Raw genomic sequence first — 57,671 nt, forward strand, 5'->3', positions numbered from 1 at the left:
GGCACCACGTTGTTGTACAAAGCGTATATCGCCACTACTGGTTGCTAGTTGCTGGGCCATAAGGTGACCGGCGGGGCGTCGCTGCCCTGTCATAATACTTTGGCAAAGAGTCTCAGACAGACCACCTTCAATAATTACCAAGCTGACCGCCACTAAGTGTTGCTGATTAAATGCAGCGTAAAGGCGCAAATCTGGTGCGTCTAATAGCTGGCGTAAGTCGTCGACACTGGTCTGATAATGTGCCAACACCAACAGTGAAAAAACCTGTTGTAACAGGGCTTCATTAGTGGCTAATTGCGCCTGTGACAGAACCTGATAACTGAGGTCACCTTGGCAACACACTGGGGTTGTTTTGCATTCTAAAGCGAACAGCTTGGTGATGTGTTGCTCCAAAGGATCGTTATGGTTATAGCGGATGGGCAGATGCAAATTATATTCTGCAAAATGGGGAAACTGAGCGGCTAAAAACCGTTTAAACCGCAATGTGTAGCCACGGCCGTTGCCCTCGTATCCGATCAGAGTGCTGGCAAAAACACAGCGATGGCCTAACTGGCTAATGGCCATCAATGTTGGTACTGGCAGCGCTGCCGCCTCATCAACCAGTATAATACAGTTAGGGTCAAGGTTATGGTGTTGCTGCAGTAACACATCGGGTGGCATATAACTTAGGTTAGCAAGTTGCTTTTGTTGCACCGCATAGGGAATACCAAGCTCCTGTGCCAGCATGCTAAAGCAGCTTTTGAGGGCGTGAAAGTGACGACTACATAGAATAAATGACTGTTGTGGTAGTTGGGCTGCTAATAGCCCTAATAAGGCACTTTTGCCACGGCCGCGGTCAGCACTTAAGAGGATGGGGGCAGTGTTGGTGCTTAGGCGCTGTTGTATTTCCTTTAGTACTTGCTGCTGTGCGGCGATACCACATTGACTTGGGGGAGCGCTGTAGTGGTTGGGTAAGTGCCAGCCATGTTGCTGGCTTAGCTGCCATGGGGGCTGTTGTTGCCACAAAGTTTGCCAGCGGCGCAAAAAGTGACTCTGTGTCAGCTGTTGCTCAGCCGAACACCAGCGGGTAATGGCCGGGTCGAGCCAGTGGCTTAAGCTTTCGAGTTCGGGCAAGAGTAACACCAGCATACCGCCAGCTTTAACTGTGCCAGAGGCTGCTGCCAGCTTATTTGGGTGAATACCGCTAAAACCATCATAAATGACTAAGCTGAACTCTTGGCCGAGAATTTGGTGAAGATGCTCTGGCCACTGGGCTTGATTAAAAGAGGCGGTGGTGCTGAGGGTTAAAGTGTCAGCAAAGGAGGCAAATAAGTCTGAGCTTTGTTGATAACACCAAGCTTGTTCGCCGCAGATTAGCAACAGTTGCCGATGACGAGCATCGGCAAGTTGCTGCATTAGCTGCTCGAGGTTAGATGGACTGCAATCTGGCATAGGCCGTTACTAGCCACTTAGTGCCGACATCATCAAAGTTAACCTGAATACGCGATTGCGCGCCACTGCCTTCATAGTTAAGCACGGTGCCGGCACCAAACTTGGCATGGAGGACGCGTTGACCCAGGTTAAAACCGCTGTCTTCAAACGCAGCATGACTAATGGATGGGCTGAAGCGGCCATTATTAGCAGGGCGTGAAACTTGCGTTTTGATTCTGATCTCTTCCATGCAGTCTTCAGGAATTTCTCGTAAAAAGCGCGATGGGCTATGGTGCTTTTCTTGGCCATAAAGACGGCGGCTTTCGGCGTGACTGATGTACAGTTTGTCCATGGCGCGCGTCATACCCACGTAGCAAAGTCGGCGCTCTTCTTCTAAGCGACCAGATTCTTCATTACTCTGCTGAGATGGAAACATGCCTTCTTCTACGCCCACCATAAACACTAATGGGAACTCTAATCCTTTGGCCGAGTGCAGGGTCATCATTTGTACCGCATCTTCATGCTCATCAGCTTGACCTTCTCCGGCTTCCAGCGAGGTGTAGGCTAAGAATCCTTGCAGTGGAGAAGTAAAGTCCTCATCGACGGGCAGCTCGTACTGACCACAGGCACTGATCAACTCTTCCAAGTTTTCTACTCTGGCGCGGCCTTTTTCACCCTTTTCCGCTTGATACATCGCCATCAACCCGGACAGCTCAATGGTTTTTTGTGCTTGCTCAGCAAGTTCCAGCTCGGCTATGGTATCGTCTAAGTGTTCAATTAATTCAATAAATTTGCTGACTGCGGTAGCGGCACGACCGGCTAAATGCTTTTGCGCCACCACGGCCTTAGCAGCGTCCCATAAAGGAATGGACTCATTGCGGGCGCAGTCGCGAATATGGCTAAGGGTTTTATCGCCAATGCCACGGGTTGGGGTGTTGATCACTCGCTCAAACGCGGCATCATCATTGCGGTTGCTAACGATACGCAGATAGCTCAGGGCATCTTTTATTTCTTGGCGTTCGAAGAAACGCATGCCGCCATAAATGCGATATTTTAGCCCTTCTTGCAGTAGGGCTTCTTCTAACACCCGAGACTGAGCATTATTGCGGTATAACACTGCGCTATCGCTCAGAGCATTGCCAGCTTGCAGCCATGACTTAATTTTACCCACCACAAACCGCGCTTCATCGAGTTCGTTAAAGGCGGCATAAATCGAGATCGGCTCGCCTTCGGTCCCCTCGGTCCATAAGCTTTTGCCCATGCGTTCCGCGTTGTTTTCTATTAGGGCATTGGAGGCTTTTAGAATGGTGGCGGTGGAGCGGTAATTTTGCTCCAGGCGAATGGTCTCAGCATTAAAGTCATCTAAAAAGCGCTTAATATTTTCGACTTTGGCGCCACGCCAGCCGTAAATACTTTGGTCGTCATCGCCAACGATCATGATGTCGCTGTCCCCTCTGGCGAGTAAGCGCAGCCACAGGTACTGAATGCTGTTGGTGTCTTGGAACTCGTCCACCAACATATGGCGAAAACGCTGCTGATAGTGACGCAACAAAGTGGGCTGTTGTTGCAGTAACTCATAACTGCGCAGAAGGATCTCGGCAAAATCCACTAACCCGGCGCGATCACAGGCGTCTTGATAGGCACTGTATACGCGAAGCATGAGCTGTTCATTGACATCATAGGCGGTGATGTCTTTAGGTCGTAGCCCTTCATCTTTACGGGCGCTGATATACCAGCTCAGTTGCTTCGCAGGCCATTTTTTCTCATCAATGTTCATCGACTTGAGCAAACGTCGGATCATTCGCTGTTGATCGTCGCTATCGAGAATTTGGAACGACTCGGGCAGTTTGGCCTCGCGGTGATGGGCGCGCAACATGCGGTGAGCTAGGCCGTGGAATGTACCAATCCACATACCGCCTACTGGGCCGTTGAGGGTGGCTTCAACGCGAGCGCGCATTTCTTTAGCGGCTTTGTTGGTAAAGGTAACGGCAAAAATGCTAAAGGGTGAAGCGTGCTCGACTTGCATTAGCCATGCAATGCGGTGCACCAATACGCGCGTTTTCCCCGAGCCAGCCCCAGCTAGCACCAGCATATTTTGCAACGGGGCCGCGACGGCATCCCGTTGTTTATCATTAAGGCCGTCGAGTAATTCTGATACGTCCATTGCGTTGCCCATTTGCTCAAATGACAGCAAGTATACCGACTCATGCCGGCAAATCCCAGTCACTGCTAATGAATTTGCCAGAGTGAATTTCTAAGTTGTTGATATTTAAGAATTGGCATACTGGTTTTATATACAGTTTAATTATTTTCTAGCACTGCTTTGAGTCGGCTTTGAATTTCTTTTACCAGCAAGTCAGGCTGAAACTTCGATAAAAAAGCATTACAGCCGACTTTTTCGACCATGGCATTATTAAAGCTGCCACTGAGGGAGGTGTTGAGAATAATATGGAGGTCTTTTAGGCGACTGTCATTGCGTATTTCATAGGTGAGCCGGTAACCATCCATCACCGGCATTTCGGCATCGGTGATCACTGCAAGTAACTCTTTTTGCACATCAATGCCTTCATCGGCCCAGTGTTTCAGCACGTTAAGGGCTTCTTGACCGTCGGTTGCCGGAATGATTTCAATGCCCAGTTGGGCTAGGGTATCTGCGACCTGACGTCGTGCCGTGGGGGAGTCGTCGGCATGGAGCACTTTACGGCCTTGAAATTCATTGATGATCTCTTTATCGAGAATGTCTTGTGGAATTTCGACTTGGTACTCAATAATTTCGGCCAGCACTTTTTCAACATCGATGATTTCGACAATATGCTCGACGTCGTTGCGCTTAATTTTGGTGAGTGCGGTTAAATAGTGATTACGCCCAGCCGTTTTTGGTGTTGGCATAATCTCGGTCCAAGTGGTATTGATAATGTGATCCACTTTGCCGACCAGGAAAGCCTGTACAGAGCGGTTGTACTCGGTAATAACTAAGTTGCTGTCTGGGTCTCGCTCACACGGTGGCATGCAAATAGCGTCGCGCAAATCAATCACTGGCACCGATTCGCCACGGATATTGGTGACACCACACACTTTAGGGTGGGCATTAGGCATTTTATTAAGCTTGGGCAGCTTAACTACCTCTTTAATCTTGAACACATTGAGAGCAAAAAAGTGCCGGCTATGAAGATGAAACAGCAGCAGCTCTAAGCGGTTTTCCCCCACCAGTTGTGTACGTTGATCTACAGAGGCCAATACGCCAGCCATGTGAAACCCTCATTACTTCTATGCTCTATAACTAAGACTATATCAAAGATGTGACTCTGTCGTATTGTTTTTTCCCCAAAATCTACAGTATGGTAAGCCTATCTAATTGCTAGGGAAGTATTATGCCAATTTTCTTAAAGCGTTTAGTGGTAATGGTGCGTGCACACATTGACCAGGCCAGCTGGCAACTGCTACTGACAGCGACACTCGTCCATATGGCAGTAACATGGGGCTTGTTATGGTTGGCGGATGAATCCGCACTGTTACCGCTTAACACCTTTTTCTATTATTACGTGGTCACCACTTCGACGGTGGGCTACGGTGATTTCAGTGCGACAACAGAATGGGGGCGGATGGTTGTAGCCATTGTGCAAATCCCATTTGGATTAGCGTTATTCGGTGTGTTGCTGGGTAAAGCGGGACAATTTGTGACTTTTTGGGTGAGAAGAAGTATGACAGGGGAAAAAGACTTTGCACATTTGCAAAATCATATTGTAATTTTTGGCTGGCATGATGTCAGAACGAAAAAGATGGTCGATTATATTCTCGGAGATGATAAGCGTGAGGATCGAAAAATTGTCTTAGCGGTGACCGATGCCATTGAACATCCGCTACTCAGCTATCCTGAGGTGGCTTTTGCACGCTTAGCCAGCTTCACCGATGACGAACAACTTAGTCGCATTAATATTACTCAGGCAGATAAAATCATTATTGACGGCGATGATGATAATCAAACGTTTACCACGGCATTAAAGCTCAGTAAGGTGGTAAAACCTCAAGCACACATCAGTGCCCACTTTTTAGATGATACCAAAGCCATGCTGCTACGAGAGCATTGCCAAAATGTTGAATGTTCGGCTTCGATGTCAGCAGAAATTTTGGTGCGAGCCATGCAAGACCCAGGCTCCAGCCGCATTCAAGAAGAGTTGCTGTCGACATTGAAAGGCGATACCCAGTTTAGTTTAGTATTACCGGATGACGTCAAGCAGCTGACCTTTGGGGATATTTTCAATTATTTTAAGCAGCACCACAATGCCACTTTGCTGGGGGTAGCGCACGATGTTAATGGCCTAAAAATGGACTTAAACCCACCATTAAATTACCCCATCACAGCGGGAGACGTTGTGCATTATATTGCTCCGCATCGCATTCTAGCTGCTGAAGTGAATTGGACTGAGTTATGTTCACCGAACTCTTCTTGCTGATCTTTTTATTGTGTGCTTATTTACTGCCGGTGGCGTTAATTGCCGGCAGTAAACGCACCCAAGGCCATGAGAAAAACGGTTGGCTAATTGGTACCTTACTGTTTTCCTGGATTGCGCTTATTTTATACTTTAGCATCATCCCGAAAGGGGGCCGAAGCAAGGCTAAGCGCAAAAAGCCTTAATGCTCCGACATGGCGATGATGGTTTGCCACTCAGCAGCGACGATTGGCATCACAGAGAGCCTACCGCCTTTCTTTAAAGCCAGCTCGGTAAGTTCAGGGTTGGCTTTTATGGCTTTTAACGTCACCGGCGTGTTTAAATGCTGGCGATAGCGTAAGGTGACACCGAACCAACGCGGCTGCTCTGGGGTGGCTTTGCCATCGTAATAATCACTGTGCAGATTAAACTGCTCCGGATCAGGACTTGCTCCTTTTACTACCTCAGCGATACCGACTACCGCAGGCACCTTACAGCTAGAGTGATAAATAAACACCAGATCGCCAGGCTGGACGTTATCGCGTAAAAAATTTCTAGCTTGATAATTTCTTACTCCTTCCCAGAAAGTTTGTTGTTGAGGCGCCTGTTGCAGATCATCAATAGAAAAAGCATCCGGTTCGGTTTTAAAAAGCCAATAAGCCATAACAAAAGTCCAATAGTGCGATAGGGTTAGCATAAGTGTATTATACTGATTTGAACAACGTATGCAGCGTGACCTTTAAATCACTGAGCATACCTATGTGGTCACAGCAAAACGGGAGCCAAGAATGAGCCGAATATTGCAGAACCTGTTGGATTTACTCAGCCTTGAGGAAATTGAACAAGGTATATATCGAGGACAAAGTCAAGATTTGGGGTTTCCGCAAGTGTTCGGTGGGCAGGTGATGGGACAAGCGCTTTCTGCCGCAAAATATACGCTACCAGAAGGTCGCTATGTTAACTCGCTGCACTCCTACTTTTTACGTCCAGGTGACGCCACTAAGCCCATTGTCTACGATGTAGAAAACATTCGTGATGGTCGAAGCTTTAGTACTCGCCGCGTCAGTGCCATTCAATATGGTAAACCGATTTTCTATATGACGGCTTCTTTCCAAGGGGATGAGCCTGGGTTGTCGCATCAGTCTCCTATGCCTGAGGTGCCAGAGCCAGAGTCATTAAAATCCTCTTTGCATTTTTATCAAGAGCATGCGGATCTTATTCCAGAAAAACTGCGGGCCAAATTCACCCAAGAAATGCCACTGGACATGCGTCCGGTGAACTTTCAAAACCCATTTAAACCCAATAAGCAAGAGCCAGTTCGTCATGTTTGGTTTAAAGCCAATGGCGATATGCCCAATGATCGCCGCATTCATAATTACCTGTTGGCGTACGCCTCTGACTTTGAGTTTTTGCCCACCGCGCTGCAGCCCCATGGTTTGTCTTTTATGCAGCCAAATATGCAGGTCGCGACCATCGACCATGCAATGTGGTTTCATCGCCCGTTTCGATTGGATGACTGGATCCTTTACAGCGTTGACAGCCCCAGCGCCTCAAATGGCCGCGGCTTAGTACGTGGTCAGTTCTTTAATCGCCAAGGGGAGTTGGTGGCTTCAACTATCCAAGAGGGAGTCATGCGCCAGCGTTAGCATGACCGTATATGAGTGGCTGGTATTGATAAATACGCAAAGGCAGCAACTCGAGAGCCGCAGATAGAGGGGGAGCGTAGTTGAGCTCCTCCTGCTATATTGAAGATAACGTAAGTAAACCATAAACAAGGTGACGGTATGGCGGTAATCACAGAGTCTCGTATAGGTTACTTCTGCTGGGTGGAGCTGTGCTCATCAGATTGGCAAAGTGGTAAAGCGTTTTATCAACAGCTGTTTGACTGGCAGGTGTTAGATCAGCAAATTACCGCTGACAGCTATTATACCATGTTGCAAAAAGGCACGGACGATCTAGCCGCCATGTATCAAATGACTAAAGAGCAGAAAAGCAGCGGGATGCAGAGTCACTGGTTGAGTTATGTTGCAGTAGAGAACACCGATGAAAGTGTACAAAAAGCTCAGCAATTAGGCGCCGACGTGATGATTGAACCTCATGATATTCCCGGCGCTGGCAGAATGGCGATGTTGCAAGAGCCCGGTGGCGCCATTTTTGCGCTATGGCAATCTCTAGGACATATCGGTATCCAAAGAAAGCTTGAAGCCAATACCCCTTATTGGTTTGAGTTGGCCAGTAAAGACAGCGCTAAAAGCCGTCAATTCTATCAGTCGATGTTTGGCTGGGAATGTGAAGTAAAAGCCATGGAAAACATGGACTACACCTTGTTCAAGGTCGATCAGCAAGCAGTAGCTGGCATGTTGGAAATGACCGCCGAGTGGGGGGACGATATACCGCCCCACTGGATGGTGTATTTTGCCGTATTAGACTGTGACAGTACCGCCAACCATGCCGAGAAACTCGGAGGCACCATCTGTGTCCCTCCTACGGATGTGGCTGGGGTTGGGCGCTTTGCCGTACTCACTGACCCACAAGGTGCAGTGTTTTCGGTTATAGAATCGAGCATGGATGAAATCACTCTTTAATCTGTTGCTAAAACAGTTAGGTGTACCTGGCAATCGGCTGAGCGATTGGCGATACCTGCGAAGATAGCTTGAATGGTACCGCTTTTTTTCATGGCTTGAATCGCTTGATTTAATTGCGGTACTAGCTGCTGATGCTGTTGGTGAACATAATGAAAAATGTCGTAGCTATTATGCTGCAAACGCCGCATAAAGAGTTGTTTTAAGCCTGATTGGCAAATGCCACCAAGGGTAAACAAGTCATCGGCCAATAAACTCTGGGTATGGCCTTTTTGCAACGCCTGAAAAGCGGAGATCTCATTAGATACCGGGTGGCAAGTAAAGCCGCGTTGTTGGCAATACTGGCTGACAATCAGGCTGCCACGGATAGTTACTAATTCTTGCTGTGGGGTAAGGTTGCAGTGTTGTTCTTGAATACAAAAAATAGCAATATTGACATTGGCCAGTGGCTCAGACACCTTTATTAGATTTGAGTACTGGGTAACCACATCTTCCACGCGTCCAGCCTCAGCATCGTACACTCCGCTGTTGACATAACTAAGCCCGCGTTGGCTGGGTAAAATAATAATCTGCGGCTGGATGCTTAACGGCGCATAAAGCGCTTGCATGAGCGTGGTAATGCGCTCTTTACCCAGTTGATACGCTACTATTTCACTGACATTGATCTGATAAGCCATCACGGAGCTGGAACAGCACAACAATAATGATATCCAATAGCGCTTCACAGCATACTCCTTTATTCACTTTGTAATTAAGAGTAGCAAAAAAGCGTTATTTTGCTGCGGTTATATCCCGTGATACATATTGTCATTAAACGGGTGACTTGCTATTGCTGTTTTTCGTCCCCATAGCTAAATAATATAACTAATGACGTCACACACTTTGAAGGAGACCCACATGGCACTACATGTATTAGTAACTGGGGCTAATCGCGGAATTGGCTTGGAGTTCTGTAAACAATATAAAGCCTTAGGCTGCAAGGTGACGGCGGTGGTCAGAACGGCCTCAGAGGAGCTCGAGGCGCTGGGTGTTGATATTATTGATGGTATCGATGTGGCTACCGACAATGGCAGCAAAAAGCTAGTGGCTGCGTTAGGCGAGCAAAAGCTAGACCTAGTGATCAATAATGCCGGGGTTTTCCATAATGAAACTCTGGCAGAGATGGATTTTGAAACCATAGCACAACAGTTTGAGGTTAATGCCTTAGGGCCAATTCGTATTACCCATGCGCTATTAAACAACCTCAGTGCTGGCAGTAAAGTCGCCATGATCACCAGTAGAATGGGATCCATTGCGGATAATGGCTCTGGCGGATACATTGGCTATCGGATGTCAAAAGCGGCGTTAAATGCGGCAGGCGTAAGTATGGCGCATGAGTTAAAATCTCAGGATATTGCTGTAGGGTTATTTCACCCAGGCTTTGTGCAAACACAAATGGTAGGCTATGCCGGCGATATCGGTCCCGACGTGGCAGCCGAACGTTTAATCAAACGTATCGAACAGTTGAACCTGGAAAACAGCGGTGGTTTTTGGCACTCCAATGGGGAAACCTTGCCCTGGTAATGCCTTACTAATCTCACAATGAGACGCCGCAGAATCATCTTGATAGTCGTGGCCGCATGGATCAGTCCACCCAAATGGGCGGTGGACTGATATAATCATGCTAAAATAAAGCAAATACTCAAATGGTCACTCGCAATGGAACTACAACAAGATACTCCCCTTAGCCTGCCCCTTTTTCAACTTGACGATAATATCGAAAGTCGTGACATCGATGCCCCAGATGCTGAGGTCGCCGTATTACTGAGCGAAAACTTATTGGCAAATCTATGTCAAAACCCAGAGCAAGAGCAAAGCATCAGCTTGCCCATCGACGACTATGAAATCAGTAATATTGCTAATGAAGTCAGTGAGCTACTCTCTCATGGTCACCAACTGCAATTAATTCTAAATCACGGTCCGGTGCTGAGTGCGGTGTTAAATACCGACAACGGCGCCTTGTTTGTTTCGCCGCCTATGGAAATGATGCCAACCTTTGATCTCGGCTTGGACGACGAGGACGAATAATGGCAAAACGAGTACTGCTACAGGCCATTGCGCTATTGATCCTAAGTGGTTGTGTGGCTTTTGGAGCATCGAAATACGATGAGTTATTTGGCCCTGAACAACCGCAAGCAAGGATGACGCAGTACCATCAAGGTGGCGCGCATTACAGCCAAACCATAAAGCCCATCCTAGAAACGCGTTGCGTGGTTTGTCATGGCTGTTATGACGCGCCTTGTCAGTTAAAGCTTTCTTCCCCCGAGGGGATTGACCGCGGGTTATCTAAGCAGCGAGTTTACGACGGTACACGCTTGTTAGCGCAAACACCAACGCGACTGTTGTTTGATGGCCAAACCACCACCCAATGGCGGCAACGCGACTTTACGCCCGTGTTAAATGAGCGCGAGCAGACGCCATACAACAACTTAGCGGGCAGTGTGCTGTATAACAGCTTGTTATTAAAAATGTCCCACCCATTTCCTCAGGAAGGCATTTTAGGGGATGAATTTGATTTCTCGCTAGACCGCAAACAAACCTGTCCCAGTATGGATGAGTTTAGTGCGTTAGCGAAAAAGCAGCCCCATGCAGGCATGCCTTATGGCTTACCGCCATTGACACAAGATGAATTCAAAGCGTTAGAAGCTTGGCTGCGGAACGGCAGCAAAATGAGCGCGGTAGCCGCACCGACTTATAAGGCATTAGCCGAGGTGGAAAAGTGGGAGCGCTTTTTAAATCAAGCAAGCCCTAAGCACCGATTAGCTGCGCGCTATATCTACGAGCATTGGTATTTAGCCCATATTTACTTCCCTAACACCGCAGAGCCGAGCTTTTTTAAACTGGTTCGCTCCAGTACACCTCCAGGCCAACCTCTGGCATTGATCAGCACGGTGAGGCCGTTTGATGACCCTGAAGTCGAGCGGGTTTATTATCGTTTGATGCCAGTGCAGAGCAGTATTCTATCAAAAACTCATATGCCGTTGGCGCTGGATGATAAAAAGTTAGCACGACTCAATGCCCAGTTTTTTGCTGCGGACTATGAAGTGTCTGAGTTACCCGGCTACAGCCCAGAGCTAGCCGCGAATCCGTTTAAGGTGTTTAAAGCGATCCCGGTGAACTCGCGTTATCAATTTATGCTGGATGAAGCGGAGTTAATTGTAAAAGGCTTTATAAAAGGGCCCGTATGCCGTGGTCAAATTGCCCTAAATGTGATTAATGATCATTTTTGGGTGGCGTTTGTTGACCCGGAAAAAAACAGTAACGAAGCCATCAACCGCTTATTACTAAAACACGATGAAGATTTAGTGTTACCGGCGGCGGAGCAAAGCAATGCTTTACCGCTATCGAGTTGGGCAAAATACGCCAGCAAGCAAAAAGACTACTTACACGCCAAAACCGAGTTAGCGGAACAGATGTTTGCCGATGGTAAACGTTTGAATATGGACTTAATTTGGCGTGGCGATGGCCACAATCAAAATGCCGCCCTGACGATTTTTCGCCATTTTGATAGTGCTTCGGTGGTTAAAGGTTTTATAGGCCAAGCACCAAAAACCATGTGGGTACTCGATTACGCCTTATTTGAGCGGATCCACTACCTACTGGTGGCGGGGTTCGATGTCTATGGCAATATTGGTCATCAGCTGATCACGCGTTTATACATGGACTTCTTGCGCTTAGAAGGAGAGCAAAACTTTTTAAATATGCTGCCGCTGAGTCATCGCCAAGCCATTAAAAGTCACTGGTATCGCAATTCGCATTTAAGTTTAAGCGAGTTTATTAACCGCAAGTCGCTCATTGGCGCGCCGACGGGCATTGAATACCACAGTGATGATCCCAAGCAAGAGCTATATGACAACTTGCATCAAGTATTGGCACCGGTGTTGAACCAAGAGTATGACTTTCGCAGCGTTAAAGGCCCTTTAGCTGAGTTAAATAGCTTACCAACTAAAGCCATTAACTTATTACCACAAGTCTCGTTCATTTTAACGCAGCAGCCCGATGGTGGGCATCAGCCTTATACGCTGTTGCACCATAATGCCCACTACAATATCTCGAGCTTGCTTAATGAAGAAGGCCAGCGCGCATACCAAGAAGACACCGCTTCGCTAGTGCCTGGTTTTATTGGTGACTACCCCGAAGCCATTTGGTACTTATCGAGCCACTCCGACGCACAAGATTTTGTTACGCGGTTAGGGCAAGTGAGAACAGAGTCGGACTATCAAGCGCTAAGAGCAAGCTATGGCATTCGTAGAACTCACCCTGAATTTTGGCGCTATAGCGACCTATTGCACGATATCGCGCAGCAAACCAGAGGGGTTGAATTTGGCTTATTTGACTACAATCGCCTAGAAAATCGCTAAGATGGTGGAGCACCGCGCTCCATCATCTTTTTGGTTGCTATTTACTGGCGGCGACGGCGGCCTTTACCGCGGCGAGCAATACCTGCTCGTCTAGCCGTACCTTGTAATTGGGGTTGGCATATTGAAACTGAATGAGTCCTTGCTGATCGATAACAAATACCGCTGGAACAGGCAGGGCAACTCGACTATTGCCGTCCAAGTCGACAAAATTAACACCGAGTTTATTGCGATACATATCAGCGGTTTTATCCTCTAAAAAGTAAGCCAGTCCCAATGCTTGACTGAGCTCCATTTTATCATCGGAGAGTAACTGATAGTTTGGCGATTCAATGGTGCTTTTCGCTAATACTTCAGGAGCATCAGGCGCCACAGCAACGATTTGTGCACCTAGCTCAACCACCTGAGACTCGATAGTTTGAATGCGAGCCAACTGACGTGAGCAATAGGGGCACCAGCCACCACGATACACCACCAACACCGTCAGCTTTTGTTTATATAGCTCAGCTAAATCCACGCTTTTACCCGCTTTATCTTGTAATGTTAGCTGGGGGGCTTGGAGCCCTGGTAATAGTGGGCGAACTTGTTCAGGCGCTGCGGCGATATTACTGATCTCGGCTGCAGTGACTGAGGTGCTCAGTAATAACATCAGTGATAAAACTAAATGGCGCATAATCTCTCTTTTTATTGCTACAAATGTGGCTTATACAGACCCGAGTACTGACGAAAATCTTTCACTGCGGTATGATAATAGCTGTTATTGATTTCCATATAGAGAGAGCACAATGTCTGCAAACATTACAAAGCTCGTGGTGATGCTAGAGATGCAACATGCCATGAACACTAAGGTCCATGAACAATGGTTCGAGCAAGGGTTCGAATGGTATCGCGCGATTTGGGTGGAATGTGCAGAAATGCTTGACCACTATGGTTGGAAGTGGTGGAAAAAACAAACACCAGACACTGAGCAAGTGATATTAGAGCTGGTGGATATTTTCCACTTTGGCCTATCATTGCGTATTGATGGTGAGACTTCATTTGAGCAACTGGCAACGCAATTAGAAGCTGAACTTGGCGAGCCAAAACTTGGTGCAGACTTTAAAGAAACATTAGAGCTGCTGGCCAGTGCTGCGGTCACTGAGCGCCGTTTTGATGCCCAAGCTTTCGCCGGTTGTATGCAGCAAATTGGCATGAGCATTGACGACTTATATCGTGGTTATGTGGGTAAAAATACCCTTAACTTCTTCCGCCAAGATCATGGCTATAAAGAAGGCAGCTACATTAAAGTGTGGCAGGGCCAAGAAGACAATGAGCACCTGGTTGAGGTAGTAAAAAGCCTAGACACTGAACATCCAGACTTTAAAACTCATGTCTATGATGGCCTCAAAGCACGCTACCCAAGTTAGTCGATAGGGGGCAAAGTGCGGTAGTCAGAAACACTCAGGTAATCACTTATTTGTTTTTCTGGCTGCTGACTATCGGGGTTGGCTACCGCTAGTAGGTGGCCAATGCCAAACTCTTTTGCCGCAGCCAGCACGCTCAGACTGTCGTCGACAAACAAGGTGCGTGACTTATCAAACCCTAAGTCTTTCTCAACCTGCTGCCAAAGCAACTGACTCTCTTTACTCACGCCATACTCATGTGTTGACACCAACTTATCTAAATACTGATCAAACTGAGTCCGTTCTATCTTTAAACTCAAACTATCCGGGTGGGCATTGGTCAATAAAATCAGCTGTTTGCCGCTTTTTCTTAACGCTTGTAAAAAGTCAGGTACATCGTCACGAATGGAGATTAAGTGCTGGATCTCACGCTTTAACTCCATAATGGGTAACTGCAGCTGTTCTTGCCAGTAATCTAAGCAATACCACTGAATTTGCCCCATAACGGCTTCATAGCGGTCTAATATATCAGCGCGAGCGGCTTCTAGGCTCAGTCCTTGGCGTTTGGCATGAGCGCGAGGCACGACTTCGAGAAAAAAGTGATTGTCGAAATGCAAATCGAGTAGGGTGCCGTCCATATCTAGTAGAACGGTGTCGATATTTGACCAATTTAGCATAGGCATTTAACTTCAAAGGCTTTATGATTGTGTTATTGGCCATGATAGCAAATAAAGATTTATGTCACATAAAAAGCATCCTAATCCTCCGGAAATTTTAGCTTGCGATGTCGTTGCTAAAAGTAAGCTCTTCACGGTTGAAGCGCTAACACTCAATTTTTCTAACGGTGCTCAGCGAGAATACGAACGAGTTCGTGGTGGCGGTCGTGGTGCGGTAATGATAGTGCCCATTACCGCCGATAATGAGCTATTATTAGTAAGAGAGTATTGCGCAGGCACGCATAATTACCAGTTGGGCTTTCCTAAGGGACTTATCGATCCAGGAGAAACACCGGTGCAAGCTGGTGATCGTGAGCTCAAAGAAGAAGTGGGCTTTGGTGCTAAAGCGTTCTCTGAGCTTAAAGTGGTGTCGTTGGCGCCCAGTTACTTTAATGCCAAAATGCATATTTTAGTGGCCAGCGAGCTTTACCCAGAACGGTTGGAAGGGGACGAACCAGAACCGTTAGTGGTGGTGAAGTGGCCTTTAGAAAAATTATACGACTTATTGCAGCAAGAGGATTTTACTGAAGCGCGCAGTGTGGCCGCGCTGTTGTTATTAAAAGCGCATTTAAACTTGGAGGCATAAATTGCAGTCATATTTAGAGCCTTGTATTGCACTGGCTAAGCGAGCCGGTGACGCTATTATGTCGATTTACCAAGAAGATGATATCGGCAAGCAGGAGAAATCTGACAATACCCCGGTGACTGCTGCCGATATTGCTTCCAATGAGGTGCTAATGGCCGGGCTTAAAGCCATTGCGCCAGATATTCCGGTGATGTCGGAAGAAACCCCGATCCCCCCGCTGGCAGAGCGCCAACACTGGCAGCGTTATTGGTTATTGGACCCCATGGATGGCACGGGAGAGTTTATTCTAGAAAGTGGTGACTTTGCAGTAAATATTGCCTTAATTGAGAATAACCATCCTGTTTTGGGGGTTATCTATTGGCCTGCGAAACAAACCACCTATTATGCCAGTAAAGGCAGCGGGGCTTATAAGCGCGTGGCTGACAAACCCGAAGAGCAAATCTACGTCTCCCCACCCGATACCTTAACGCTGGCGGTGAGTCGTCGGCAAAAAATCGAAGCCGTAAGCCAATATTTGAATAGCCAGTTTGATACCGTGGCCTTAGGCTCATGCTCACTGAAGGCGTGTATTATTGCCGAAGGTAAGGCTGACTGCTTTTTGCGTGTCGGTCCGACAGGAGAATGGGACACTGGAGCTTCACAAATCATTGTGGAAGAAGCCGGAGGCTGTATTACTGATGCCGAGTTTAACCCGCTCACTTACAACCAACGTGAGACCACAGAAAATCCAGACTTTATTGTGATGGGTCACCCCGATTGGCAGTGGCAAAAATTAATTAGCCCACACCACCGACCACTAGGGTAGGGGCTTTCGGTGTTGATTGGGTTATTTTTACCCAGTTAACACTTTTTAGAGATGAAACCCCTTGCAATAAAATTTTAATCCATTATGATAGCGACCTCTTCGAAGTTAAGGCTTCGCAAGATACATTTCAGGCGCGGGATGGAGCAGAATGATAAATCATTCGTCGGGCTCGCTAAACCTGGAAAGAGCCGAAGGTCGTCGGACACCGACGTGTTAGGTTCACACAAAATATACAGGCGCGGGATGGAGCAGAATGATAAATCATTCGTCGGACTCGCTAAACCTGGAAAGAGCCGAAGGTCGTCGGATACCGACGTGATTGGTTCAACACAAAATATACAGGCGCGGGATGGAGCAGCCTGGTAGCTCGTCGGGCTCATAACCCGAAGGTCGTCGGTTCAAATCCGGCTCCCGCAACCACTTCTTAGTTAAGGTAGAAGTAAATCAAAACTTAGCAAAATATACAGGCGCGGGATGGAGCAGAATGATATCATTCGTCGGACTCGCTAAACCTGGAAAGAGCCGAAGGTCGTCGGATACCGACGTGTTTGGTTCAACAGAAAATATACAGGCGCGGGATGGAGCAGCCTGGTAGCTCGTCGGGCTCATAACCCGAAGGTCGTCGGTTCAAATCCGGCTCCCGCAACCACTTCTTAGTTAAGGTAGAAGTAAAACAAAACTTAGCAAAATATACAGGCGCGGGATAGAGCAGAATGATAAATCATTCGTCGGGCTCGCTAAACCTGGAAAGAGCCGAAGGTCGTCGGACACCGACGTGTTTGGTTCAACACAAAATATACAGGCGCGGGATGGAGCAGAATGATAAATCATTCGTCGGGCTCGCTAAACCTGTAAAGAGCCGAAGGTCGTCGGGCACCGACGTGTTAGGTTCAACACAAAATATACAGGCGCGGGATGGAGCAGCCTGGTAGCTCGTCGGGCTCATAACCCGAAGGTCGTCGGTTCAAATCCGGCTCCCGCAACCACTTTTTATAGAGTGGCTCTCACAACTCCACATTTCTGTATCACTCACACTATTACCCAAATAATTCCGGTTTCAATTACATAACTTTCAAAATAAAACCGTTTACGCAGGCAAGTTTTTAATAGAACGTGTTGCTGGTAATTGCGCCACCTATTCGATGACGCATGGTATTATACCAATTGGTACAATTAGAATTTCTTATACCAATTCGCTTAATTAAGTGGTCTATTTGAGGCAAGAAAATTCTGTCGATAACAAGGCAAAAATTTTGCTATTTAGTTGTTCTAAATAAGAAATTTTTAACGAAGTTAGCGTCGAATTTGCTCCCTCAAATTGAGCAAGTATTAATGCGGATTGGTATTAGCGTACTCTTCTGCTTGTTGCCAAACGCGCAGAGTATTACCACCTAGGATAAGTTTAATATCAGTGTCGCTGTACCCTCTATCTAATAGTCCCTGTACTAGATTTGGGTAGGTAGAAACGTCTTTTAGCCCAATAGGTAGCGAGTCGCCGACACCATCATAGTCTGAACCAATACCAACGTGCTCAATACCAATGAGCTTAACCACGTGATCAATATGGTCGAGCACCTGCTCTAGGGTGGCGTAGGGGAATGGGTTTTTCGCTCTAAATGCTGCTCTAAAGTCGGTTTTAGGCTGGTCTTTTGCGGCTTTTTGCGCCTCATCACGCTTATCATACCAAGCGCCAGCTTTGGCTGTTACAAAGCTCGAGCCAAAGTTGATTTGGATTACGCCACCATTTTTGGCCAGCGCTTTGAGCATGTCGTCGTCCATATTGCGCTCAAACCCAGGAGTGTACTTACGTAATGAAGAGTGTGATGCCACAACCGGTACTTTCGAGATTTCCATCACCTGGTAAAAGGCATCATCAGAGATGTGTGAGACATCGATTAGCATACCGATTTTATTCATCTCGACCACTAACTCTTTACCAAATGGGCTTAGGCCTTTCCATTTACGGCGGATATCATAGGATGAGTCTGAAATATGGTTGCTTTGTGAGTGTGCTAAGGTGATATAACGTACACCACGGTCGTAGAAGTGTTTTAAGTTGGCCATGTCGCCTTCAATAGGGGAGCCGTTTTCCATCCCCATGGCAATAGACATTAAGCCCTTATCAAATTGCTGGTAAATATCATCCGTGTTGTAAGCCATGGCAAACTTATCAGGAGCACGGTAAACCAAAGCTTCCATGCCATCAATCAGCTGGTTGGCTAGTTGATAGCTTTTGCCTTTGCCTTCAAACTCTAGGTTGGCGGGAATATAAATAGACATAAACGGGGCATTGAGGCCACCTTGCACCGCTCTGGGGTAATCGAAGTCGCCACCCTCGGTGGCCTTACTGACGTCATCCCAAGTGTCTTGAATACGGTAGGGGACATCAATATGGGTGTCGATGAGGATGTTGTCTTGAGCAAGTTTTACTGCACGTTCTGAGGCTTTATACTCAGTTGCGTAGGCTGTTGAGACAGCCAGTGCCAAACTGCAAAGCGTAGTGGCGAGCTTCATAAAAATACCTTTCCTTTATAGTTATTGAGCTTTGATTGTAACAAGTCCCGCCAGGTGCACAACTGTTTGCGATTGATGTCGCAACGCTCAATATTGCGAGTATTGCTCCTCGCTTTGCATGGCTTGGAACTGGGCTTTGCTAACAATGTTGACTGACTCGTGCAGCTCAGAAAAAACAATCAGTGCTTCGCCAGATTTTAATTGTGCTTTAACCTCGGCGACTTTTTGTTCGGTACTGACTTCCACATCGCCATAATCGGTGCCTTCACGCAGCACATAATGTTCAATTAGGCTTTCTAAGGTGTCTGCGGCGATTTGCTGGTAAGGAATAATCATACTACTTTGCCTTGCTGTGGAATTGTTGCAAATACTCTGGGATCACTTGCTCTAACCAAAATATGGGTCGTAACGGGTTGTTACCACTAATAAAACCAACGTGACCACCGTGCTTACTCACCGCCAGTGTTACTGGTGAGTTTACCTGCTCCTGTAGGGGAATGGCTTGACGAGATAACATGGGGTCATCTTCGGCATGGATCAACAGGGTAGGGGTGGTAATGTGTTTCAGGTACGGTTGTGCGCTGGCTTGTTGGTAGTAATCTTCTGCGCCATCAAAGCCATGTAGCGGCGCCGTGATTTGGTCATCAAACTGCCATAAATCATTGATCTTAAATAGCGTCTCACGGTTGATATTAATTTGATCTGTGAGCGTGTCTAACTTGCGAGAAAAAGACTTTTTCATCCGATCTAGCAAATACTTTTGATATAGCTTAAAACAGCTTTTGCGGATCACTTGGCAAGAAGAAGACAGATGATAGGGCGCTGATACCACCACCCCAGCAGCAAGACCACTGTGCTGTTGTTTCTCACCCAAATATTTTGCTAACACATTACCACCAAGTGAAAAACCAACGGCATATAAGGTGCGGCCAGCAAAGCGCTGCGTTAAGGTATCAATCACAAATGCTAGATCACTGGTTTCACCGCTGTGGTAGGCACGAGCTTGGCGATTGGGTTCTCTTGAGCAGTTACGAAAATGCATTAATACGGCATCGAACCCGTTTTGTGTTAGCGCCTTTAATAAGCCTTTGGCATAAAAACTGTTAATATTGCCTTCTAAGCCATGCAACACGACCACCAGAGGCGCATTAGGGTTGCCATGTGCTGCCCAAGCTAATTCTAAAAAGTCATTATCGGGCGTTTCGAGTGCCTCAAAAGTCACTTCCACCGATAACCTTGGACGAAAGAAGCGCGGCAAGATGGTTTGTGCATGACGATTACGCATCCACCATGCTGGGGTAAAATCGAATTGTTGCGCGATTGCGGGTTTGATTGCTTGGTTCATATTACCACTTAGTTAAGCCAAAGAGATAAAGTCTACACTTTGCTGCATATTCCAAGCAGTTTAACTTAATATCCCAGCGGAGTTAAGCCAGCAAAATAAAAAGCACCCGACCAGCTGAGCTGATAAGGTGCTTTGTGCGTCGTGCTTAATTCTTAACGTTGGGGAACTGTTATTGAGTTGACGATTAGCTCATCAAACTTAAAAATTCATCTTATTGTTCGTTTGGTACTTCAGCGTCCATTACTTTTTTAACGAAGAAGTAGACGTAGTAGCAGCACAGCAAAATAACGATGCCTAAGATACCAAAAGACAAAAACAACACAGGGTCGGAAAAAAAGTCTCTAAAGAATACGTTCATGGCTGCGTGCCTCCTAACTTGTCGATGACTAAATAGTAGATGAGGTACGCCGTGGCTGACATGATCAAGATCAAGTTTCGCAGTGCAGTTAAGCGTTACTTATGCTGAGGCTTGATCTCGATCAGGTTTTGCCATGACAAACGGCTACAACAGGGCTAGCAGCTGTTGTGTTTGCGTCTCACAGAGGTAGAGATGCAGGTTGCTGGTGCGGTTTTTTTGCGGCATTGACGGCAGTGAGTGCTGCTCCAATACCCTCAATAATAAGTCTTGCTGCCGCTGCTCCAAGGTAAGCTCGGCATTAAGCAGGGCGCTGCGCATGGCGGCGTAGTTATCATAATCTTGGTGGTGTGCCTTAAGCTGTTGGCGGATTGCGCGCTGTGGCCGCAGCACTTGGTTATCAAACGCCTCCGCTGCGTCAGTTAAGCGCTTCACTACTTCTTGGTCTAAGGTGTAGCCAAGGACATCGAGGTAACATAACAGCAAGCAGAGATTGACATTCTTAGCGGCCTTATCTTGCAAGGCCAGTAATGCCTGTTGCATTCCCGGGCGGGCATAACAGTCGCAGGCAAATTGCCAAAAATCGCTGCGACTTAACATATCTCGCCTGTGCTGTCGAAGTGGAGTTGCTTTTCCTCCAGCTCTTCTAGTGCCAGCAACAAGGCCTCTTCCGTATCGTTCAGCGCCGGTGTAACCTCTGCTTGCTGAGCGAGTAGCTGATTAAGCTTGGCCTTATTACCATCGCTGTAGAGACTGTTGTCTGCCAGTGCGAGCTCTATTTCTTGTGCTTGAGCAGTGAGCTTATCTAATTGCTTTTCGAGTTTATCGATGGACTTTTTCAGTGGCTGAACAGCCTTTCTAAACTCAGCTTCAAGGCGCTTTTGCTCTTTGCGGTTAGCGTTCGAATGCTGTTTTTGTTCACCACTGGTGTCAGTTACCTTACTTTGGGCTTTGTTGGCTTCCATTAACCACTGATAGTAGGCCTCCAGGTCATAGCCAAACTGTGACACGGTGCCATTATCAACCAAGTAAAATTCATCCGCGGTATTTTTTAACATGTGACGGTCGTGCGACACCGTCACCATGGCCCCTTCAAAGCCTTGTAATGCCATTACCAGTGCATGACGCATCTCTAAATCGAGGTGGTTGGTTGGCTCATCTAATAGCAGTAGGTTTGGCTTTTGGTACACTAACATGGCTAACACTAAGCGGGCTTTCTCACCACCGGAAAACGGCGCTACGGGCTCGAGCGCCTTGTCGCCATGAAATGCAAAACCGCCAAGAAAATCACGCAGTACTTGCTCTGGCGCTTCAGGGTCAAGACGTTGAATGTGGGTTACGGCGCTGGCATTCAAGTCCAGAGATTCTAATTGATGCTGAGCAAAATAGCCGACGTTGAGTCCTTGATGCTGAAAAACTTCCCCAGCCTGTGGTGTGATGTCACCGGCTAATAATTTTATCAAGGTAGACTTACCGGCACCGTTGCGCCCCAACAAGGCGATGCGACTGCCTGGCACCAAGTTGAGCTTGATATCATGCAGTATAGTGATATCACCGTAGCCGGCTTTGGCATGCTCTAAGGTCATTAAGGGGTTCGGCAAGCTAGTCGGGTTAGCAAATTCAAAGTTGAATGGAGAGTCTGCATGGGCCGGTGCTAACATCTCCATTCTTTCTAGCGCTTTGACTCGGCTTTGTGCTTGTTTGGCTTTGCTGGCTTTGGCTTTAAAACGAGTAATGAACTGCTCAAGGTGGGCAATGGTCTCTCGCTGCTTTTGGTATAAAGCTTGTTGTTGTGCCATGCGTTCAGCTTTTTGCCGCTCAAACTGCGAGTAGTGGCCTTTATAGACATTGATTTGCTGTTGATCAATATGCCAAATTTCTCCTACTACGGCGTCGAGAAACTCTCGGTCGTGGGAGATCAATACCAGTGTGCCTTGAAAGCCGCGTAAAAAGCGTTCCAGCCAATACACCGCATCTAGGTCTAAGTGGTTGGTGGGCTCATCGAGGAGTAGCAAGTCCGCATTGCGGATCAGTGCTTGCGCCAAGTTAAGTCGCATACGCCAACCACCGGAGAATTCGCTGACAGCAAAGTCAATTTGCTCATTACTAAACCCTAAGCCATGGAGTAACTCACCTGCTTTGGCCTCAATACTGTAGCCTTGAATATGCTCAAGCTGTTGGTGGGCATAGGCTTGTTTATCACCATCTTGATCGCGCTCGGCTTGCTGTAACATGGTGCGCAATTGGTAATACTCTGGGTGTCCTTGCAGCACATACTCCAAGGCACTGATATCTAATGCGGGAGTTTCTTGCTTAACCGAGGCAATGGACCAGTCTTTAGGCAGGTTAAACTCTCCGGCATCCAGTTGTAATTCGCCTTTGAGCAGCGCAAACAAAGAAGATTTACCACAGCCATTGGCGCCTACTAACCCTACTTTATGTTGTGGGTAGAGAGTGGCATTGGCTTGTTTAAGTAATGTCTTACTGCCACGTAGCAGCTCGATGTCGGTTAATTGGATCATAATTCTCAAGACCTATGTATTCTGCCGGCATGATAACACGGATCGGATCCGCAACCACAAGCGTATCAAGAGATTTAAAACTAGGGTAAAATAGTACTAATTGTGCGCGATGCCACTTGTTACAGCATAAACTATTGAGGCTGATAAATTGAAAGTTAAAAAACGTTTTATTGCGGGTGCCAGCTGTCCAGAATGTCAAAAGCTGGATGTGATGATGCTCTACAAAGAGAATGAGGTGGAGAAAGTTGAGTGCGTGGAATGTGGCCACGTGATGACCCAGCCTAAAGATGCGGTCCAAGCCTCAACTCGTCAATTCGAGCAAGTGATCGGGGTATTTACCCCAGAGTAGTTCAAGTCAGTCGCACTGCCTCCTACCAATTAGTAGTGAGGCGGCGGTGGCTCTTGATGCTGAGGCATCATGCCGGGATCTTTTCCTTCCTTAATTTTTTCTGCTAATAGCTCAATTTGACGTTGCATTTTTGCCATGCGCTGTTGGTGGGTTTTTAGCTCATCATTAAGCGTTTCAATGGTATCGTCTTGAAAAGCAATTTTTGCTTCTAGTTCGGTGATCCGGTTTTCTAATTCATTCATGGTGTTTCACCTGTTCAAATTTCTCTAATAAGCCGCTAGAGCTTTCTGTTAGTAATGCCTTACCTTGTTGCTGAAAAGCGACATCGAATACCACGGCAGATTTGGGGCGACTGCCTTCTCTGGGTTGTACGCGCCAGGTCTGCAGGCGTTTACCATCTTCAATCCGCCACAAAATTAGTTCGCGGTTCGGAGAGCCGGTGGCAAGCAAAGTGGCGCTGTCATTAAAGCGCACGGCACTGAATATCTTCTGTCTGGCAATATACTGTAATTGCGTCTTTAATTCACCCGTTGTGAGCTGCCAAATACTGGCTTTTTTCATACTGTCTGCGGTAAATGCATAACGGCCCTGATTATCCAGTGCCACTTTGGTCACCCGACTGGGGTGGTTAAAGCGGTGGATCACTTGACCGGTTCTGGTATCCCAAAAGTAGGCACTGTAGTCATTGCCGCCGGTAAGCGCGAAACGGCCATTAGGGGACATCGCAATGGAGTTGATATTTTCTTGGTGTCCGAGGAACTCTATGCGCCTGCCGCTCTCTAAGTCGAGGTGAACGACGACATTGTCGCTGCGCGCGATTAATAAAAATTGGCCCCTGTTGCTAATGGCGACATCTCGAATGGTGGCGGTTTCGATTTCATAGTAACCGAGGTTTTCGCCACTATCGATACTCCAAATAGCGAAGGTGGTATCGGCAGCGGTGACGGCTGTGGAGTTATCATTGGCGATGGCCAGTGAGTGGATCAGCTCGTCTGGCTCTGATGAGTGTCGCCATTGGTATTTTAAGCCGTGCTCTTGATTATCCCAAAGCATGGCCCCATGCTCTATGGATGACACTAAACTGTAGCGGCCATCGGCTGAGAGCGCTGCAGAAAAAGCACCGCGACTGGCGTGCTCAACGGTCAGCGTTGCCTTTGAGGTGTCACTGCCACAGGCTGAAAGTAGCAATACAACAAGTAAGCTGGAAAAGAGTGTTAAAGACCGCGTTGTGCTGGTTTTAATGACCATATAATAGGTATGTTCCTGTTAACTCCAGTGTCGGCCCAAGGTAAACTAAAGACCTTAAAAACAAGATATTATTTTTGATATTAGCGTATTAAAAGCGTAATGTCGTTACGCGATAATAATTAGTCAGCTGCCAATCTTACCTGAGCGCGAATTGCGCCAAGTATATTGGCAATTTAAGTTGAGAATGTTAGTGTGACTAACCCCTTTTCTTATTAATATAAAATTAACAATGACACCGGATATCGGGCATGCGCCAATGAGTGTAATTGCTTTGATAGTAGGGACTGTCGGAGAGTTGAGAATGAAACAGACGATCAAATTGTCACTGGTTGCAGCATCAGTTTTAGCACTAGTAGCATGCAACAAACAAGCAGAAGAACAAAAACCAGCGGAAGTTAAACTGGAAACTGAAGCACAGCAACAAGCGTACGGTATTGGTGCATCAGTAGGTAACTTCCTACAAAAAGATCTGGCTGACAAAAAAGAATTGGGTGTCGAGCTAGATCAAGCGTTATTAATGCGTGGCTTTGAAGACGCACTTGCCGGTGAAGCTAAATTAGATGAAGCAAAAATCCGTGAAGTATTAACAGCACTTGACTCGTCTGTACGTGAAAAGCAAGCAGCGAAAGCCGAAGCTGATGCTAAGAAGCACAAAGCTGAAGGTGAAAAGTACCTAGCTGAAAACGCCAAAAAAGAAGGCGTGACGGTAACGGATTCTGGCTTACAGTATGAAGTCATGACGGAAGGCGATGGTGAAAAGCCAGTCGCTACCGATATGGTAAAAGTACACTACAAAGGCACCTTGCTAGATGGTAGTGAATTTGACAGCTCATACTCGCGCAACGAGCCAGCTTCATTCCGTTTAAACCAAGTTATCCCAGGTTGGACTGAAGGCTTGCAGCTAATGAACGTCGGCTCAAAATACAAATTTACTATTCCTTCAGAGCTGGCATACGGCGAGCGTGACCTTGGTAAGATCCCAGCTAACTCAACGCTAGTATTTGAGGTTGAACTGCTTGAAATCGAAGATGGCGAAGCAGAAAAGCCAGCTGAATAATTGTATTAAGTCTTAATATCGAGTTAGCTTAAGGCAGTAAGCCTAACACTAGCTCGGTTGATATTTGCTTATTTAAAACAACTAAGCAAGATCGTAAAGACGCTAAATACAAAAAAGGTGAGATAGCTATCTCACCTTTTTTTGTGCTTGGTTCCCGCTGATTTGGCTAGTCGTCGCTATGGTTGGCGTAAAGGTTATCGATTAATTCGTCTTCAAGTTCAAAGCGCAACTCCAGTGCTTCACCTAAAGTCGACAAATCGGCATCAAAATCCTCTAGCATTTGGGTATCTTGGCTCACTTCAGCGTATTTATCATTGAAGTCCAGCGCGACGTCCGTGGTTTCGGTAATTCTTGGGTACAGAGATTGTGCCAGCTTGGCACTTTCTGGCCCCTTTTCTTGGCAGGCTTCGACAATGTTGTCATAAATTTCGAAGTGTCCTGCTGACAAGTAGTCCATCAAGATTTGACAAAACGATTGGATATCGACCTGTTCAGGTAGCGCTTTGCCATTTCGAGAAGGTGAGCATCCTGCAACTTTATAATATAAGACCAATAGTTCCTGACGCTCTGCTAACCATGCATCAATTACACTATGGCTGCCTCCCCATTTTTGTTGGGCTTGTTCTAACTGCGAAAGCATAGTGATTCTCCTAAAGCGGGTAACTTATCTCTATGGAAAGGGAAACGGCCGCAAAGGTCAACCTCTTTTTCTCTAAATGTTGAAAAAGATCAACATACTCGTGTTTTATTGAGAGTGTAATATTAGAAAATTCATAGGGATATAAAATAAAAACCACCAAGAGGTAACCTCAAGGTGGTTCAAGATAGCAGTTTAGCTTGTTGCGTATTTGTTGTGTTTTTTGTTATTGAAGGTGTTTTTTATTGTTATTTTTATAACGCGACAATTTTATACCAACCTTTTAATCGTGTTGCAAACAGTTTAATTACGGGTTTCTAGTTTTTTGTAATCAAATTTGGTGTAAACCGCGTATCAAGCTGAATTTAATCTAGATCACATTGGACGATTTCCGTGCTTAGTTTAGATAGTGCCACTGTCTAGTTAGTGATACAATTTGGTCAATTAAATTAGTATTGGAACTGAGACGCTATGAGCGAATTAAAGAACGATCGTTATTTACGAGCGCTACTAAAGCAACCTGTTGACGTCACGCCAGTATGGATGATGCGCCAAGCTGGTCGTTATCTACCAGAATACCGTGCTACGAGAGCACAAGCTGGTGACTTTATGAGCCTATGTAAAAATGCCGAATTAGCCTGCGAAGTGACGTTGCAACCTTTGCGTCGTTACCCGCTAGATGCTGCTATTCTATTTAGTGACATTTTAACTATCCCAGACGCGATGGGCCTAGGCTTGTACTTTGAAACCGGTGAAGGACCTAAGTTCGAGCGTCCAATCCAATCACTTGACGATGTAAAAAAACTGCCTAAGCTCGATCCTAACGATGAGCTCGGTTATGTTATGAATGCGGTGAGCACAATTCGTCGCGAGCTAAAAGGCGAAGTTCCGCTGATAGGCTTTTCTGGTTCACCATGGACGCTGGCCACTTACATGATTGAAGGTGGCAGCAGCAAAACCTTCGGTAAAATCAAAAAAATGGCATTTGCCGAGCCGCAAACACTGCACTTATTGCTAGATAAAGTTGCCGATTCGGTTATCGACTACTTAAACGCGCAAGTGCAAGCCGGTGCGCAATCATTGATGATATTTGACTCTTGGGGTGGGGTATTGAGCCCGCGTGATTATCAAGAATTCTCACTGCAATACATGCAAAAAATTGTTGATGGCTTAATTCGTGAGAACGATGGTCGCAAGGTACCAGTGACGCTATTTACCAAAAATGGCGGTCAGTGGATTGAAGCCATTGCGGCAACGGGCTGTGATGCTGTGGGACTGGATTGGACCATTGATATTGCCGATGCTAAACGTCGTGTTGGTGATAAAGTTGCGCTACAGGGCAATATGGACCCATCAATGTTACACGGTACACCTGAACGTATTCGTGAAGAAGTGCAGCACATTCTTGCCGGCTTTGGTGAAGGCGAAGGCCATGTGTTCAACCTGGGCCACGGTATTACTCCAGATGTCGACCCAGAAAATGCAGGTGTCTTTATTAACGCGGTGCATGAATTCAGCCGTCAGTATCATCAAAAGTAATATAAATAAAACACAAAAAAAGGAGCCTTCGGGCTCCTTTTTTTGTTATGGGTACGGCCGGTTTACGTTATTTGCTAAACGCGCGTTTCATAAAGTTAGGTGTGGCAAGCGCTCCTTTATGAATACCTGAATTATAATATTCGGTATTAAAGGTGGCTGCATCGGCATCTTGCTCACGGAAGTGAGTAAATTGCTGCGCTTTTCTTGCCATGGTTGCAGACCATAATCCGCTTGGGTAAATAGGCTGTGGGAACGGTAATGTTTGCAAGTCGACAAAGCCGACGTCGGTCATGGCATCACGCATTTCCAATAGCAGCGGCATATGCATCAGTGGCGACTCACTTTGTTGCACCAAAATCCCGCCATCGCGAAGTGCGGCTAAACAGCTTTGATAGAAAGCGTGGTTAAACAAGCCTTCTCCTGGCCCCACAGGATCGGTGCCATCGACAATAATCACGTCTACTGAGTTGGCCTCGGCTTCACGCATATACTTAATGCCGTCATCGAACATTATAGTGGCACGAGGATCGTCATTCGCTTCACAGAGCTCAGGGAAGTATTTCAACGCCATTTGCGTCACGACTTCATCGATATCAATTTGTGTGACTTGCTCCACCTCTGGGTGCTTTAGCACTTCTCGTAAAGTACCACAGTCACCACCGCCAATAATGACCACATTTTTTGGAGCCGGGTGTGAGAACAATGCCGGGTGACTCATCATCTCATGGTAGAAGAAGTTTTCACGACTACTTACCATAGTACAGCCGTCAATGATCATCAGGTTACCAAAGTCAGTGGTTTCGAACATTTCAACGTTTTGAAATGGCGATTGAATTTCATCTAATTTTTTGTTGATCCGGAGCGAAAAAGCGCTGCCATCGCGGTCGCTAATTTCGGTAAACCAACGGTTTGCTTCTAAGTTTGCCATGATTGTTTTCACACTCGAGTTTAGTTGTCGCAATTTTGCCAGCGCTTGCTGGTTTGCTCAAATGATTTTAGTCAACAATGGCAACTTTGTCGTGTTTAGTGTCGGCTTTTTGCAAACAAGACAAAATTTATCTATGCCTTTATTTTTTGGTCGCAAAGGGGCTACACGCGTATTAGAATGAGGTTTTATGAAGCACTAATCGAGAGTTGTAATGACTTGGGGTCTGCAAAGCGCACGTTCTGTTTATAATGTTACTCATTGGAGTGACGGCTATTTTGATATTAATGACCAAGGCCAATTGGTGGCGTTTCCGGATGGCGATCGAACCAAACCTGCCATTACTCTATTAGAACTGACTGAGCAGTTCAAAGCACAAGGGCTCACCTTGCCTGTGTTAGTTCGATTTACCGATATTTTAAAGCACCGAGTCGATACCTTAACTCAAGCATTTACTCAGGCAAGAGCGCAACGAGACTATCAAGGTCAATACACCTGCGTTTACCCAATCAAAGTTAACCAGCAGCGCTCTGTGGTCAGTAAGTTGTTAGCTCACCCCAGTGGTTTAGTGGGGCTAGAGGCCGGCTCAAAGCCTGAATTAATGGCCATTCTTGGCATTGCCGAACAACCCATCACTATTGTTTGTAATGGTTACAAAGACAGCGAGTTTTTGCGTTTAGCCTGTATTGGTCAAGCCATGGGCCACCACGTTAACATTGTGGTAGAAAAGCTCTCGGAGCTAGACACTTTATTGCAAGAAATTGAGGACTTAGGGGTTGAACCGGCCATTGGCATTCGCATTCGCTTAAACTCTGTCGGTAAAGGCAAATGGCAAAATACCGGTGGCGAAAAAGGCAAGTTTGGCCTGACTGCCAGCCAAGTATTACAAGCCATTGAGTTACTTAAGTCGCATAACCGCTTGCATTTAATGCAATTGGTGCACTTTCATATTGGCTCTCAAGTAGCGAATATTCGCGATATTCAACGAGCCTTAAAAGAATGTGCACGGCATTACGCTGAGTTATATCAAATGGGCGTGCCGCTGCGCACCGTTGATGTTGGTGGCGGCTTAGGTGTCGACTATGAGGGCTCGGGTTCACGCAGTGCCTGCTCTATGAACTACAGCGTGGCGGAATACGCTAAAAATGTGGTGCATGCGTTTCATGAGGTGGCTGAGCTCAATCAGTTACCCCATCCAGATATTATTACTGAGTCTGGCCGAGCGCTGACGGCACATCATGCCATGCTGATCACCGATGTTATCGACATTGAAAAAGCACCAAACCAGTTGGAGCCTGTGCAGCCTCATGCCTCCTCTCCGTTGGTGTTACAGGAGCTATGGCAGTCGTTAACTCGGTTAACGCCCAGAATGGCGTTAGAGACCTACCATGATGCCATGCACTTATTTTCTGACGCCCATGATCAATATGTTCATGGTCTAATCAGTATGCAAGAGTGGGCGCAACTGGAGCAGCTGTATTTCACAACGTTACATCGTGTGCGTGATAGCTTAACCGACAATGCCCGCGCTCATCGTGAGGTCTTGGATGAGCTAAACGAAAAACTCGCCGATAAACTGTTTGTGAATTTTTCACTGTTTCAATCATTGCCTGATGTCTGGGGGATCGATCAGTTGTTTCCCGTAATGCCGATTGATAAGTTAAACCAACCACTGACGCAACGTGCGGTTATTCAAGATATTACCTGTGACTCGGATGGTCAGATCAACAGTTATGTGGAGGGCGCAGGAATTGAATCTAGCTTACCCATTCCTGAGTACAAGCACGGTGAGCAGTATCACATTGCGATGTTCTTAGTGGGTGCTTACCAGGAAATTTTAGGAGACTTACATAACCTCTTTGGCGATACCGATTCAGTTCACCTTGAGCTCAGTGACGATGGCTACAAGCTGACTAATGCCATTAAAGGGGACAGTGTGGAAGATGTACTCAAGTTTGTTCACTACGATAAGGACGATTTGTCACGTAATTACGCGGAGAAAATCGCTGCACTGACGTTGCCAGAAGCCATTAAATCGCAGTACCTGCAAGAACTAAATGCCGGGTTGCAAGGCTATACCTATTTTGAGGACTAGTACCGTCTTACTGAAATTTTGTTGATAACAAGCGAGCCGACTAACTGGTCGGCTTAATTGTCACCAACTTTCGCGGTATGATAACGCCATACGCCAATAATAATGAATACTGTAATGCGATGAGGGAATGCATGTCGTTAATTCGTAAGCTGCTTAGTTTGCTACTTTATACTATCAACACCATTTTTTGGTTTGTGCCTATTTTTATTTGTGGCTTGATCAAGTTATTGCCAATTCCATTGCTACAAAAGGCGATGAGCTTGGTCGCTAAGTGGTGCGCCAACAAGTGGGTCGCTTGCAACTCCCTAAGCCAGAACTTAATTGCGCCATACCAACTGAATGTATCTGGGCTAGATGAGTTAAAACCAAAAGATTGGTACTTGGTGATCGCCAACCATCAAAGTTGGGTAGACATCCTAGTATTACAACGGGTCTTTCATAACAAGATCCCGTTTCTGAACTTTTTCTTAAAAAAGGAGCTGCTGTATGTGCCAGTATTAGGCTTGGCTTGGTGGGCGCTAGACTTCCCGTTTATGACACGTACCAGCAAATCACAGTTAAAAAAGAACCCGAAATTGCGTGGTAAGGACATCGAAACAACCCGTAAAGCCTGTGAAAAATTCAAAACCATGCCGGTCAGTATTGTCAACTTTGTTGAGGGAACTCGCTTCACCGAGTACAAGCACAGTAAGCAAAAAAGTCCCTTTAATCACCTGCTAAAGCCTAAAGCGGGGGGAATTGCGTTTGTAATGCAGGCCATGGGGGAGCAAATCAGCAAGGTAGTGAATGTCACTATCCATTATCCAGAGGGCGTACCAACGTTTGCAGATTTCATTGCCGGCAAGGTAAAGTCAGTGAATGTTCAGGTGGAAGTAATGCCGGTCAGTGCAAACTTAATCGGCGATTATAGTAACGACCCTGAGTTTAGGGTTCGCTTTCAGTCGGAGCTTAATACCTTGTGGCAAGCCAAAGATGCGCAAATTGCGGAGCTTGCCGACAAACAATAGTAGAGGGATAGAGTAATGTTAAAGCAAGTATTACCAAAGTGGTTTTTAGGCCTATCAGCCAGTGCTTGGTTGTTAATGAATACTTTTGTTTGTGGCCTATTGGTGTTGCTATTTGGCATTGTAAAACTATTGCTACCGCTTAAGTTTATCTCCACCGCATTGCATTTCTTTTACGGTATGTGGTGTAAAGGCAATTACATCGGGCTTAAGATCGCCTGCGACACTATCTCGGTTAAGCTACCTAAAGAACTGCAATCGCAGGGGTGGTATTTGCTTATTGCCAATCACCTAAGCTGGTTAGATATTGTGGTACTCAGTGCGTTAGACGTGTTACCAGCTCCTAAGTTTTTCTTAAAAGATGAATTAAAATACGTGCCATTTATTGGCACTGGCGCGTGGGCGATGGGGATGCCATTTATGAAGCGCGCTAGCAAAGCACAGATCGCCAAAAATCCTAAACTCAAAGGCATGGACGTGGCGCGAACCAAAGCCAGCTGTCGTAACTTTAAAGACCATCCCACCACTGTAATTAATTTTGTTGAGGGCACACGCTACACTAGAAGTAAGCATCATAAGCAGCAAAGTGGCTTTAAACACTTACTAAAACCCAAAGCCGGTGGTGTGGCTTTTGCTTTAGAAGTGTTGGCAGAGCAGCTTGATGGTATGCTCAATGCAACGCTCGCCTATGATCTTGAAGGTGAGCATATTTGCCGTTCCTTTATGCAAGGGCGGCTGGCTGCCATTGATGTCAAGCTGGAGTTCCTCGACATGAGCCAAATCCCATTGGGGAACTACCAACAAGACAAAGCCTATCGGGTGCAATTCCAAGATTTTATTAATCAGCTTTGGCTGCAAAAAGATAGCCAACTTGAAGCCCACCGGTTAGAACAGGCAAGGCCTGAACAGCCGCTAAATGAGGAGCTAGAGCAACTATGAAGTTTGATCACCTTCATGATGTTGTACAGCCTTGGCTTGAAGCAGTACCCCAAGGCACAGTCATTAGCGCATTGGTAACCAATGGCGTTGCGGCGCTGGGGTTAATGTTACTTTACTGGGTCGTTCGCCGTTTGGTTTTACCAAATGTTGAGAGTTTATTGACGCGGGTATCACCGCGCAAAATTGGTCACCTCGGGCCACAACTGAGCAAGTTCAGCGGTCGCTTTGCGCTGGTACTGTGTTTATTGGTTTTCTCGGCTTATCATGAGCGCTTGTTTGTGGCGCCGCAATGGGTGTTCGGGGTCATTGAAACGTTCGCCTATTTATTGTTGGTGATTGCTGCAGGGTTCTTACTCAGTAGTCTAGTTAACCTTGGCAACGGCGTTTATAACCTCTTCCCATTTGCCAAAGAAGTGCCTATACAAGGCATTGTTCAAGTGATTAAGCTGATGATTTTTATTGTTTGTACGATATTAGTTGTCAGTATTTTGGTGGATAAGTCGCCAACCTATATCTTATCTGGTTTTGGTGCGATTGCGGCAGTGATCATACTGGTGTTCAAAGACACCATTTTAGGTTTGGTTGCCAGTATCCAAATTGCGGCGAACCGCCTGGTGACCACCGGTGACTGGATCCAAGTAGATGCCTTTGGGGCAGATGGAGAGGTCATTGATTTGGGGTTGAACACGGTGAGAGTTCAGAACTGGGATAATACCGTGACGACGATCCCTACCTATATGCTGATCTCCGACTCATTTAAAAATTGGCGCGCCATGCAAGAGTCTGCGGGGCGACGCATCAAGCGTGCGATACATATCGATTTTACCAGTATTGAACTCTTAGACGAGGATAGAAAAGCACAGCTATACCAGCAGTACTCGTTACTTAGTGAGCTTGAATCTGTGCCAACAGACATCACTAACCTGGGGCTGTTCCGGCGCTATGCCGAGGCCTATTTAAAACAGCATGAAGCCATCAGTCCAGATTGTTTATGCATGGTGAGGGAGCTGGCTCCAACGCACCATGGTTTACCATTGGAATTCTATTGCTTTAGCAGTGATAAACGCTGGGTTTTTTATGAGCATTTGCAGGCCGATATACTGGATTATATGTTAAGTGTGATGCCAAGCTTTGGCCTCAGACCTTATCAAAGTGTCAGCGACTATTTTGGTGCCCATCGAGTCAAAGTTAAGGCGTCGGCGAGCAAGATTGAGCAGCAATAAATAAAAGCAGAGGCCCGTTTGGGCCTCTTAGCTAGTTATAAGTTACCCACCACTAAGCCATATACCACAAAACCAAGTAAAAGTTGCCAGATGGCCGGCTTGAGCCATTTTAATACCGCAAAGCCTAGTGCCACAGCAACAATATCCGTGACACTGTGCACGGCTGCAAGCCAGATAGGCTGGTAAAATGCAGCGGCTAAAATCCCCACCACACCGGCATTGAGGGCGGCGCTAATGCTGGCAAATTTCGGCATGGCAATAAGCCGTTGCCATTGATTGATAAAGGCCCACATCAGCAGTAACCCCGGTAAGAAGATAGCCACCGTAGCAATACTGGCGCCTATCAAGGGATGAGTGTTGTTCACCGTGGCTCCCAAGAAACTAGCAATAGTAAACATGGGACCTGGGATCGCCTGAGCGGCGGCATAAGCGGTTAAGAAGCTCTCCTGTGGAAGGTTATCTACACTGGTTTGCAGTAAGGGGAGTACCACATGGCCGCCACCAAACACTAAGGCACCAGCCTGATAAAACTCAGCAAAAATGGCACTTGGTAAACTCAAAAAGGTGAGTAGAAATAAGGCCGCAAAAAGGCCAAGCACAGCCCAGTTGGTGTTGCCTGAGGTTGAGTGCTGCTCTGAGGGAGCATTGCTAAAAGAGTAAAAATACCCAGCGATGGCAATGACAATTAGAACACCGAGCTGAGAGCTTAAACTGGGTAACAATAGTAAAGCCAGAGTGGCAAAAAAGGTCACCACTTTGAGTGCTGTGGTTTTGCAAAAGCTCTTTGCCATGCCTAGTACAGCATCTGCGACGATCACTACCGCAAACAGCTTGAGTCCGTATATGACAGCCAATGCCGAGCCCGATAATTGCTCTGCCGTAAGTGCTAGTACGGTCATAATCAAAAAAGAGGGCAGGGTGAAACCTAAAAATGCCGCTAAGCCACCAAGTGCTCCGCCTTTTTCTAGGCCAATGGCAAAACCCACTTGGCTGGAGCCTGGACCAGGTAAAATTTGTGAAAGGCTAATCATGTTGGCATAACGCTGTGCGCTTAGCCATTGTAAATTATCAACAAAGTGCTTCTTGAAGAAGCCTAAGTGCGCAGCTGGGCCACCAAAGCTGGTGCAGCCAAGTAGAAAAAATTGATAAAAAATTCTCAGAAACATAGTTCACCTTGTGATATCGTTAACCTTATATCCTTACAGTTTTTTATTACAGTATTATGACTTTCTACTATGAAAGCTCAGGTGGGATACAGTTTATGGGCTTAAAGCTTTTTACATTTATCGCCGTGCTCCTTGTCAGCACCGCGAGTGTAGCAACGGAAATCAATGTTGCTATTGACCATGCACCACCTTACAGCACCGTTGAAGGGGATACTAAGCCTGAAGGATTAATACTTGATATTCTGGCCAGCATTAATGCCCACAGTAAATCCGGCTTTACCCTTAATCCAGTGCCTTGCCCATTTTCTCGTTGCGTTCGGATGTTAGCGCGCGGTGAGGTGGATGTCATGGGAGGCTTAATCAAAACGGCACAACGAAAAAAACTGATAGAGTTTGTCGAGCCACCTTATATGACACTCTATTCATCCTTTGTGTTTTACGCCAACCGCGACAGCGATATTCAAGTAGAGAGCTACCAAGACTTATACGCGAAACGCATTGCAGTGATGCGCGGTGGAGCCTTTTATCCAAAATTTGATGACGACAGACAACTGAATAAAGTACCGGTGTTTAGCGAGCAGATTGCCTTTGACCTATTACTCAAAGAGCGTGTGGATTTGGTTATTGCCGTGGAAGATACTGCAGAGGTGGCAATGTCCGTGCTACAGCAACCAATCGAGCGGTTGCGGAAAATGAATTACCGCCATACCCAGCCAATTTATGGTTATATGGCGATGAGCAAAAACTTCCACAAGACCCCATTGGCAAAGAAAATCCGCGCTTCGATGAAACAACTAACGAGCGCAAAACAGCTAGATGCCATAGTGGCTAAATATCAACTTCCCCCCGTCACAATGGATAATGCTGACACCCCAGCGGGAGAAACTAACCCCTAATCCTCAGATGCTTCAGCAAGTATTCATACGACGTTGCAACAATAGTATTAACTTTAAATAAATGGATGCGTGTTATGTTGGCAAAAAAAGTATTGATTGGTGCTGCGGTTGCCGTAGCGTTATCTGGCTGTGAAATGAATAATACTGGCAAAGGGGCTGCCATCGGTGCGGCAGCAGGTGCCGTGCTGGGTAAAGCAACGGGTAATCATAAAGATAAACGTTTAGCCATTGGTGCTGCGGTAGGAGCTATTGCTGGCGCCGCGATCGGCAATTATATGGACAAGCAAGAAGCGGCAATGAATCAAGAGCTTGCGGGCAGTGGGGTGAAAGTAGTGCGAGAAGGCAATGAAATGCGCCTGATCTTACCCTCTAATATTACGTTCGCAACTGAGCAAGCCAGTATTAGCCCAAACTTTTACAGTACCTTACAAGGGATTGCGAAGGTAATGAAGCAGTACGACAAGACCTACCTCAACATCATTGGTCATACCGACTCCACAGGCACAGCCAGCTTTAACCAAACCTTGTCAGAGCAGCGAGCTGAGAGCGTAAAACGCTATTTGCTATCGCAGCAAGTATTAGCAGCGCGAATATACGCCGAAGGCATGGGGGAGACTCAACCTATCGCCAGTAATGGTACTGAGCAAGGGCGCGCGCAAAACCGCCGTGTTGAAATAAAAATTGTCCCTAACCGCGCTTCATAATTTCATATCAGAGTACGAGAGTAAGTGATTACTCTCGTACTCTGTTTTTAATCAAAAGGTTTCACAAATTACGTCGGCTTTACAAGTAATGACAGTGACGTTGGTGTAGCCTAGGCGGGTGAGCTGCTCAGCAGCAAATACCGCTCGCCCACCTGCGGCGCAATGCAAATAAATCGGCCTATTGGCATCTTTTTCTATTTCCGGCAGCTTAAACTCCAATAATCCACGGGGAATATTGACCGCCTCGTTGGCTGCCTTTTGCTGGTGCTCCCCAGGTTCTCTTACATCAATCAGTAGCCCCTGATTTTGGGCAATTTCCGCTTTTGCCTGTTTAGCATCGACACAACGTTGATTAGGCTTGACCGTTTTTAATACATCTTGCACTGAATTGAGCATGATACTCTCCTTTTTCTGCTAATTGCTGTTCAGTATGGCATTAGCCTTCTTGAATACCCAACTTTTTCAAAATGGTGATCATGGGGCACCAGCGAGTGAATGCAGACTGCACTAGGTTTACACAAATAAAAACACTGAACCAAACCCAGCTAGGATCAACATAGTGGGTTAATAGCAGTGATACTGCAAACATAACGCCTGCTATCAGGCGCAATAAAGGATGAAGTGTCATAAGTCGCTCCGTAATATTAGTGTTTTCTAATATTAGACTTTGCTAATCTTTTTGTCTATACTTTGTTCTAAAATAAATCTGAGGAGCCGTTATGGACCTGTCGCAAATGGCTGAGAACGCTGAACAAGCGGAAGCTTTACTGAAATTAATGGCCAACAAAAATCGCCTAATGATTTTATGCTCACTGCAAAAGCAGGAGCTAAGCGTCAGTGAATTAAATCAGGCCGTGCCCCTAGCACAGTCTGCACTGTCCCAGCATTTGGCGAGTATGAGAAAGGCAGACATAGTGACCACGCGGCGCGAGGGAGCCACCATTTACTATCGTGTCAGTGATCCCAAAGTCGCGCTATTACTGGAAAGCTTATATCAATTATTTTGTGCTTAAGAGCAAATAGGTAAAGAGTGGTTATGGAAAAAGTAGATAGTGCCATTAAACGCAGTTTACAGGGGAGCATACCTGTTATGCTCTTCCTTGTTGCTGTGGTGGTAGGAATTTTTGCGCTGCAAATGACACCTCGTGAGGAAGAGCCACAAATAGTGGTGCCTATGCTCGATATTCACGTTGCAGTGCCCAACACCGCTGCGCCTGAAGTGGCGCGTTTGGTGACGACTCCATTGGAAAAGTTATTGCTGCAAATACCCGGAGTGGAGCATGTGTACTCTACCACGCAAACCGGTGGTGCGGTCGTCACTCTGCGCTTCCATGTGGGAGAAGACCGCGAGAAAGCCATCCTCAACACGTACACTAAACTGTATGCGAACCAACATCAGATGCCGGGATTAGTAAAGGGTTGGCAAGTTCGGCCTATTGAAGTGGATGATGTGCCGATATTGATGCTAGGGCTCAGTAGCGAGGATCCTGAGCGCTATAGTGATTATGAACTCACACGCTTTGCCCAAGAACTATCTATAGAGTTACAGACCATTGCCGACACCAACGAAGTGACGGTGATCTCAGGCCGAACTCGTGCACTGCGAGTTGAGTTGAATTTAACCGCATTAGCCGCGCATCAAACCACCCCTATGGATATCCTCAGCGCCATTCAAGCATCAAATCAAGTCGAGCAGGTGGGCCAAGTTGTCGCAGGAAGTCAGGCAATCCGTTTTGAATCTGGCGATGTGCTACGGAATAAAACGGCACTTGAGCAGTTAGTGGTGAATGTCATTAATGGTCAGAGTGTCTACTTAAAAGACGTTGCTACTATTATCGATGGCCCAACGGAAGCCACCAGTTATCAGTGGTTAGCAAGCCAAGGTAAGCAACAAAATGCCCCTATGGTCACGCTCAGTATCGCGAAACAAAAAGGCAGTAATGCAGTGACGGTGGCAGAGCAAAGTTTGGCGCTCATGAGCGAGTTGCAGCAACAACTCTTGCCGCCTGAGGTGAAGGTGACGGTGCTACGTAACTACGGTGATACCGCCGATGACAAAGTCAATAACCTGACCTCAAGTCTGGCATTTGCGGTGTTTACTGTGGTGGTCTTTGTCGGTGTCTTTTTAGGCTGGCGCCCAGCGCTGGTGGTGGGCCTTGCCGTGCCCATTTGTTATGGCATTACCCTAGGGCTGGATTTTGCTTTTGGCTATACCATTAATCGCGTTACCTTATTTGCTTTGATCCTCTCTCTTGGGTTGCTGGTGGACGATCCCATCACAGGTATCGATAACATTAGCCGCTTTATTCATAACAGCGATGATGACGACAAAGACAGCAGCATCATTGCTGCAATGAGCGAGATAAAGTCAGCGCTGTTAATGTCGACCCTAACCATTGTTATGGCCTTCATTCCTCTGGCTTTTATCACCGGCATGATGGGCCCCTATATGGCGCCAATGGCATTCAATGTGCCAGTCAGTGTGATTGCCTCCACCTTAGTGGCTTTTTTAGTCACGCCGTGGCTCGCGAAAAAGCTAATAAAAAAGCAAGTGATGCCTGTGCAGCAAAGCCCCAGTCAGTCTCTATATGGGCGTATTATGCTGCCGATTTTATCGCGGCCAAAACGAGCGAAATGGGTATTATGGGGGGTACTTGGGCTGTTTGTAGCAAGTGCCAGCCTGCCGGTTTTTCGTGCCGTGCCACTTAAGTTACTACCATTTGATAATAAAAGCGAAGTGCAGGTACTGATTGATATGCCTGAGGGTACTAGCTTAGAAACCACTGCGGCAATGACGCGCAAGGTACAAGATATTGTTTGGTCTGTGGCAGAAGTTACGGATGTTGCCGCGTACGTTGGTAAACCTTCAAGCATGGACTTTAATGGCATGGTAAGGGGATACTATCGACGCTATGGCAGTCACTTGGCTGAGTTACGAGTATTGCTTGTGGATAAAGCTGAGCGTGAACACCAATCACACGCGGTTGTCATGCGCTTGCGTGAAAAGTTGCAGCATCTGAATCAGCCATTGACCCGCATTAAAGTCGTTGAAGTGCCGCCGGGCCCTCCCGTTTTGAGCACCCTTGCTGCAGAGGTGTATGCCGATCCTTTTGTACCTCGAGAGCAACAACAATTGGCAGCACAGCAGTTAGCTGAACGCCTAAAGCGCGAACCACATGTGGTTGAAGTCGATACCTCGATGGCACAGCCGACCGTGTTACAGCGCTTTGTGGTGGATAAGCACAAAGCCGCGTTATCTGGCGTCGCTACTCAAGATGTTAACCAGGCGCTCAACATTGCCAGCAGTGGCGTGCAGGCCGGGTATTTATACGTGGAAAACGAAGCCGCGCCAGTGCCTTTGCAGCTAATGGTGAGTTATCAAGACCGCAATCAATGGCAGAACCTATTAGCGCTGCAGGTGCGTGGTCGTCAAGAGTTGGCTAAAACCACGCAAGCGTATGGCTTAGAACAAGCAGCCCAGCCTTTGGTTGCTATTGCTGAGTTGGGTGAGTTGACCACCATTGCCAGCGCTCCCATTATCCACCGCAAGGATCTCAAAGAAGTGATTTATGTCTTTGCAGAGCTCAATGGTCGTACTCCAGCTGCCGTTATCGCTGATGTGGTGGCAGATGAAAATGGTCATAACGAGCAGACACACTGGTCGCAACGCACCTTCTTAAATAGTGGTGGTGGCCAGAGCTGGTCTATGCCTGAGGGAACCGAGTATACCTTTACCGGTGAAGGGGAGTGGCGCATTACCATTGATGTATTCCGTGATATGGGCATTGCTTTTGCTTTCGCGCTGGCGGCCATTTTTGTCATTTTACGATTGCAAACGGCATCTAGCAGCTTGTCGCTGATTATTATGTCGGCTATTCCATTAACGATGATAGGGATTATGCCGGGCTTTTGGTTATTGAATCAGTTTGGTGAGCGGGTCATCGCCGGCGCGCCCGAGCCGGTATTATTTACCGCTACGGCAATGATAGGGATGATAGCGCTGGCTGGGATCGTGGTGAGAAACTCACTGATCTTAGTCGAGTTTATTAATCAATCACGAGCTTCAGGTATGGCATTACTGGATGCGCTTATTGCAGCTGGAAGTGTCAGAATGAGGCCGGTCTTGCTCACCGCAGGCACCACACTATTGGGCAACTTAGTGATTATTTTAGACCCCGTATTCAGTGGCTTAGCGTTGGCAATTATTTTTGGCATCATCGCATCAACCTTGTTTTCGCTGTTAGTGGTACCCGTGGTGTATTACCTAGTCTTTCGTAATAAACCGGAACTTGCTAATCCATCCAACACCTCGTCAACTCAGGAGTCGTATCATGCTTCGTAAACAGTTTATTTATCCCCTCTTAGCTATTATCGGCTTACTGTTGCTGGTGGTTTGGCTTGCGGGAGGCTTCGCTGACAAGCTGGCTCCCGGTGAAAAACCGTTACCAAGCGCGTATCAAGGACAGACTTACGTGGTTGAGAAAGCGCCTCTTCAGGTGATTGAGCAACTGCCAGCCAGTGTGGTCGCAAAGCAAAACACACTGGTGTCGAGCCGCTTACTGGCTGAGCTTAAAACCTTAAATGTACGCGCAGGAGATCAAGTGCAAGCCGGACAGCTACTCGCAACGCTAGATGATGCTGAGCTAAAGGCACAATTACAGCGAGTGGCCGCTGAGCAGGCTGCCAATACTGCTAAGCTAACGCAAGCAAAGAAGCAGCTTGCCCGCAGTAAAGCACTAAATGAGCAAGGCTTGGTGGCCATTAATCAAATGGATGAATGGCAAGCCAGAGTGAATGAGCTGACAGCGCAGGGGCAAGCGCTCAGTGAGGCGTATCGCAGTGCAGAAGTCGCTCTGGGTTACACTCAGATTGTGGCGCCCATTTCAGGTAAAGTCGTCGAGCGCCTAAAAGAGCCGGGCAGTTTACTTCGCCCTGGTACAGCGATTGTGTCATTGCTTAATCCGCTGCAACTGCAAGTACAAGTCGCCGTTAGAGAGAGTCAAATTACGGCGGTGAATTTGGGCCAACAATTCACTGTCCATATTCCTGCACTGAACATCACTCAACCAGCGAAGGTCACGGAGATGCACCCACTGGCCAATAGCCAGGCTCGCAACTTTAGGATTAAGCTGGATATGGCGCTAATGCCAAAAGTGATACCAGGCATGTATGCCCTAGTCGATTTGCCACTCAATGAGCAAAGTGCGATCACCATTCCGAGCCAATACATACTGCGTCAAGGGCAGTTAGCCATGGTGAAAGTGGTTGCACAAGGTAAGATCCACAAACGCTATGTACGTGTCGGTGAAACCCGAGATAATCGCACTCACATCATCAGTGGGCTTGCAGCCGGTGAGGTGTTAGCACTTTAGTTAAATAGCAAGTTGGCTGGCACATTAGCAGCAATGCGCCAGCCTGCTTTTATATGAAAGTCGCAATTTCCGAGAGTGATTTTTTAACGGTGGCATGCTTAGGGATCGTGGCATCCTCACTGGGGTACCCGGCAACCAAGAGCATATAGGGGCGCTCATTATCGCGATTGCGGCCACATAATTCAGTGAGAAAGCTCATGGGTTTTGGAGTATGAGTTAACGTGGCTAGCCCAGCGTTATGCAGTGCTTGGATTAAAAACCCAGTAGCAATTCCTACCGATTCATGAACATAGTAATTGGTCTGTTTATCCTCCACATGAACTCCTCCTTTTTTCTGGCTGAAAATAGCAATCAACCACGGTGCATGTTCTAAGTAAGGCTTTTGGGCATCAGTGCCTAGAGGCTTCAACGCATCCAACCACTCATCGCCAGCTCGGCCTTGGTAAAAAGACTGTTCCAATTCTTCAGCAGCAACACGGATTTGTTTTTTCTTTTCTGGGTTACTGATGGCAACAAAATGCCAGGGCTGGTGGTTAGCTCCACTTGGCGCCGTGCCGGCGGCTTTAATACAGGCCTCGATGATCTCCTGAGGCACGGCTCTATCACTAAAGGCGCGGATGCTATGGCGCCTTTTACTGTTAGCTAAAAAGTCCTCGGCGCGACTTAGCATTTCTTGTTGTGGGTACTCGATAAAGTCATTGAGTGGCTGATTGATATGATCTTGCATGTTAATCATTCCTTTTTTGTGACTGAAAAGTGGCTTTAGTGTTTCAGTGTTTACTTTTGTTTTCAATTGATATGTGTTTGTTAATTGTTAGTACCTGAGGTAAGTGGTATAAAGGCGCAATAATAAAAATCCGAAAGGGAATAATAATAATGCTCGAAATAACAGGACTTTCAAAAACTTATGACAATGGTGTTTATGCTCTGCGAGGTCTAGATCTGACCATTCCAAAAGGGATGTTTGGCCTTCTTGGCCCTAATGGTGCTGGTAAATCATCTTTGATGCGGACTATCGCAACACTCCAATCCGCAGATGAAGGCTCAATACAGTTTGATGGAATTGATGTTTTAAAAGAACCAAAAGCATTGCGTGAACGACTGGGCTACTTACCTCAAGATTTTGGTGTTTATCCTCGTGTTAGTGCTTATGATTTATTAGATCATATGGCTATTTTAAAAGGGTTAAATAACAAGAAAACGCGCAAGGAAGCCGTTGACGGCTTGCTGGCACAAACTAACCTATATGAACATCGTAAAAATGCTGTCAGCGGGTTTTCTGGAGGCATGCGTCAGCGCTTTGGCATAGCGCAAGCGTTACTTGGCGATCCTGATTTGCTCATCGTTGACGAACCCACCGCAGGTCTAGACCCTGAAGAGCGAAACCGTTTTCATAACCTTTTAGTGGGTCTTGGTGAAAGCAAAGTCGTTATCTTATCGACTCATATTGTAGAAGATGTCTCTGAGCTCTGCCCGAATATGGCGGTATTGGCTAGCGGTCAAATCTTGCTTGAAGGTAACCCCGTCGCGCTTACTAAACAGTTACAAGGGAAAATTTGGCGTAAGTCGGTAACTCTTGCGGAAGCAAAAGAAGTAGAACAAAGCTTACCTGTGATCTCGAAACGCCTATTTGCGGGCCAGACTTTACTTAATGTATTTGCTGACCATGCTCCAGAGGGCTTTGAAGCGGTACCTGCCGATTTAGAAGACGTCTATTTTTCTACACTGCATTCTCATCGTAGCAGCCAGGCAGCGTAAGGAGTAGGTAGATGCTATTTAAGATGATGTGCTTTGAGCTGCGCTACTTTATCCGTCAGCCTTCTTTTTATGTGACTTCTCTGGTGCTATTTTTGCTGACCTTTTTTGCTTCCGTTTCTGATGCTGTGCAAATTGGTGGTGGGGGGAATGTCAATATCAACTCTCCTTATACTATCTTGCAAACCATTAGCATTATGACGATTTTTTCCATTTTCTTGGTGGTAAACTTTGTTGGTAGTGCGGTAATAAGAGATGACCAAAGTAAGTTCAGCGAACTTATTTTGAGTAAACCCCTACATTTAGCTCAGTACCGTTTGGGCCGATTTCTTGGCGCTTATCTTGTCACTTTGTTTGTTTTTTCAATGTGTTTGGTTGGGATATGGGTAGGTTCAAGTATTGGTGGACTAGTTGGTTGGTTAGATGAGGAGCTAATTGGCCCTAACAAGCTCAGCTATTACCTAACACCACTATTTATAATTGCAGCCCCTTCGCTGTTCTTTATGGCGAGCTTATTCGCACTTGTCGCACAAAAGTTTAGAACCATGATAGCGATGTATTTAGTTGCCGTTGGTTTATTTGTGACTTACCTTGTGGCGAATAGCATCTTTTCAGATATAGAATACCGTACTATTGCTGCATATTTGGACATGTTCGGCTTATCGGCTATTTCAGCACAATCAGAGTACTGGACCATTGCAGACCGAAATACATTAGTTATAAAGTTGGTAGATGAGCTACTCTATAACCGTTTAATATGGGTATCTATTGCGCTAATAAGCTTATTTGCCTTAACACTAAAAACATCTCATTATTTACCACAAAAGCAAAAAACCAAAAGCAAAGCAAAAGGGACTGGCAGTCAAGCTACCGCCTTGCAGAACCGATTTGACTATAAAGCTGGTGCTGGCAGCTCGTGGGCACACTTATGCACCCGAACCGCTTTTGAAGTTAAGCAAGTCATAAAAAGCTACCCATTTCTAGTGTTGTTGATTTTGGCCGTTGCAACCTTGATCCCGGGGCTGGTCGGCTCATTTAACTGGTACGGTACGGAAGTGTGGCCAGTAACTTTTCAAATGGTAGAGCTCATTCGTGGAAGCTTTTGGCAACTCTTGTTAATTGTATTAGTTTATTACAGCGCTGAGATAGTATGGCATGACCGCGAGTCTCGAATGGGAGATATTATTGATTCTTACCCTGTTGCAAACTGGGTATTTTGGGTGTCTAAGTATATCGCTTTAGTGGCGGTGATGTTGTTGCTATGTGTTTTTGGTAGTCTAATTACCATTAGCTATCAACTACTGTCGGGTGTTACACAGATAGACATTGCACAATATATTGTGCGTTTGGGCTATCTATTTGTATTAGGCTTTGCATTCCAAACGACATTGGCATTTTTGATACAGGTTATAAGCCCTAGCAAGTATATGGGTATGGGACTTTTTGTGGTCTATGCCATTATCTCGATAGTTCTGAGTAACTTTGGTTTTGAGCACAGGATGTATCATTTGGGTGACACTCCTTCAGTGCCTTACTCAGACATAAATGGTTATGGTCACTTCCTCACAGCGGCTCATTGGTACAATTTGTATTGGCTTGGCTTTAGCATGATATTAGCGACATTGAGCTACGCACTTTGGCCTCGCGGGGCAGGGCAAAATCTGAAATCACGAATTACGCAGATCAACTATCAACTAGGAAAAACTGGTAAAGCACTCCTTGCATGCGGAGCATTGATTTTTATTGGTAGTGGCAGCCATATTTATTACAACACGCGAGTGGTAAACGAGTTTATCTCACAAGATGAAACGGAAGATATCGCAGAGCAATATGAACTACAGTTTGCACAATTCCGTGACGATCCAGTTCCAGTAACGCTAGATGTTCAGCTTGATGCAGAGATCTTTCCCAAAACTCGGCGAATTGAAGCAAAAGTAAAGTTATTAGTTGAGAACCGCTCAGACACAGAGATAACTCGACTCTTGGTTAACAAACCGAGTCATACCTTAGAGTGGCATGTAGAGATGGCTGGGGCAACGCTTGGTAAAGAAGATAAAATGTTCAATCATGCTTGGCTCGAATTCTCACAACCAATGGTTCCAGGTGAACAGCGCGAGCTCACCATGTCAGTTGTGCGTCAAACGCTGGGCTTTGTAGATAGAGGCAATGATGTCACATTGGTGAACAATGGTACTTTCATTGATAACTCCACTTTATTTCCAACTTTTGGTTACAGTATATACAAGCAAATCCAAGATAAAAGTGAGCGTCGTCAACGCGGTCTAGAGCCACTGAAGCGTGGCAATAAGATTGAGGAAGCACAATATCATCATGAGCCATTATTTGCGGAAAACTTTGTTACATTCTCGGCAACTGTGACGACGGATGAATCACAAGTTGCAATGGTGCCAGGCTACTTGCAGTCCAAACAAACGAAACGCGGTCGTACAACTTATGTCTACGAAATGGATGCGCCTATGCTGCACTTCTATAACATTTTATCCATGGACCTAGAAGTAAGACGTGAGCAGTATAAAGGTATTACACTAGAAGTGTATTACCATGAAGACCATGCATGGAACGTTGATACAATGTTACAGTCGATAAAAGATTCTATTGACTATTTCACCCGAGAATTCGGGCCCTATCAACATAAGCAAATGCGTATTGTTGAGTTCCCTCGCTACCGAGATTTCGCTCAAAGCTTTGCTAATACGGTACCTTACTCTGAGAATATTGGCTTTTTAACGGACACACGCAATTCTGACAATATTAATGTACCCTACTATGTTACTTCACATGAATTAGCTCACCAATGGTGGGCACACCAAGTGATAGGAGCAAATGTTGAAGGTTCAAATATCTTGTCAGAAATGTTGTCGCAATATTCAGCAATTATGGTGATGAAAGAAAAGTATGGTGAGCACAACCTACGTAAGTTTCTCAAATATGAACTAGACAGTTATTTAAGAGGACGAGGTTCTGACCCTTATGAAGAACGAGCGTTAGCTAGGACCGTGGGGCAGCAATACATTCACTACAATAAAGGCTCTGTAGTAATGTTAGCACTCCATGACTTACTTGGAGAGCAGCGGCTCAATAGAGCATTAAGAGAGTTCTTAGATGACTATCGCTTTAGAACGGATGTCTTCCCAACCACATTAGACTTTTTGACCTATTTAAAAGATGGCGCTTCAGAGCAAGAGCAAGTGTTTATTGAAGACCAGTTTAATGCAATTACCTTGTATGAACTGAAGCTTGCAGATGTTGAAGTACAAGAAGCGGTGCAAGAAGGTGAGCTTCATACTATGACCTTAACAGTAAATGCGGCTAAAAAGCATGCAGATGGTGAAGGCAACGAAGAAGAGATCCCGCTCAATCAAGAGATTGATATTGCCTTATTCTCTGCCGATCCAAATACCATTCAAAGTGATGAAACGCTGCTATATCTACAAAAGCATGTGATTACATCAGGTGAAAATAAGATCGAATTGAAGGTCAAAGAGTTGCCAAAGTTTGCCGGTGTTGATCCATTTGTAAAATTGATAGACAAGAAAACAGCCGATAATATCAAGTCACTCTAATCTATATATAGGCAGGAGAGGGCTTTTTCGAAAGCCCTCATTCGTTTTCAAAGGAAAGTTATGCCAGATTTATTGCAATTAGCAAAGGTGTCAAAGCGGTACGCTTCTGTAACCGCTGTTGATAACTTGAGCTTTAACGTTAAACAGGGTGAAATCTTTGCACTGCTCGGTCCAAATGGCGCAGGAAAGTCATCTTTGGTGAGGATGCTGGTGGGATTTACTTTTCCCGATAGTGGCACAATTACAGTTAGCATTGAAGGACAGCAATACCGGTCAATTCCCCATGGGAGTTTGGGTTACCTACCTGAAGATAGGGGGTTGTATGCTGAAAAAACTGTGCAGCAGAACCTGCTTTATTTTGCCAAATTGCGCGGCGTCGAAAAAGCTGAAGCTCTAGCACAAATTGCATCTTGGTTGGCAAAGTTTGATCTAGAGGATAGAGCGCAAGATCCTCTGAAGTCGTTATCAAAAGGTAATCAACAAAAAGTGCAATTAATATCGGCGATTTTACATAAACCCAAGGTTGTTTTGCTCGATGAGCCTTTCTCTGGGCTTGATCCTATCAATCAAGAGAATGTAGTGGTGTTTTTAGAAGAGCTAAAAGCTCAGGGCATGACGGTTATCTTAAGTGCACATCAGATGGCGATGGTGGAAAAGCTCGCCGACCGAATGTTGTTAATGAATCATGGGCAAACTGTATTGTATGGCACATTAGCAGAAATTAAACAGGACGTTGGTGTCGGTATTGATATTACGTTGAGCTTTACTGAGGAGACCAAATATACGGAGCTCCATTTAGGTGACTACGAGGTTACCTGCACGCAGCTAACTGGAAGTAAAATTAAGCTTGTGTTGAGCAATTCGTTGCACCTTAACTCACTACTTGCTGACTTGTCTAAATTAGCAACTTTGCAGGGAATAGAAACAAAAACGATGGATTTACATCAACTTTACCTAAAAGCCATTGAGACCCATCAAGGAAAAGTGCAAGCGCAGGAGAACCGAGATGCCTCATAAGTTGCAACAAATAATCCAGGTCACAAAGTGGGAGTTTATGTATTTTTTTAAACTCAAGCAGGAGATAATAGGTAAAGCGATTATGCTCGCGGTAGGACTAGTTATCTACTTCTGGCAAAGTGCTTCATTTTTGGAGAGCAAACAGTATGTAATTGCTACACCTAATACCTTGAACGTATCACTATTGCCTGAACCACTGTTACTGAAGCAGGTAGAGGCCTCAAAAGCGCAGCTGCTAAATCAGTTGGAACAGGAGGAGATTGATGGCATTTTGGTACTTTATGAACAACAAGGGAAGGCGTTACAGTTTGAGCTTTTCACGTTAGGTAAAATGTCTTGGCAGAATGACTTAGAGGTCGCACTAACGCAGTTTTATGGCAAGGAGTTGGCTCAGCGCTTTAATTTGACTGCGACTCAGCTCGAGCTGTTACAGCAGCCGGTGGTTGTTACCAATCATTATATTAAAGATGCAGTTAAGGAAGCGCACAATCAGTCTTCCATGACTGCATTTGGTGTGATGGTACTGATGCTTATCGGTATTTTTACCTCATTTGGGCAGATATTTATTTCTATCACAGGTGAAAAGCAGCAGCGCGTTACCGAGCAATTATACGCTTGTATGAGTGCACAAACGTGGATTGACGGCAAAATATTTGGCCAAATGCTGCATTGTTTAAAAGCCATGCTAAGTGCCTTGCTCTCATTTCTGTTAGCAATGGCATTCATACAGGTCGTGCTTAAAAACGAAGCCTTGGACTTTTCAGTGGTTGATTTTGCAATGCTTCCTTGGTTTATGCTGTTCGCGATAGTTGGCCTTTACATGGCAACGGCCTTTATGGCGGCAATTGCTGCAGCCATTGATGATCCAAACCATAGTGGCAAGACTGGATTTATGATGATCCCCATCTTACCCATTGTCATCGCGTTTATGATTGTTGATAGTCCTAGTAGCTTTGCTGTAAATATCTTAAGCCTGTTCCCACTTACCGCATTTGTGGTGATGCCAGTAAAAATGGCGTTAATTGAAGTTCCTATCTGGCACGTGCTGTGTGCACTAATGAGTGCATTGGTTGGCTGCTACCTGATCCGTGTTGCTGCTGGTCGATTGTTTAAAGCGGGAATGGTGATGTATGGTAAAGAGCCATCCCTAAAGGATATGTTGCGCTGGGTTTGCAAACCGCAATAAAGGTGCCAGCTTACAATTGCCTAAGTATATCGCTATGATTATATTTCGGCCATAATCATAGCTTATAGCATAAGAGTGTAAGAAGTTGTATCAACATATTGATATTAATAGAAATAGTATAAATCTCCCCACGGGTAAAGCAGTATGCGTTGGCAGGAACTACGTAGCACATGCCAAAGAGCTCGATAATCCGATCCCAAATAGCCCTTTGCTATTTATCAAGCCTGCTACTAGCTTAGTCGCTTTTGAAGATGAAATTATTTTGCATAGGGCGTTAGGAGAGCATCATTACGAGGCCGAGTTGGCGCTTCTTATTGGTACTACTATAACAGCAAAGACCCAAAACCCTCTTAAAAATATTGCCGGACTGGGGGTAGCGCTGGATCTAACACTTCGGGCACTACAAACTGAGCTTAAGGCTCAAGGTCATCCTTGGGAGCGTGCCAAAGCCTATGATGGTAGCTGTCCTGTTAGTCCATTTGTGCGCTGTGATGAAGCGACCTTGACGGGTAATATAGAGTATCGCTTTTGGCAAAACGGCTTGCTGCGCCAGCACGGCGAGTCACGTTTAATGATTTTCTCAATGGCGTCATTATTACAAGAAATTAGCCAATACTTTACCCTAATGCCAGGTGATATCGTATTAACTGGGACCCCACAAGGGGTGGGTTGTTTGGCCGATGGTGATGCGTTAACACTACAATTGGCAAACCAGCAGCCATGGCAAGCCCAGGTGCAGCTCAGCTAACTTAGAACTCTTTTTTCAGGCATTAAAAGTCGTTACCATAAGGCTATTGCCTTACCCAAGGAGCAGTTATGAAAATCAAGCCGTTAGGCACCCCTTTCTCTAACACCGCGTGTAAGGTTTTACTGTGCGGTGGTGGCGAGTTAGGCAAAGAAGTGGTTATCGAGTTTAAGCGTTTGGGTGCCGAAGTGATAGTGCTTGATCGCTACGAAAACGCGCCAGCGATGCAGGTGGCGGACCGCAGCTATACCTTGTCGATGCTAGACGGCGACAAGCTCAAAGCGATTATTGAACAAGAGCAGCCCGACTATATTGTCCCTGAAATAGAAGCTATCGCGACAGCCGAGCTCGTGGCGTTAGAAGCCCAAGGTTACACCGTAGTGCCAAGTGCTAGAGCTACGCAACTAACCATGAACCGCGAGGGGATCCGCCGCTTGGCAGCGGAAGAATTGGGGTTGGACACTTCGCCCTATCAATTTGTCGATACGCTGGAAGAGTTTAAAGCTGCGGTAGCAACTATCGGCATGCCCTGTGTGGTGAAGCCAATTATGAGCTCTTCGGGCAAAGGCCAAAGTGTTATCCACAGTATCACAGATATCGAGCCGGCTTGGCATTACGCTCAGCAAGGCGGAAGGGCTGGACAAGGGCGAGCTATTGTTGAGGGCTTTGTCGACTTCGATTATGAGATCACCTTGCTAACCGTACGCCATATCGAAGGCACCAGTTTTTGTGAGCCCATTGGACATGTGCAACAAGATGGCGATTATCAGCAAAGCTGGCAACCACAAGATATGTCTGAGCTGGCGCTTGAGCGCAGTAAAGCGATGGCAGAAAAGATCACTGTAGCACTCGGTGGCAGAGGGGTATTTGGAGTAGAGCTGTTTATTAAAGGTGATGAAGTTTACTTTAGCGAAGTTTCACCAAGGCCGCATGATACCGGTATGGTTACGCTTATCTCGCAAGATTTAAGTGAATTTGCGCTACATGCTCGGGCAATTTTAGGTTTGCCTATCCCCACCATTCACTTCAATGGACCATCGGCATCCAGTGTGATCCTGGTTGAGGGAGAGTCTCAACAAGTACAATTTAACCATATTGCACAGGCTCTAGCAGAACCTTTAACTGATATTCGCTTGTTTGGTAAACCCGAGGTAAGCGGCAAGCGCCGCATGGGCGTGGCGTTAGCGCGTTCAGATTCTGCTGAAAGTGCAGTAGAGAAGGCCAAGCATGTGGTGGAAAAAATAGGAGTAACGCTTTGAAAACACCCCCCCGAATCATTGACCCGCTGGTCTTAGGCTTTTGGCGGCTGCTGGATTGGCAAGTGACGCCGCAACAAAACTTGAGCTTTTTAAAGCAAGCTATTGAGCTTGGGATCCGGGATACCGATCATGCCGATATCTACGGTGAGTACCAGTGTGAAGCCGAGTTTGGCAAAGCGTTAGCTATTGAACCCAGTATTCGCGAGCAAATACGTATTATTACTAAGTGTGGTATTAAACCCGCATTTCCCAACCTTGGGTTGGCCGGAAAAGCCAATCACTATGATTCCAGTAAAGCGCATATTATTGCTCAAGCTCAGCAGTCGTTAAAACACTTCGGCACCGACAGGTTGGATGTCTTGTTAATACACCGCCCGGATTATCTGATGGATGCCGATGAAGTGGCTGATGCCTTTAATACGCTTAAGCAAAATGGTGATGTATTGCATTTTGGTGTCTCTAACTTTACTCCTAGTCAGTTTGATTTATTACAATCTCGGCTCGACTTTAGTTTAGTGACCAACCAAATTGAATTTTCACCCTATGAAATGAAAGCACTGGATGACGGCACGCTTGATCAGTGTCAGCAGCGTGGAATTAACCCTATGCTGTGGTCGCCATTGGCAGGGGGTAGAATATTCTCCAGTGAAGATGAAAAAGCCAAACGCCTGCGTGCGGTACTACAGCAAGTGGGTGAAGAGATTGGTAGCACTGAAATTGATCAAGTGATCTACGCATGGCTTGCCATGCATCCATCGAAACCTGCCACTGTACTGGGCACTGGAAATATTACTCGAGTTGCCAGCGCGTTTACTTCACAGTCACTTAGCATGAGTCGCGAGCAGTGGTATCGTATTTGGACAGCTTCAAGCGGTCATAGCGTACCTTAGCGAGTGTGATTAAACGGCATGAAAAAAGGGCCTTCCGGCCCTGTAGTGTTGCAGCAAGTAAATAAAAATAAGGCGCGGCGGTCGTCACAATAACTGCCAGCCTTGAAATCATAAATTAAAATCGAGTCCGTAGCTGACATAGGCTTTGAGGTCATCGCCACTGTCTAAGTCGGTTTTAACTAAGCCAAAGGTAAAGCCTTGCGTCGAGAGGCTCACGCCATAGTCCATATAAGTGTCATCTTCACCTGTCCACTCCATGACCGTGTCGCCACTTGAACGGCCAAGGTGCAGCGTTAGCTCACTGTCAGTAAATACCGGGAAACTCGCCGACACTTCGGCGTACAGCATGTCTTCTTCCGTGGTCGAGTCGCTTTGTGCTGTAGCTAAATGGCTGAGTTTAAATGTAAAGTATTGCCATCCCAAGGCGGCATAGATTTCACCAAAATCAATGTCGCCACTGGCATCTGGGTAACCATAGTGAATATAACCAAAATCAAAGCTCATGCCCTTAACTTCACCAGCATACCCTGCGTACAAATCCATTTCATAGCTGGCCGAGTCACCAAAGTCGATATTAGACACCCAAGTACCAGCGTAAAACCCTGACTCATTACTGTAATCCAAGCCACCAGAAACGGCTGCCCCGTCATCGGTTTGCGTGATGCCGCGCCAGTAATAGTTAGAGCTGGCAGCGATGTTGGCGGTGACCTCCGCTTGAGCAGAAAGGCAAAAGCTTATGGCTAGGGCCGAGTAACCTTTGTACTCGGCTTTTGTTATTCGGCTCATCATCAATGGTACTCATAAAAAATGAGCATCTAAATCATTTTGTTTGGTATCTGAAACGGTGCTTTGTTGACGTCAAACTGGAATTGTTGGTACGCATTACTTGACAAAGGGGTTAACTAATGGTTTATTTTTTGTTGCAAAATGGGTTGCAATGCAAGTCAGTTCTGGAGAGAAAAATGAAAAGGATCGTTTTATTTTTAGTGGTATTGTTAGTTGCGCCATTAATGGCGCATGCTAATTATGAAGGTAAGTTTTGTAGTAGTTGTACATCACAAAGTGCTGCGGAGTTCAAAGCTCAGAATTATGCACCTCACCTCAGCTGTTACCCACTCAACTCCTCTGCCCCAATGACGCCAGATAATATGCAATGTACATCGGCGATAAACACTGTAATTTTGGTACATCCATCCAGTGGAACTACTTATGGCTTCAAGGTAACTCATGAAGATACCTTTCCGTATGATGTTAAAACGACACCATTTGCACTGAGTCAGTTTGAAAAAGAGGGATTCGCCGAAGCGGCAACTTTTTATGAAGGGTTAAAACGCGTTATGGACCGCGCTAATGCTCAGGATCTTTCAGGGTTCAACTTAACTTGGGCAAACACGTCCGGAAATATCAGTACGGCGACGTCATGTCCAGATAATACAGCCTTGGCGACGTTAGTAAGCCCTGAAAAAATGTCGCAGTTAGACCAAATCGCGACGGTGGAAATTGGTTTGGGGATGGGAGAAGGAGCAGCGGTTCGAGAAAAAATCGAGAAAGGAGCGCGTTTTAGTAGTACCTCTGTGTCAGTACCTGCGGGTCGAAGCCAAGCAACGTTCACAGCAAATATACCTGAGGGAGAAAGAAGCCTTACCTATCAAAGAAAGTTCAACCAAAGCGAAGTCGCAGGTTCTTTAGCAGATGTCATCGTATTCAATCTTACGTTTTTTGGTTGGGATGATAATCATATGCCCCTCCTAGATATAAGGTTGAACAAAGGTGCAACGAGAATCGCCGGCAGTAAGCGCTTACAGTCGTTATTAATGGCAGAAGACGGACCACAAACCATCACCAATCCTTGTATATTAGAACAGCTTAAAAAGTTGGCGTCGCTAGGCCAATTTAAAAAGCTTGACGGATCTGCTTCGCGATTTGGTCCCGATGTAGGGGGACCGTCACAGCCAGACTATGGTGATAAAGTCACGGGATGTACTATTAGGTTTTATAATGCACGGGGTGAACTACAGTATGTATTTAGCGTACCTAGGTCTATGTGTTAGTCGCTTGGTATGAAAAAAGGGCCTTTCGGCCCTGTAGTGTTGCAGCAAGTAAATAAAAATAAGGCATGGCGGTCGTCACAGTAACCGCCAGCCTTGAAATCATAAGTTAAAATCGAGCCCATAGCTGACATAAGCTTTGACGTCATTGCCACTGTTTAAGTCGGTTTTGACTAAGCCAAAGGTAAAGCCTTGCGTCGAGAGGCTCACACCATAGTCCATATAAGTGTCATCTTCACCAGTCCACTCCATGACCGTGTCGCCACTTGAACGGCCAAGGTGCAGCGTTAACTCACTGTCTTTAAACACTGGGAAGCTGGCCGACACTTCGGCATACAGCATGTCTTCTTCCGTGGTCGAGTCGCTTTGTGCTGTAGCTAAATGGCTGAGTTTAAATGTAAAGTATTGCCATCCCAAGGCGGCATAGATTTCACCAAAATCAATGTCGCCACTGGCATCTGGGTAACCATAGTGAATATAACCAAAATCAAAGCTCATGCCCTTAACTTCACCAGCATACCCTGCGTACAAATCCATTTCATAGCTGGCCGAGTCACCAAAGTCGATATTAGACACCCAAGTACCAGCGTAAAACCCTGACTCATTACTGTAATCCAAGCCACCAGAAACGGCTGCCCCGTCATCGGTTTGCGTGATGCCGCGCCAGTAATAGTTAGAGCTGGCAGCGATGTTGGCGGTGACCTCCGCTTGAGCAGAGACACAAAAGCACGCGGTGAGGCCGCCGAGCAGCATAAGTAAAGATCTGTTTTTCATCCTGTTTTCCCCATTGAACGCAGAGTTATTATTGCTGTGTTGTCAGGGTCTAATTCTGCAAGGGGTGGGCCAATCACAAAAAAAAGTGAATATTTATTCTATCTTTTTGTAAATATTGGAATTTATTTTCTATGTAGAAATATGGCTAAGATCGCCAAAAGAGAAGTCTTGCACGGCGCTGGTGCAAAAGGACACAGCTTGCACAGCAATAATGCAAGCTGTACAAGTGATTAGCCAAAAATAGTGCGCATTAGGCTAATGGTGTCCGCCACGCTACGACCTTTCTCAACTTCACTGATAATTGAGTCCCGCTTGGCGCGAATATGTTCAGGGATGGAATCGTCCTCTAGGGCACGGTCGACCAGCACAGTAGCCGACTCCTTACCACGTCGAGTCGCTTTCTTTGCCGTGCTGCTACGCTTAGGTTTATGCAATAACTTATAGTAATTAGAGTTTGTCGCCGTATTTTCGTCCGCATAATAAAATAGGCAAGGTAACAGTGCTTTAATGGCAGCTAAGTTTTGCTCTAGCTCATCAACTGGTGTGGGCTTCATAAACCAAGGTAGGGTCGTGATATTACAAACAATATCACTCCAATAACGCTCAAAGTCTCGATTGCTCAGTTTGGTAATGCCCAAAGCTTGGCACAGTGGCTCTAGCTTACTTGGCGTGATAGGGGTGAAGATATCTGGGCGGCGCATCGCCAACAGGCGTGTTGCTGGAGCTAAGGTCGGTTTGTCTGAGCTGTCGGCAAAAGCACTTAAATAAGCAATGGTGAACTGCTGGTAATGCGCCAGCGTCACTTCACCGGTGCTGGGAATTTCTGCCAATGCCTTATCAAAAGCACTGGGAAGATCATCCAACAGCTGGTGGAAAGCTTTGGCATTCTTAGTGCTGGCAAACCATTCAACATCAAATTGATAAACACTGGTATCTAGGCTGGCGGCATGTTTGCCCGTAAAGGCGAGGCGATCTTCTTTGCTCATGGTCGCCAGCGGCTGTTCGCGTAGTGGCTGCAAATACTCCACTAACTTAAGTTGTTCTTCCAATACCAAAACAGTTTTATGATCATTTATAAAAGCCGTCACCATAGGCCAAGGGGCAATGCGCAACGTTTTTAACTGTAAAAAGCTAATGGCGGAGATCAGTAAGTCTTGAAGCTTTTTAACGGTAGGTAATTGGTGGTCGTCGAGGAGATCAAAGTTGATGCGATTTTTTGCCACATCCAGTAGTTCATAACACCAACCAAGAAAATCTTCAGGGTGATTCTCTACTTTAACCGCCATCAGGTTGAGGCTGATCTCCGTAGCTTGCTTTAAAATATTTTGGTAAATCTGACTTTCTTGTTCGCCCAAGGCCATGTTTGACGGTGATATGAGCAGTTTCTTCATGTGGGTTAGGTACTCCAAGTGTGATTAATAACCAGCCATATAACTATAGCTACCGCAGCTAAAATCTGGCAAGGGCGTGGATCATACCGATTAGCCGAGCGGTTGCAATCGCTGTTGCAAAATTATTTAGTCATATTCATGGTATATTCGTCTTTAGCCGTTATCATAAAGAACATAGCTTGCTCTAGAATAAGGAAAAGCAATGAATCGGCTGGTTAAAATTTTTGGCGCTATTATCGCGCTTGTCGTTATCCTCATTATCGCTGCCCCGTTTTTAATCCCGAAACAGGCCATTATTGACCAAGTAACCACTCAGGTTGAGTCGGTAACTGGGAGAACGTTGAGTATTAATGGTGAGACCCAGATTGGCATCTTTCCAACATTACGCCTAGAGCTCAATCAAGTGAGCTTCGCTAATATGGCCAGCGGCAGTCGCCCAGACATGTTCACCATGGAGCAACTTGCTATCCATATTCCTTGGCTCAGTGCTTTATCTGGAGAAGCCAAGCTTGAGCGTTTCGTTATTAATAACCCAGACATAATTCTAGAAACAGACCCGCAGGGCAATGCCAACTGGCAGCTGCTAGCAACCAGTGGTGAGCAAACACCTGCGGCGCAAAGCACGGCAAAAGGGAACATGCAACTCCCTGAGGGCTTAGATGTTAGCCTTGGTGAAGTGGCCATTTATGGTGGCTCAGTGACCTACCTTGACGGGGTGACAGGGGCTCAGTATCAGGTAAGTGATTTAGATATTAGTGTGATGTTGTCTTCGTTATACCAACCGCTAGAAGTTGACGGTGAGCTGACCTTCCAAGGGCAAACGT

Annotated in this window: 55 protein-coding genes and 3 tRNA genes (2 of these 58 cut by a window edge); 34 read left to right on the top strand and 24 right to left on the bottom strand. The window is 46.2% G+C overall.

What is annotated here, in order from left to right; genetic code table 11:
* The 3 genes from R3P39_RS14365 to R3P39_RS14375 all read right to left on the bottom strand — a co-directional run.
* Nucleotides 1-1,431, bottom strand: the 5' portion of a protein-coding gene (locus R3P39_RS14365; RefSeq protein ID WP_336568279.1) for a GNAT family N-acetyltransferase. Its footprint begins 639 nt before the window's first position; 1,431 of the gene's 2,070 nt are visible here — the first part of the coding sequence; it begins with the start codon at nt 1,429-1,431; its stop codon lies beyond the left edge, outside the window.
* Nucleotides 1,409-3,574 (bottom strand): DNA helicase II, encoded by a 2,166-nt coding sequence (uvrD, locus tag R3P39_RS14370; protein WP_336568281.1) that lies wholly within the window; start codon nt 3,572-3,574, stop codon nt 1,409-1,411. Before uvrD ends, R3P39_RS14365 begins: the two co-directional genes overlap by 23 nt.
* Before the next feature lie 137 nt (nt 3,575-3,711).
* The gene (locus R3P39_RS14375; RefSeq protein WP_336568282.1) at nt 3,712-4,659 is read right to left on the bottom strand and encodes a chemotaxis protein CheV; all 948 of its coding nucleotides are present in this window, start codon (nt 4,657-4,659) and stop codon (nt 3,712-3,714) included.
* Nucleotides 4,660-4,781: 122 nt separating this feature from the next.
* Here R3P39_RS14375 and R3P39_RS14380 point away from each other — a divergent pair, with 122 nt between their 5' ends.
* Nucleotides 4,782-5,864: a potassium channel family protein gene (locus tag R3P39_RS14380; RefSeq protein ID WP_336568283.1), complete on the top strand. Its 1,083-nt coding sequence runs from the start codon at nt 4,782-4,784 to the stop codon at nt 5,862-5,864.
* Nucleotides 5,840-6,046: a hypothetical protein gene (locus R3P39_RS14385; protein WP_336568284.1), complete on the top strand. Its 207-nt coding sequence runs from the start codon at nt 5,840-5,842 to the stop codon at nt 6,044-6,046. Before R3P39_RS14380 ends, R3P39_RS14385 begins: the two co-directional genes overlap by 25 nt.
* Here R3P39_RS14385 and R3P39_RS14390 read toward each other — a convergent pair.
* Nucleotides 6,043-6,504, bottom strand: a complete 462-nt coding sequence (locus R3P39_RS14390; protein WP_336568286.1) for an EVE domain-containing protein — start codon at nt 6,502-6,504, stop codon at nt 6,043-6,045. The two genes, R3P39_RS14385 and R3P39_RS14390, sit on opposite strands and share 4 nt — an antisense overlap.
* 124 nt (nt 6,505-6,628) lie before the next feature.
* On the opposite strand from R3P39_RS14390, the gene tesB reads away from it, so the two are divergent.
* Nucleotides 6,629-7,486, top strand: a complete 858-nt coding sequence (gene tesB, locus R3P39_RS14395) for an acyl-CoA thioesterase II (protein WP_336568287.1) — start codon at nt 6,629-6,631, stop codon at nt 7,484-7,486.
* Nucleotides 7,487-7,624: 138 nt separating this feature from the next.
* Nucleotides 7,625-8,425, top strand: coding sequence for a VOC family protein (locus tag R3P39_RS14400; RefSeq protein ID WP_336568288.1), 801 nt, complete (start codon nt 7,625-7,627; stop codon nt 8,423-8,425).
* Here R3P39_RS14400 and R3P39_RS14405 read toward each other — a convergent pair.
* A complete protein-coding gene (locus R3P39_RS14405) occupies nt 8,422-9,147 on the bottom strand; it encodes a transporter substrate-binding domain-containing protein (RefSeq protein WP_336568289.1) in 726 nt (241 codons plus the stop codon). The two genes, R3P39_RS14400 and R3P39_RS14405, sit on opposite strands and share 4 nt — an antisense overlap.
* A gap of 172 nt (nt 9,148-9,319) precedes the next feature.
* Between R3P39_RS14405 and R3P39_RS14410 the strand changes: the two genes are divergently transcribed.
* The 3 genes from R3P39_RS14410 (at nt 9,320) to R3P39_RS14420 (ending at nt 12,822) form a co-directional block, all read left to right on the top strand.
* Entirely contained in the window at nt 9,320-9,985 is a 666-nt protein-coding gene (locus tag R3P39_RS14410; protein WP_336568290.1) for an SDR family oxidoreductase, read from the top strand.
* A gap of 135 nt (nt 9,986-10,120) precedes the next feature.
* Nucleotides 10,121-10,489, top strand: a complete 369-nt coding sequence (locus tag R3P39_RS14415; protein ID WP_336568291.1) for a hypothetical protein — start codon at nt 10,121-10,123, stop codon at nt 10,487-10,489.
* Nucleotides 10,489-12,822 (top strand): fatty acid cis/trans isomerase, encoded by a 2,334-nt coding sequence (locus tag R3P39_RS14420; protein ID WP_336568292.1) that lies wholly within the window; start codon nt 10,489-10,491, stop codon nt 12,820-12,822. Before R3P39_RS14415 ends, R3P39_RS14420 begins: the two co-directional genes overlap by 1 nt.
* A gap of 37 nt (nt 12,823-12,859) precedes the next feature.
* Here the strand turns inward: R3P39_RS14420 and R3P39_RS14425 are convergent, their stop codons facing one another.
* Nucleotides 12,860-13,492: a peroxiredoxin-like family protein gene (locus tag R3P39_RS14425; protein WP_336568293.1), complete on the bottom strand. Its 633-nt coding sequence runs from the start codon at nt 13,490-13,492 to the stop codon at nt 12,860-12,862.
* Between the two features lie 112 nt (nt 13,493-13,604).
* Here R3P39_RS14425 and R3P39_RS14430 point away from each other — a divergent pair, with 112 nt between their 5' ends.
* Entirely contained in the window at nt 13,605-14,225 is a 621-nt protein-coding gene (locus R3P39_RS14430; RefSeq protein WP_336568294.1) for a dUTP diphosphatase, read from the top strand.
* On the opposite strand, the gene yrfG is transcribed toward R3P39_RS14430, so the two are convergent.
* Complete coding sequence (gene yrfG, locus R3P39_RS14435) at nt 14,222-14,878, bottom strand: GMP/IMP nucleotidase (protein WP_336568296.1); 657 nt, start codon at nt 14,876-14,878, stop codon at nt 14,222-14,224. The genes R3P39_RS14430 and yrfG overlap by 4 nt on opposite strands.
* Before the next feature lie 61 nt (nt 14,879-14,939).
* On the opposite strand from yrfG, the gene nudE reads away from it, so the two are divergent.
* The 5 genes from nudE to R3P39_RS14460 all read left to right on the top strand — a co-directional run bounded on the left by nudE (nt 14,940) and on the right by R3P39_RS14460 (nt 17,294).
* Entirely contained in the window at nt 14,940-15,503 is a 564-nt protein-coding gene (gene nudE / locus R3P39_RS14440; protein WP_336568297.1) for an ADP compounds hydrolase NudE, read from the top strand.
* Nucleotide 15,504: 1 nt separating this feature from the next.
* Entirely contained in the window at nt 15,505-16,308 is an 804-nt protein-coding gene (cysQ, locus tag R3P39_RS14445) for a 3'(2'),5'-bisphosphate nucleotidase CysQ (RefSeq protein WP_336568299.1), read from the top strand.
* Nucleotides 16,309-16,651: 343 nt separating this feature from the next.
* Nucleotides 16,652-16,728, top strand: a tRNA-Met gene (locus tag R3P39_RS14450).
* Between the two features lie 152 nt (nt 16,729-16,880).
* A tRNA-Met gene (locus R3P39_RS14455) sits at nt 16,881-16,957 on the top strand.
* 260 nt (nt 16,958-17,217) lie between these two features.
* A tRNA-Met gene (locus R3P39_RS14460) sits at nt 17,218-17,294 on the top strand.
* A 343-nt stretch (nt 17,295-17,637) separates the two neighbouring features.
* Here R3P39_RS14460 and R3P39_RS14465 read toward each other — a convergent pair.
* The 6 genes from R3P39_RS14465 to R3P39_RS14490 form a co-directional block, all read right to left on the bottom strand.
* On the bottom strand, nt 17,638-18,822 hold the full coding sequence (locus tag R3P39_RS14465; RefSeq protein WP_336568301.1) for a dipeptidase: 1,185 nt from the start codon (nt 18,820-18,822) through the stop codon (nt 17,638-17,640).
* Nucleotides 18,823-18,909: 87 nt separating this feature from the next.
* Entirely contained in the window at nt 18,910-19,158 is a 249-nt protein-coding gene (locus tag R3P39_RS14470; RefSeq protein WP_336568303.1) for a YheU family protein, read from the bottom strand.
* 1 nt (nt 19,159) lies between these two features.
* The gene (locus tag R3P39_RS14475; protein WP_336568304.1) at nt 19,160-20,167 is read right to left on the bottom strand and encodes a hydrolase; all 1,008 of its coding nucleotides are present in this window, start codon (nt 20,165-20,167) and stop codon (nt 19,160-19,162) included.
* A gap of 211 nt (nt 20,168-20,378) precedes the next feature.
* Complete coding sequence (locus R3P39_RS14480) at nt 20,379-20,525, bottom strand: hypothetical protein (RefSeq protein WP_336568305.1); 147 nt, start codon at nt 20,523-20,525, stop codon at nt 20,379-20,381.
* 144 nt (nt 20,526-20,669) lie between these two features.
* On the bottom strand, nt 20,670-21,122 hold the full coding sequence (locus tag R3P39_RS14485) for a TIGR02444 family protein (protein WP_336568306.1): 453 nt from the start codon (nt 21,120-21,122) through the stop codon (nt 20,670-20,672).
* Nucleotides 21,116-23,044, bottom strand: a complete 1,929-nt coding sequence (locus R3P39_RS14490; RefSeq protein ID WP_336568307.1) for an ATP-binding cassette domain-containing protein — start codon at nt 23,042-23,044, stop codon at nt 21,116-21,118. The genes R3P39_RS14485 and R3P39_RS14490 overlap by 7 nt, the downstream gene beginning before the upstream one ends.
* 148 nt (nt 23,045-23,192) lie before the next feature.
* On the opposite strand from R3P39_RS14490, the gene R3P39_RS14495 reads away from it, so the two are divergent.
* Entirely contained in the window at nt 23,193-23,393 is a 201-nt protein-coding gene (locus tag R3P39_RS14495; RefSeq protein ID WP_336568308.1) for a YheV family putative zinc ribbon protein, read from the top strand.
* Nucleotides 23,394-23,422: 29 nt separating this feature from the next.
* On the opposite strand, the gene R3P39_RS14500 is transcribed toward R3P39_RS14495, so the two are convergent.
* Together R3P39_RS14500 and R3P39_RS14505 are read right to left on the bottom strand one after the other, a co-directional pair.
* Nucleotides 23,423-23,635 (bottom strand): SlyX family protein, encoded by a 213-nt coding sequence (locus R3P39_RS14500; protein WP_336568310.1) that lies wholly within the window; start codon nt 23,633-23,635, stop codon nt 23,423-23,425.
* Nucleotides 23,628-24,641 (bottom strand): WD40 repeat domain-containing protein, encoded by a 1,014-nt coding sequence (locus R3P39_RS14505; RefSeq protein WP_336568312.1) that lies wholly within the window; start codon nt 24,639-24,641, stop codon nt 23,628-23,630. The genes R3P39_RS14500 and R3P39_RS14505 overlap by 8 nt, the downstream gene beginning before the upstream one ends.
* Before the next feature lie 301 nt (nt 24,642-24,942).
* Here R3P39_RS14505 and fkpA point away from each other — a divergent pair, with 301 nt between their 5' ends.
* Nucleotides 24,943-25,698 carry an FKBP-type peptidyl-prolyl cis-trans isomerase gene (fkpA, locus tag R3P39_RS14510; protein ID WP_336568314.1) on the top strand — a complete coding sequence of 252 codons (756 nt, stop codon included), beginning with the start codon at nt 24,943-24,945 and terminating at the stop codon, nt 25,696-25,698.
* A 166-nt stretch (nt 25,699-25,864) separates the two neighbouring features.
* Here fkpA and rsd read toward each other — a convergent pair whose 3' ends face one another.
* Nucleotides 25,865-26,338 (bottom strand): sigma D regulator, encoded by a 474-nt coding sequence (rsd, locus tag R3P39_RS14515; RefSeq protein ID WP_336568316.1) that lies wholly within the window; start codon nt 26,336-26,338, stop codon nt 25,865-25,867.
* Nucleotides 26,339-26,806: 468 nt separating this feature from the next.
* Between rsd and hemE the strand changes: the two genes are divergently transcribed.
* Nucleotides 26,807-27,874 (top strand): uroporphyrinogen decarboxylase, encoded by a 1,068-nt coding sequence (hemE, locus tag R3P39_RS14520; protein ID WP_336568318.1) that lies wholly within the window; start codon nt 26,807-26,809, stop codon nt 27,872-27,874.
* A 67-nt stretch (nt 27,875-27,941) separates the two neighbouring features.
* Here hemE and speE read toward each other — a convergent pair whose 3' ends face one another.
* A complete protein-coding gene (gene speE / locus R3P39_RS14525) occupies nt 27,942-28,802 on the bottom strand; it encodes a polyamine aminopropyltransferase (protein WP_336568319.1) in 861 nt (286 codons plus the stop codon).
* A gap of 211 nt (nt 28,803-29,013) precedes the next feature.
* Here speE and speA point away from each other — a divergent pair, with 211 nt between their 5' ends.
* The 4 genes from speA (at nt 29,014) to R3P39_RS14545 (ending at nt 34,060) form a co-directional block, all read left to right on the top strand.
* Nucleotides 29,014-30,894 carry a biosynthetic arginine decarboxylase gene (gene speA, locus R3P39_RS14530; RefSeq protein ID WP_336568322.1) on the top strand — a complete coding sequence of 627 codons (1,881 nt, stop codon included), beginning with the start codon at nt 29,014-29,016 and terminating at the stop codon, nt 30,892-30,894.
* Nucleotides 30,895-31,025: 131 nt separating this feature from the next.
* Nucleotides 31,026-31,901 (top strand): acyltransferase, encoded by an 876-nt coding sequence (locus R3P39_RS14535; protein WP_336568325.1) that lies wholly within the window; start codon nt 31,026-31,028, stop codon nt 31,899-31,901.
* Nucleotides 31,902-31,916: 15 nt separating this feature from the next.
* Nucleotides 31,917-32,837, top strand: coding sequence for an acetyltransferase (locus R3P39_RS14540; RefSeq protein WP_336568326.1), 921 nt, complete (start codon nt 31,917-31,919; stop codon nt 32,835-32,837).
* Nucleotides 32,834-34,060, top strand: a complete 1,227-nt coding sequence (locus tag R3P39_RS14545) for a mechanosensitive ion channel family protein (RefSeq protein WP_336568328.1) — start codon at nt 32,834-32,836, stop codon at nt 34,058-34,060. The genes R3P39_RS14540 and R3P39_RS14545 overlap by 4 nt, the downstream gene beginning before the upstream one ends.
* A 35-nt stretch (nt 34,061-34,095) precedes the next feature.
* On the opposite strand, the gene chrA is transcribed toward R3P39_RS14545, so the two are convergent.
* The gene (chrA, locus tag R3P39_RS14550; protein WP_336568329.1) at nt 34,096-35,226 is read right to left on the bottom strand and encodes a chromate efflux transporter; all 1,131 of its coding nucleotides are present in this window, start codon (nt 35,224-35,226) and stop codon (nt 34,096-34,098) included.
* A gap of 95 nt (nt 35,227-35,321) precedes the next feature.
* On the opposite strand from chrA, the gene R3P39_RS14555 reads away from it, so the two are divergent.
* Together R3P39_RS14555 and R3P39_RS14560 are read left to right on the top strand one after the other, a co-directional pair.
* Nucleotides 35,322-36,122 carry a substrate-binding periplasmic protein gene (locus tag R3P39_RS14555; RefSeq protein WP_336568330.1) on the top strand — a complete coding sequence of 267 codons (801 nt, stop codon included), beginning with the start codon at nt 35,322-35,324 and terminating at the stop codon, nt 36,120-36,122.
* A gap of 74 nt (nt 36,123-36,196) precedes the next feature.
* Nucleotides 36,197-36,826, top strand: a complete 630-nt coding sequence (locus R3P39_RS14560) for an OmpA family protein (protein WP_336568331.1) — start codon at nt 36,197-36,199, stop codon at nt 36,824-36,826.
* A gap of 51 nt (nt 36,827-36,877) precedes the next feature.
* On the opposite strand, the gene R3P39_RS14565 is transcribed toward R3P39_RS14560, so the two are convergent.
* Together R3P39_RS14565 and R3P39_RS14570 are read right to left on the bottom strand one after the other, a co-directional pair.
* A complete protein-coding gene (locus tag R3P39_RS14565; protein ID WP_336568332.1) occupies nt 36,878-37,222 on the bottom strand; it encodes a rhodanese-like domain-containing protein in 345 nt (114 codons plus the stop codon).
* A 40-nt stretch (nt 37,223-37,262) separates the two neighbouring features.
* Entirely contained in the window at nt 37,263-37,454 is a 192-nt protein-coding gene (locus tag R3P39_RS14570; protein ID WP_336568333.1) for a YgaP family membrane protein, read from the bottom strand.
* A 91-nt stretch (nt 37,455-37,545) separates the two neighbouring features.
* Between R3P39_RS14570 and R3P39_RS14575 the strand changes: the two genes are divergently transcribed.
* The 3 genes from R3P39_RS14575 to R3P39_RS14585 are packed head-to-tail and all read left to right on the top strand — an operon-like array spanning nt 37,546 to nt 42,198.
* Nucleotides 37,546-37,839, top strand: coding sequence for an ArsR/SmtB family transcription factor (locus R3P39_RS14575; protein WP_336568335.1), 294 nt, complete (start codon nt 37,546-37,548; stop codon nt 37,837-37,839).
* Nucleotides 37,840-37,862: 23 nt separating this feature from the next.
* Entirely contained in the window at nt 37,863-41,168 is a 3,306-nt protein-coding gene (locus R3P39_RS14580) for an efflux RND transporter permease subunit (RefSeq protein WP_336568337.1), read from the top strand.
* Complete coding sequence (locus R3P39_RS14585; RefSeq protein ID WP_336568339.1) at nt 41,158-42,198, top strand: efflux RND transporter periplasmic adaptor subunit; 1,041 nt, start codon at nt 41,158-41,160, stop codon at nt 42,196-42,198. The genes R3P39_RS14580 and R3P39_RS14585 overlap by 11 nt, the downstream gene beginning before the upstream one ends.
* Nucleotides 42,199-42,247: 49 nt before the next feature.
* Here R3P39_RS14585 and R3P39_RS14590 read toward each other — a convergent pair whose 3' ends face one another.
* The gene (locus tag R3P39_RS14590; RefSeq protein WP_336568341.1) at nt 42,248-42,925 is read right to left on the bottom strand and encodes a nitroreductase family protein; all 678 of its coding nucleotides are present in this window, start codon (nt 42,923-42,925) and stop codon (nt 42,248-42,250) included.
* A gap of 149 nt (nt 42,926-43,074) precedes the next feature.
* Between R3P39_RS14590 and R3P39_RS14595 the strand changes: the two genes are divergently transcribed.
* From R3P39_RS14595 to R3P39_RS14625, 7 genes are all read left to right on the top strand, one after another.
* Nucleotides 43,075-43,956: an ABC transporter ATP-binding protein gene (locus R3P39_RS14595; protein ID WP_336568342.1), complete on the top strand. Its 882-nt coding sequence runs from the start codon at nt 43,075-43,077 to the stop codon at nt 43,954-43,956.
* Nucleotides 43,957-43,967: 11 nt separating this feature from the next.
* The gene (locus tag R3P39_RS14600) at nt 43,968-47,537 is read left to right on the top strand and encodes an ABC transporter permease/M1 family aminopeptidase (RefSeq protein ID WP_336568343.1); all 3,570 of its coding nucleotides are present in this window, start codon (nt 43,968-43,970) and stop codon (nt 47,535-47,537) included.
* 60 nt (nt 47,538-47,597) lie between these two features.
* On the top strand, nt 47,598-48,554 hold the full coding sequence (locus R3P39_RS14605; RefSeq protein WP_336568344.1) for an ABC transporter ATP-binding protein: 957 nt from the start codon (nt 47,598-47,600) through the stop codon (nt 48,552-48,554).
* A 37-nt stretch (nt 48,555-48,591) separates the two neighbouring features.
* Nucleotides 48,592-49,740 (top strand): ABC transporter permease, encoded by a 1,149-nt coding sequence (locus R3P39_RS14610; RefSeq protein WP_336568345.1) that lies wholly within the window; start codon nt 48,592-48,594, stop codon nt 49,738-49,740.
* An 85-nt stretch (nt 49,741-49,825) separates the two neighbouring features.
* Nucleotides 49,826-50,488, top strand: coding sequence for a fumarylacetoacetate hydrolase family protein (locus R3P39_RS14615; RefSeq protein WP_336568346.1), 663 nt, complete (start codon nt 49,826-49,828; stop codon nt 50,486-50,488).
* 68 nt (nt 50,489-50,556) lie between these two features.
* Entirely contained in the window at nt 50,557-51,744 is a 1,188-nt protein-coding gene (gene purT / locus R3P39_RS14620; RefSeq protein WP_336568347.1) for a formate-dependent phosphoribosylglycinamide formyltransferase, read from the top strand.
* Entirely contained in the window at nt 51,741-52,634 is an 894-nt protein-coding gene (locus tag R3P39_RS14625; RefSeq protein ID WP_336568348.1) for an aldo/keto reductase, read from the top strand. Before purT ends, R3P39_RS14625 begins: the two co-directional genes overlap by 4 nt.
* A 108-nt stretch (nt 52,635-52,742) precedes the next feature.
* Here the strand turns inward: R3P39_RS14625 and R3P39_RS14630 are convergent, their stop codons facing one another.
* Nucleotides 52,743-53,420 (bottom strand): TorF family putative porin, encoded by a 678-nt coding sequence (locus R3P39_RS14630; RefSeq protein WP_336569327.1) that lies wholly within the window; start codon nt 53,418-53,420, stop codon nt 52,743-52,745.
* Nucleotides 53,421-53,596: 176 nt separating this feature from the next.
* Here R3P39_RS14630 and R3P39_RS14635 point away from each other — a divergent pair, with 176 nt between their 5' ends.
* Complete coding sequence (locus R3P39_RS14635) at nt 53,597-54,685, top strand: hypothetical protein (RefSeq protein WP_336568349.1); 1,089 nt, start codon at nt 53,597-53,599, stop codon at nt 54,683-54,685.
* Nucleotides 54,686-54,784: 99 nt separating this feature from the next.
* Here R3P39_RS14635 and R3P39_RS14640 read toward each other — a convergent pair whose 3' ends face one another.
* Nucleotides 54,785-55,456 (bottom strand): TorF family putative porin, encoded by a 672-nt coding sequence (locus R3P39_RS14640; protein WP_336568350.1) that lies wholly within the window; start codon nt 55,454-55,456, stop codon nt 54,785-54,787.
* 230 nt (nt 55,457-55,686) lie between these two features.
* Nucleotides 55,687-56,847: a hypothetical protein gene (locus tag R3P39_RS14645; protein ID WP_336568352.1), complete on the bottom strand. Its 1,161-nt coding sequence runs from the start codon at nt 56,845-56,847 to the stop codon at nt 55,687-55,689.
* A 202-nt stretch (nt 56,848-57,049) separates the two neighbouring features.
* Between R3P39_RS14645 and R3P39_RS14650 the strand changes: the two genes are divergently transcribed.
* A protein-coding gene (locus R3P39_RS14650) for an AsmA family protein (protein ID WP_336568353.1) crosses the window boundary here: on the top strand, nt 57,050-57,671 show its 5' portion. It continues 1,322 nt past the right edge of the window; 622 of the gene's 1,944 nt are visible here — the first part of the coding sequence; the start codon lies at nt 57,050-57,052; its stop codon lies beyond the right edge, outside the window.

Origin of the sequence: Pseudoalteromonas sp. UG3-2 (assembly GCF_037120705.1) — a bacterium.
Taxonomy (GTDB): domain Bacteria; phylum Pseudomonadota; class Gammaproteobacteria; order Enterobacterales; family Alteromonadaceae; genus Pseudoalteromonas.

Coding starts and splice junctions, on each gene's coding strand:
- uvrD (WP_336568281.1), bottom strand. CDS start 3,574: ATGGACGTATCAGAATTACTCGACGGCCTTAATGATAAACAACGGGAT.
- R3P39_RS14375 (WP_336568282.1), bottom strand. CDS start 4,659: ATGGCTGGCGTATTGGCCTCTGTAGATCAACGTACACAACTGGTGGGG.
- R3P39_RS14380 (WP_336568283.1), top strand. CDS start 4,782: ATGCCAATTTTCTTAAAGCGTTTAGTGGTAATGGTGCGTGCACACATT.
- R3P39_RS14385 (WP_336568284.1), top strand. CDS start 5,840: ATGTTCACCGAACTCTTCTTGCTGATCTTTTTATTGTGTGCTTATTTA.
- R3P39_RS14390 (WP_336568286.1), bottom strand. CDS start 6,504: ATGGCTTATTGGCTTTTTAAAACCGAACCGGATGCTTTTTCTATTGAT.
- tesB (WP_336568287.1), top strand. CDS start 6,629: ATGAGCCGAATATTGCAGAACCTGTTGGATTTACTCAGCCTTGAGGAA.
- R3P39_RS14400 (WP_336568288.1), top strand. CDS start 7,625: ATGGCGGTAATCACAGAGTCTCGTATAGGTTACTTCTGCTGGGTGGAG.
- R3P39_RS14410 (WP_336568290.1), top strand. CDS start 9,320: ATGGCACTACATGTATTAGTAACTGGGGCTAATCGCGGAATTGGCTTG.
- R3P39_RS14415 (WP_336568291.1), top strand. CDS start 10,121: ATGGAACTACAACAAGATACTCCCCTTAGCCTGCCCCTTTTTCAACTT.
- R3P39_RS14420 (WP_336568292.1), top strand. CDS start 10,489: ATGGCAAAACGAGTACTGCTACAGGCCATTGCGCTATTGATCCTAAGT.
- R3P39_RS14425 (WP_336568293.1), bottom strand. CDS start 13,492: ATGCGCCATTTAGTTTTATCACTGATGTTATTACTGAGCACCTCAGTC.
- R3P39_RS14430 (WP_336568294.1), top strand. CDS start 13,605: ATGTCTGCAAACATTACAAAGCTCGTGGTGATGCTAGAGATGCAACAT.
- yrfG (WP_336568296.1), bottom strand. CDS start 14,878: ATGCTAAATTGGTCAAATATCGACACCGTTCTACTAGATATGGACGGC.
- nudE (WP_336568297.1), top strand. CDS start 14,940: ATGTCACATAAAAAGCATCCTAATCCTCCGGAAATTTTAGCTTGCGAT.
- R3P39_RS14465 (WP_336568301.1), bottom strand. CDS start 18,822: ATGAAGCTCGCCACTACGCTTTGCAGTTTGGCACTGGCTGTCTCAACA.
- R3P39_RS14470 (WP_336568303.1), bottom strand. CDS start 19,158: ATGATTATTCCTTACCAGCAAATCGCCGCAGACACCTTAGAAAGCCTA.
- R3P39_RS14475 (WP_336568304.1), bottom strand. CDS start 20,167: ATGAACCAAGCAATCAAACCCGCAATCGCGCAACAATTCGATTTTACC.
- R3P39_RS14480 (WP_336568305.1), bottom strand. CDS start 20,525: ATGAACGTATTCTTTAGAGACTTTTTTTCCGACCCTGTGTTGTTTTTG.
- R3P39_RS14485 (WP_336568306.1), bottom strand. CDS start 21,122: ATGTTAAGTCGCAGCGATTTTTGGCAATTTGCCTGCGACTGTTATGCC.
- R3P39_RS14490 (WP_336568307.1), bottom strand. CDS start 23,044: ATGATCCAATTAACCGACATCGAGCTGCTACGTGGCAGTAAGACATTA.
- R3P39_RS14500 (WP_336568310.1), bottom strand. CDS start 23,635: ATGAATGAATTAGAAAACCGGATCACCGAACTAGAAGCAAAAATTGCT.
- R3P39_RS14505 (WP_336568312.1), bottom strand. CDS start 24,641: ATGGTCATTAAAACCAGCACAACGCGGTCTTTAACACTCTTTTCCAGC.
- fkpA (WP_336568314.1), top strand. CDS start 24,943: ATGAAACAGACGATCAAATTGTCACTGGTTGCAGCATCAGTTTTAGCA.
- rsd (WP_336568316.1), bottom strand. CDS start 26,338: ATGCTTTCGCAGTTAGAACAAGCCCAACAAAAATGGGGAGGCAGCCAT.
- hemE (WP_336568318.1), top strand. CDS start 26,807: ATGAGCGAATTAAAGAACGATCGTTATTTACGAGCGCTACTAAAGCAA.
- speE (WP_336568319.1), bottom strand. CDS start 28,802: ATGGCAAACTTAGAAGCAAACCGTTGGTTTACCGAAATTAGCGACCGC.
- speA (WP_336568322.1), top strand. CDS start 29,014: ATGACTTGGGGTCTGCAAAGCGCACGTTCTGTTTATAATGTTACTCAT.
- R3P39_RS14535 (WP_336568325.1), top strand. CDS start 31,026: ATGTCGTTAATTCGTAAGCTGCTTAGTTTGCTACTTTATACTATCAAC.
- R3P39_RS14540 (WP_336568326.1), top strand. CDS start 31,917: ATGTTAAAGCAAGTATTACCAAAGTGGTTTTTAGGCCTATCAGCCAGT.
- R3P39_RS14545 (WP_336568328.1), top strand. CDS start 32,834: ATGAAGTTTGATCACCTTCATGATGTTGTACAGCCTTGGCTTGAAGCA.
- chrA (WP_336568329.1), bottom strand. CDS start 35,226: ATGTTTCTGAGAATTTTTTATCAATTTTTTCTACTTGGCTGCACCAGC.
- R3P39_RS14555 (WP_336568330.1), top strand. CDS start 35,322: ATGGGCTTAAAGCTTTTTACATTTATCGCCGTGCTCCTTGTCAGCACC.
- R3P39_RS14560 (WP_336568331.1), top strand. CDS start 36,197: ATGTTGGCAAAAAAAGTATTGATTGGTGCTGCGGTTGCCGTAGCGTTA.
- R3P39_RS14565 (WP_336568332.1), bottom strand. CDS start 37,222: ATGCTCAATTCAGTGCAAGATGTATTAAAAACGGTCAAGCCTAATCAA.
- R3P39_RS14570 (WP_336568333.1), bottom strand. CDS start 37,454: ATGACACTTCATCCTTTATTGCGCCTGATAGCAGGCGTTATGTTTGCA.
- R3P39_RS14575 (WP_336568335.1), top strand. CDS start 37,546: ATGGACCTGTCGCAAATGGCTGAGAACGCTGAACAAGCGGAAGCTTTA.
- R3P39_RS14580 (WP_336568337.1), top strand. CDS start 37,863: ATGGAAAAAGTAGATAGTGCCATTAAACGCAGTTTACAGGGGAGCATA.
- R3P39_RS14585 (WP_336568339.1), top strand. CDS start 41,158: ATGCTTCGTAAACAGTTTATTTATCCCCTCTTAGCTATTATCGGCTTA.
- R3P39_RS14590 (WP_336568341.1), bottom strand. CDS start 42,925: ATGCAAGATCATATCAATCAGCCACTCAATGACTTTATCGAGTACCCA.
- R3P39_RS14595 (WP_336568342.1), top strand. CDS start 43,075: ATGCTCGAAATAACAGGACTTTCAAAAACTTATGACAATGGTGTTTAT.
- R3P39_RS14600 (WP_336568343.1), top strand. CDS start 43,968: ATGCTATTTAAGATGATGTGCTTTGAGCTGCGCTACTTTATCCGTCAG.
- R3P39_RS14605 (WP_336568344.1), top strand. CDS start 47,598: ATGCCAGATTTATTGCAATTAGCAAAGGTGTCAAAGCGGTACGCTTCT.
- R3P39_RS14610 (WP_336568345.1), top strand. CDS start 48,592: ATGTATTTTTTTAAACTCAAGCAGGAGATAATAGGTAAAGCGATTATG.
- purT (WP_336568347.1), top strand. CDS start 50,557: ATGAAAATCAAGCCGTTAGGCACCCCTTTCTCTAACACCGCGTGTAAG.
- R3P39_RS14630 (WP_336569327.1), bottom strand. CDS start 53,420: ATGAGCCGAATAACAAAAGCCGAGTACAAAGGTTACTCGGCCCTAGCC.
- R3P39_RS14635 (WP_336568349.1), top strand. CDS start 53,597: ATGAAAAGGATCGTTTTATTTTTAGTGGTATTGTTAGTTGCGCCATTA.
- R3P39_RS14640 (WP_336568350.1), bottom strand. CDS start 55,456: ATGAAAAACAGATCTTTACTTATGCTGCTCGGCGGCCTCACCGCGTGC.
- R3P39_RS14645 (WP_336568352.1), bottom strand. CDS start 56,847: ATGAAGAAACTGCTCATATCACCGTCAAACATGGCCTTGGGCGAACAA.